We start from the raw sequence: 53,212 nt of genomic DNA on the forward strand, positions 1-53,212 counted from the left end.
TCAACCCAAAAGGGTAGGTTTGTTTGGCGCGGTTGTTGTGCCGCACCTTGCGCGGAAACAGCCTTACCCGGTAACCCCCCCGCCCGAGCATGGCTCGGCACTACAGGTCACTCCGTTCAGCGATCCAGCGCTTCGCGCAAGGGCTTCAGGAAGCCGGCAGCCGCAGCCACAGGATCCGCCGTCTCACTTATCACCGAGACCAGCGCACTACCAACCACCACCCCATCGGCATCCACCGCCATTGCCGCCGCGCTGGCCGCATCCTTGATGCCGAAGCCCGCCACCACCGGCGCGCTGGAACGGCTGCGCAGCAAGCGCAGGCGCTCACCGGCCGCGGAACTGTCCAGGCGTTCGGAGGCACCGGTCACGCCAGCGAAACTGACGTAGTACAGGTAGCCTTGCGCGGCCTGGCACAGGCTGTCCAGGCGCGCGTCGCTGCTGGTCGGCGAAGCCAGCAGAATCAAAGCCAGCCCGGCTTCGGCGAATGCGGCACGCGGCTCATCTGCCTCTTCCGGCGGCAGATCCACCAGCAGAATGCCGTCCACGCCTGCCGCCACCGCCTCTTCGGCATAGCGCGCATAACCACGGATCTCGACCGGGTTGAGATAGCCCATCAACACCACCGGGGTGGTCGCGTCGGCCTGGCGGAACTGCGCCACGGTATCCAGCACATACTGCCGCCCTGCCCCGCGCGCCAAGGCACGCTCGGAGCTGCGCTGGATGGTCGGGCCGTCGGCCATCGGGTCGGAGAACGGCACGCCCAGCTCAATCACGTCGGCACCGGCCTCTACCAGCGCATGCATCACCGGCACAGTCGCCCCCAACGAAGGATCGCCGGCGGTGATGAAAGGAATCAGCGCCTTACGGCCGGAGGCACGCAGGCGGACAAAGCATTCGTCAATTCGGGTAACAGCCATCTCAGGCACATCCTTCAATCAGTTCGACCGCATCGGGCTGGCCCCAATAAATGGAGGTGATCAGGCCGTCGAGTGTTTCCAGGCGCAGGGCCAGCTTGGCTGCCTTGTCGGTCCAGGTCAGGTAGTCGCCGTTCGGCGCGTTATAGGCATGCGGGCTGGTGACCACGCCCGCCGGCAGATGCTGCTTGGCCTGGGTGACTGTCATTCCCACCCACAGATTGAACGGCGTCACCTCGGCACCGGGCGCCGGGGCGGGGACCTCCTGGCCAGGTTCGAAGGGTGTATTCACCTCGAAGCGCACGATGCGATCGGCGATCACCATCATCGACATGTTCTCGGGCAAGGAGCCCTTGTCGTAGTACTCACAGTCACCTTCCATCGCCTCGCGCATGCCGTGCGAGACGAACGCCTTGTCGCCCGGTGCCTTGCCGAACGGTGCACCGATGCGCAGCTCACCCAACTGAGCCAGGCTGGCCGCGGCACTGGTAGCGGGACTCCCTGCCGGGGCGGGTGCCTGGGACGGCTTTGCTGCCGCGGGCGCAACAGCCGCCGGCGGAGCTGCAGCAGGTTCCGGCGCGGGGGCTGACGGCGCACATGCGGCCAAGGCCGCAATCAGGCCCAGCAGCAAGGGCGTGCGCAGCGAACGGGGGCGCGCGAAGTCGACCATCACAGCACCAAGCCTTCGCGCGCGGCGATGGTATGCACGTCCTTGTCGCCACGGCCGGACAGATTGCACAGCACCAGCGCGTCCTTGGGCAACTCACGCGCCAGCTTGATCGCATGGGCGACCGCATGGCTGGATTCCAGCGCCGGCAGGATGCCTTCGATGCGGGTCAGGCGATGGAAGGCGGCCAGCGCCTCCTCATCGGTAATGCCCACGTACTGTGCGCGACCGGTATCGGACAGGAAAGAATGCTCGGGGCCAACGCCGGGGTAATCCAGACCGGCCGAGATCGAATGGGTTTCGGTGATCTGGCCATCGTCATCGCACAACACATAAGTGCGATTGCCGTGCAGCACGCCCGGGCGACCGGCCGAGATCGAGGCGGCGTGGCGACCGGTATGGATACCGTCGCCGGCAGCTTCGGCACCGTAGATCTTGACCTCGCGGTCGTTGAGGAAGGCATGGAACAGGCCGATCGCATTGGAGCCACCACCGACGCAAGCGGTGATCGCATCAGGCAGACGGCCATAGTCTTCAAGCATCTGCGCACGCGCCTCGCGGCCAACGATGGCGTTGAAGTCACGCACCATGCGCGGATACGGGTCCGGGCCAGCGACAGTACCGATGATGTAGAAGGTATCGCGCACATTGGTGACCCAGTCGCGCATCGCTTCGTTGAGCGCGTCCTTGAGCGTGGCCGAACCGCTGCTGACCGGCACCACGGTGGCACCGAGCAGCTTCATCCGGTAGACGTTGATTTTCTGCCGCTCGATATCGGTGGCGCCCATGTACACCACGCATTCGATGCCCAACCGCGCAGCCACCGTGGCTGAGGCCACACCGTGCTGGCCGGCACCGGTCTCGGCGATGATGCGGGTCTTGCCCATGCGCGCAGCCAGCAAGGCCTGGCCGATGGTGTTGTTCACCTTGTGCGCGCCGGTGTGATTCAGGTCCTCGCGCTTGAGCAGGATCTGCGCCCCGCCGACGTCCTTGCTCAGGCGCTCAGCGTGGTAAATCGGGCTGGGCCGGCCTACGTAATGCTTCAGGTCCTTGTCGTAGGCGGCAATAAAGGACGGATCGACCCGCGCCTGATCGTAGGCGGCTGCCAGTTCCTGCAGAGGCCCGACCAGAGTTTCGGCAACGAAGCTGCCACCAAAGCGGCCAAAGTGCCCACGCGCATCAGGGAAGGCGTGGAAATCGGAGATCGACTGATCAGTCATGACGTCACGGCTACAAGGAACAGGCACGCACTCTAACGCAGGGCTGATGACATAAAAATGGATAATTTAGCCACTACATGTTAGAAAAACTCACATGAAGATCAGTCAATCCCTGCCTTCGCTCAATGCCTTGCGCGCCTTCGAGGCCGCCGCACGCCTGCGCAGCGTCAGCCAGGCCGCAGCCGAGCTGCATGTCACTCACGGAGCGGTGAGCCGGCAACTGCGGGCGCTGGAGGAAGAGCTGGGATTCGTCCTGTTTGAACGCGACGGACGCGGCATCCGCCCCAACGCGGCTGGCCATCGGCTGCTGGAGGCGACTTCCGGCGCGTTCTCGCAGCTGCGCGACTGCATTTCCTCGCTGCGTCGACCGCAGCGCAATGACGCCTTCGTACTCGGCTGCCCCGGCAGCCTGCTGGCGCGCTGGATGATCCCGCGCCTGCAGGACCTGCAACGCGACCTGCCCGGCCTGACCCTGCACCTGGCAGCACAGGATGGCGATTTCGCCCCGCGTCTGGATGGGCTGGATGCGGCACTGATGCTCGGCCAGGCGCCTTGGCCGGCCGGCTGGCAGGTGCATGCGCTGGCGCCCGAGCGGATCGGCCCGGTGTTCAGCCCTTCAATGCATGGCGCGCATGTACTGGCTCGGCAGCCGATCGATGCCGTGCTAGGCCACACGCTGTTGCATACGCGCTCACGGCCACAGGCCTGGCCGACCTGGGCTGCACGCAGTGGGATCGATGCGGGTGAACTCAGCTACGGGACTGAGCTGGAGCATCTGTATTACATGCTGGAAGCAGCTGTTGCGGGATTGGGCATCGCTATTGCGCCGGAGCCCTTGGTCGCGGATGACCTGGTCAACGGCCGCCTGATCGCACCGTGGGGGTTTGTCGATACTGAAGGCTGCTGGGCGTTGTGCACTGCTGGTGATCAGCAGGACCCGCGGGTGGCCGCACTGGCGGAATGGCTGCGCAAGCAGCTTTTGTAGGTGCTCTTAGCCATTGTGGGAGCGGGGTCAGCCGCGAAGCTGGCAATGCTTGAAAGGCCTCAGAGCTTACCCCTCCCCAACCCTCCCCTTTGCTACGCAAAAGGGAGGGAGCAACGGCGCTGGCACCTGATGCACCTGTGGCTTCGCGGCTTACGCCGCTCCCACAACTGCCCACTGTGCTGCTCCTAACTTCAACTTCCTTGCGTCGGCTGTGCCAGCCGCTGCTGCACGTCCTCACGCAGGCGCGCCAACTCGACTTCCGCCTGCTGACGCTGCTGCATGCCTTCGCGATGGATGCTGCGCACCTCTTCGACGGTGGCAATCAGCTGCTCGTGCACATGGCGCAGGGTCGCCACATCGATCACCGCACGCTGATTGGCCTTGGCCGTTTCCACTGATGTCTGTCGCATCAAATCAGCATTGCGGCGCATCAGCTCATTGGTGGCGTCGTCGATGGCATTGGACAGATCCACCGCGTTCTTCTGCTCGCCCAGCGACAGCTGGATGGCGAACTGGCGCTTCCACGACGGGATGGTGATGTCGCGTACGGCGTTGAATTTCTCGATCAGCTGGATCGCATTGGCCTGGATCAGACGGATCATCGGCAGCGACTGATCGGCCGCATGCTGCATGACGGTCAAATCACCTACACGTTTGTCGAGCAGGCGGATCGCGTTATCGATCTCGCCACGACGAATGCGTGATTGCGGATCTTCCAGGCCGACCAGCGCTTGCAACTCGTTGTTGAGCTCGGCCAGGCGCTGTTTGCCCGCCGCGATGTGCAGGCCAAGGCTCTGCCGCTCGTCGCGAACGATGGCATGCATGCGGTCGAACTCACCGACACGCTGGCCCATCTGTGCCTGCTGGGTGCCGACATCACGCAGTAGGCTCTCGATCTGCTGGTTGGTATCGCTGAACTTCTGCACCAGCTCGCCCTTGGAGGCGCGCATGCGGTCGATCAGGCCACCGATCACCGGCACTTTGGAACGCTCGTTCAAACCATCGAGCTTCAGCGAGCGGGCAATGCGTACCACTTCACCCAGCTTTTCGCCCGAGGCATCCAGGTCACGGTTGCGCACATGATCCAGCAACTGACTGGAGAAGGCCGCACTCTTGCCCGCTGCCTCGCGGCCGAACACGTGCAGATTACCCGGGCTGATGTCGTCCAACGTACGCACGATCTGCGCGATCTGTGGACGGTCCGCTTCGCTTAAGCCCAAGGCGACCAGCATGGTGCCATCAACATCGGCGGAAGGGCCGGCCGGCAGCGGCAATGTGTCCTGGGTCATCAGCAGTTCTCCTTGAGCAAGTGGCGCCATGCGGCGCGCGAGCAATCATGTGCAGAATGGTTCTCAGCGCAGTCTAGCCTGCATCGCCGTCACCTCGTCCAGAATCCGGGCCTGCGCCTGGGCGGCCTGTTCCAGTTGTGCCTGCTTGTCGGCGGCGCGCGCAGCCAGGCTTTGCTGCCGCCAAAGCGGCAACAACACGTCGCGGATGCGCTGGAAACGCTCGACCAGCTCTACGCCCTGGGCATGCAGCAGGCGTAGCTGTTCGACCTCGGACTGCCGCAGCCGGGCTAGTCCACGCAGATGTTGCAGGCGTCGCTGCAGCGTGGCCCGCGCCACCACCTCGGCAGGCGGCGGTATCGCCTCGCCGGCAGCAGCCCAATCATCGATGGCTGCAACTGCCATCTGCACCCGCGCGACCTGCTGCAGATGCTGGCCAAGCTCCTGCTGCAAAACCAGTACGCAGTCGTCGGCACGTAACAAACAGACATCGAGCTGGGCCGCCAGCTGCTCGGCCCGCGCCTGCGCCTCGATATCGCGACCCAACAACCGCCCCAGCAATCCCACCGAATGGCGGATCTGGCGCCCATCGGCTGCCGACATCGCCTGGCGAATGTTGTCCATCTCCGCGACCAGCCGAGCCGCTGCCATTCCGGTCTGAGGCGTACCCAGCAGCTGCTCGATCGCGACCAACAGTTCCGCGCCATAGCTGGCCACTGCCAGCGCGTCATCGGCCTGCAGCGCTGGCGGCGCAGGCAGCGGCAACAATGGCGGCGTCACTTCAGGCATCGTCCGGCGCTTCATTGCCACGACTGCCCTGCTGCCCCGGCACCACCACACTGCCGCCGTAGAAATGCCGCATCAGCGCTTCGTCCAATGCCTTCTCTTCCGGCGTGCGTGCGCGCCGCACGCGCGGTGCCGGCTTGCTGCCCGCACCGCCGTCCTTGGACAGCCAATCCTGCAACTGTGAGGCCAGGCCGGCCAAGGCATCGCCGACCTCGCCCTGCCGCTGCTGTGCAGCGGCCAGCACCTGCAACAGCGGGGTCAGATCCTGCGTTGGTGCTGCAGGTGCGGTTACTGCAGCAGGCGGCGCTGCGACCACGGCCGCAGGACGCTCGGCAACCGCCTGCAACAGCGTCACGATCTGCTCCCACGGCGCTTCAACCTGTGCTGCAACCGGCGCAACCGGTGCGGGCTCTTCAGCACGCAAACCCTGCAAGCCGCTGGCGATATCGGCCAACTGCGCGACCATGCGCGCGCCAGTATCGGCATCGTCGCCGCCCATCGCCTTGTCACGCATGAAGTCGCGCTTGATCTGTTCCCAGCGCGCCAGCTGCGTCGCATCCAACACCTCGCGTAGTTCACCCAGCTTGAGCAGGTTTTCCTCGGAGCCACTGGTCAGCAGTTGCGATTCACCGAGGTAGTGATCGGTCACCAACTGCTGCAGCTCGGCTGCATTCATCACCGGCGAAATCTTCTCCGACAGCTTGTTCATGTTGCGGTAGCTGCCCTGCAGCCGGAACGGCGGCTCGACTCGGTACTTGTCAGCCTGCGCGGCACTGGCGATGTATTGCTGGTTGACCCGGTACACCACCTCGCGCACCTGCATCAGTCGCTGCAGGGTGGCGACGATCTCGTTGATCTCCGCACCGCTGTAAGCGTGGCTGAGCGCATTGGTCGACACCTCCTTGCCGCCAGCCTTGTCGACCAGCAGGTAGAGGTCGGCCAGGTCACGGGTGGCCATCGGCGCCAATACCTGGCTGGAGGTCAGGCTGTTCTCGATGTAGCTGAGCTTGAAGGCCTCTTCCATGCCGCCGAGCACATCACCCAAGTTGTAGATGTCGGCCCGGTTGGCCAGCATGTCCGGCACCTTGAACACTTCACCGGACTCGGTGTAAGGGTTGCCGGCCATCACCACGCAGAATTTTTTGCCGCGCAGGTCATAGGTCTTGGTGCGGCCCTTCCACACGCCCTCGATGCGACGGGTGCCGTCACACAGGGAAATAAATTTCTGCAGGAACTCCGGATGGGTGTGCTGGATGTCGTCGACATACAGCATGGTGTTGTTGCCCATCTCCAACGCCAGGTTGAGCTTGTGCAGCTCCTGCCGTGAGGTGGCATCCGGTGCCTGCTCCGGGTCCAGCGAGCGCACTTCGTGGCCCAGGGCCGGGCCATTGATCTTCATGAAGACCAGGCCGAGCCGGTTGGCCACGTATTCCATCAATGTGGTTTTGCCGTAACCGGGCGGGCTGATCATCATCAGCAGGCCCATCAGGTCGCTGCGCTTGTTCTCACCCACCGTGCCCATCTGCTTGGCGAGGTTGTCACCGATGATGGGCAGGTAGACGTCATTGATCAGCTTGTTGCGAACGAACGAGCTCAGCGGCCGCGCCTGGAACTCGCTCAGGCGCAGCGAGTCACGCTCACGCGAACTGATGCGATGACGCAGCGCCTGGTAACGCTCGAAGCCGGGCTGGAACTGGCGGCGATGTGACTGCCAGCGCTGCAGGAAATCATCCACCGCCAACTGCAGGTGGCCTTGGGCGATGCGCGCGTGTTCACCGAGCAGGCCACCGATATCGGCGATCAAGGTCACCTCGCGCACCTGGCTGCGCAGGGCACGCTCACCCAGCAGCATCGCAGCAGCTTCCGGCACGTAACCCGCCATGGCGGCAAACTTCGGCTGCCCGCACATGGCCTGCAACCATTGCACCGCCTGTGCCCATTGCAGGGCAAGACGCGTATTCAAGCGCTGCAGGCTGCGATCGAATGCATCAGCCTGGCCGGCGGCCTGCAGCTGCTCGCGCAGGCCGGTAAGCAGCTGGCGTGCGTAACCACTGAAGGCGAAGTTCGGCTCGCCGTTCGCCAGTTCGGCCAACAGATACCCGGCAGCCAACACCGGAACACCGCTATCGAACGGCAAGCCGTGCTCTTCCTGGAAGGCCGCCAATGCCAACGCGATCTCCGCGCGCAAGGCTTCGAGCCCGTCTCGCACATTGAACAGCTTGGCGATGGCGAACGCACCAGCTGCACGTTCCAGCCACTGACTGACTTCTTCACGCTTGCCCTCGCGCGCCCAGAACAGCAAGGCAAGTGCACGCGGACCGGCTGCATGCACCAGCGAACCTGCCGCCTGGTACAGCGGCAGCATCGCCTGCAATATCAGCGTGGCATCGTGATCGTGGATGCCCTTCTCGTAACCTTCGCGGTAACGCGGCGCAGCGAAGTCGCGCACCCGCTTGGCCAGCGCGTCGGCCTGTGCGGCTTCGCGCAACAACAAGTCGATGCTCAAGCCGTCGCGTCCATTGATGGCCGCATCCAGCAGCAAACCTGCCAGGTACTCACCGCGATAGAGTGTTGGCGATTCAGAATCCAGCGTTACCGGCCAGTAATCGCGCAGCTCTTCCAACTCCGGGTCAACAATGGCTTCGTAGTAATCGGTGCCGGTCAGATGCACGGCCAGTCCATCGCCGCGTGGCAGGATGGTGAGGTCCAGCGGCTGGGTATTGACGCTGAAGCGGTGCCGACCCAGGCGGATGATGTTGCCGCCGCCCTCGAACAGGTCGCTGCGATCACGCAGTGCACGCACCGCCTGGTCACGCACGCCCTTGAGGCGTGCCTCCACATCGTCGGCCTTGACGCTGTCCTTGTAGTCGCGCAGACGCTCGGCCAGCTCGCGCAGCTTCAGGATCAACGGGTCACCGGCGAAGAAAGCGTTCAGCTCATCAACGGTGGTGAAGCGTTCGGTACGCTTTGCCAGGCCATCGAGGATGCGGTTTGCTGCGTCCAGTACCGACTGCGCCTTGCGCTGGCGCGCATCCAACAAGGTCTGCTTGTGCGACTCGAAGGTATCGAGCAGCTCCTCGCGCTTGTTGAGGATGTCGCCAAGGAACTGCTCGTGTTCGCCGAACTGGCTCTCCAGCTCCTCCAATTGCACCATCAAGCGCGACAACTGCTCGTCGGCACGCTCCGGATCGGTCGCCAGCCCCAAGGCGCTGGTGATGGCCTGGCTGAACAAGGAGAACTGTGCGCCGAACTGAGCCACGGCTTCGGCCGAGCCCAGCGAGCGGCGGCGCTGGTCGGCACGCGCACGGGCCTGGTTGAGCTTGGCGTAGATGGCGGAGATGGCTTCGACCACGCGCGTACGCTGCGCGGCATCGTCCACCTTCAGGCTGGCCATCAGCTCGGACAACATGTCCAGGTCACCCGACATCACCTGCATCTGCGCGATCTGCTCGGAGAGCTGCTTGGCGGTCTGCGCTACCTGCGCGGCGGCATCCAGCTCCTGCAGGCGATCAGCGAAGGGCTGCAATGCCTTGTCGCTGCCGAGGAACTCACCGGCCGCTGCACCAACCCGATCATGTGCCTCCTGCAGTGACACATTCATCGCATCGATGGATGCAACGTCGACGTAGCGGAAGTCGCGCACGGTCAGCAGGCGGCCACGCAGCTTGCCGATGTCGCCCAGCGATTCCACGAACTCGCCGATCTTCGCCCAGTTCTGCGGCTGCAAGCGCCCAAGCAATGTCTTGTGCGCCGCGGTGACGTCGGCCATTGCCTGCGCCGATTGCTTGCGGATGCTCTCGACCTTTTCATACTCGTCGAGCATCGATTCGCCGGTTGCGCTGATCTCGCGCAGCAGCGTTGCCGCGCCGTCGCAATTGGCGTCATCCAGCCAATGGTGGGTATCAAACAGGCGACGCGCATTATGGGTCAGCAGCTCGTAGCGCGGCAGCGACACCTCGCGGCTGTCGATCTCACGCCCGAGATCCAGCAGATTGGAGATGCCGCGCACCAGCTCGGCATTGCCGATGCGGGCCATGAAGCTGGTGCCTGTCGGCGTATGCGCAGCAAACTCATCACTGCTGAACGGGGTCTGCCATACCTGCATCGGGTGGACGCGGGTAGGCTCCTCATTCTCGGCGTTGAACAACACCATGCGGCCATCGCGCATGAAGGCGTAGCCCATGCCGAACACCGGGTTCTGCAACACGCGCTGGATGCTGTTGTAGACAAACAGCGCCGACTTGCCGGCTTCGCGCTCGTAGAAGATGTACAGCATGTCCTCGCCGTTCGGCGAACGGATCGAGCGCTTGTAGCGCATGCCCTGCATCGAGGCGTCGAAGGCCTTGTGCTCGCCGCTTTGCAGGTAATAGCCGCCGGGGAAGATGACGCCATGGTCATCAGGCAGCTGCACACAGGCCTGGACGATGGCGTCGTTGCGCACCACCTTGCCGGTCAGCGTGTTGTAGATCAGGCCGCGCCAGGTGTCTTCGCGGTAAGGCTGGATCTTCAGCAGGATCAGCGAGCCGACCTTGGCGAAATCAATGGTGGCATCGTCCACCGACTGGGTGCTGTCCTCGACCGGCTCGCTGTAGACGCCTTGCCCGGTCTCGGTGTTGTTCTCGACCTTGATGGTCAGGTCACCGCCGGTGGTCTCGACGAAGATCGTGTCGAGGATGTTCAGGTGCGGGAAGCGGCCACTGATCAACATATCGCGACCGGCACGCACCCACTCGAAGTCGAATGGCGGCGGCAGCGCGATATCGCGCTCGCCACGTGCATCGATATAGGTCAGTTCGCCGCTGGGCGCCATCGCCCAACGGAATACACGCACATCGGTGCTGCGCTCACCAATCTGGAACGCGGCCAGCAACTTGCCGTCGCGCACGATCAGCTGCAGCAGACGCGCATTCTTGTAGTACGCGTAGAGCTCGCCGAAGTCATGGACGAAGCCGGCCTGCGACAGGAAGCTGCTTTTCAGGTCCACCGGGGTAACGTCGTAGCCCTCGGCACCTTCGACCAGGCGATAGAGCCCAAACACGTCTTCGATGCGGGTCTGGGTCTTCAAGCCGATGAAGACGTTGTAGCCGAACAACAGCAGGTCATCGCCGACCTGCACCACATCGCGGCCAACGCAGTTGTTCTCGCTGCGGATACGGAAACGCCCGATCACTTCCATCCGGCTATCGCCGAACTCCTGCAAGCGACGCTGGTTCAGCGCTTCCACCACCTGCCGCAGGCGTGCACCCTGATCGCTCAGGCGTTTGCGCAGCACTTCATAGGCACCGCCCTGCGCCACCGCCTGGTCAGCGATGGAACCGCCTTCCGGCGTGGTGGCGGCGTCCAGATTTGTATCGGCCATCGGTTGTTCCCTGCTCTGACATCGGCAGATTCCGCCCTCGGGACGGAATCCCTGACGCCCTCATCCTCGTGTGCTACTGGCTCCAGCCATGCAGCGCATCAACGCCCCACGCGGTACAACCGCGCAGGGCATGCCTTCACTCAGCCTGCGTCCGAATCCGCTGCGGACGTGTCGGCGATACGCCGCGCCGGCAAGCCACGCGCGGACATGTCGACGCCGAGGTAGCGCTGCATCAGGTCCTGCACGATCGGGCTCTTGTCGGTCAGGCCTTCGATCGACTTGCCCAGCGACACCGCCTTGACCAGGTTCTCGAACATGCCGCCGTCGCCGCCGACCATGTCGATCTTGGCGTTGCGCAGCGCACTGGCGATGACCTCGGCATTCTCCTTGGTCACTTCCTTGCCGGCGTCGATCGCCGCCAGGGCCTGACGCAGGCCGGTTTCCAGGGTCATGCGGAACTCTTCGTGGCCGCGTGCGGTATCGCCCAGCGAATCGATGGCCTGGAACTTGCGGGTCAAACCGTCCGCCTCGGCGAGCAGCTTCTTCTCGATGACCGTTGCTTCCGCCAAGCCCAGCGTTTCGGTTGCGGTCGCCTTGGCGCGGCCCATCTGTTCCTCGCCCTGTGCACGCGCGGCCAGCTGTTCGGCCAGCACCTTGGCTTCGGCCGTGCCCTGCTTGAGGTTGGCATCGGCCATTGCATCGACCACGCGGGCCTCGGCGATACCGACCTTTTCGATGGCCAGCGCACCGGCTTCCTTGACCTGGGCATCGGCCAGACCGGGCGCAGCGCGCTCGGCGCGCACACCATCGGCCAAGGCCTTCTTGGCTTCGGCCTGCTTGCCTGCGGCGTCGAACTCGGCCTGCGCCAGCGTGGTGATCTCCACCGCGCGGTGCTTGGCCGCGGCTTCGCTGGCCTCGGCTTCCTTGACCTGCTTGAGCATGGCTTCCTGCGCCTGCGCCTCGGCTTCGAGGATGGCGACCTGCTTCAGGCGGTCGGCCTCGGACACCTGGCGGACTTCCTTGATGCGCTCTTCTTCCTGCGCCACGGTCTTGTCGATGGAGATGCGTTCGCGGGTGATGTTGGCCACGTCCATCTTGCCCTGCTCGACCACCTTGTCACGCTCCACGCCCTGCAGCTGCACTTCGCGGTCAGTGGTGACCTGCTCAAGTTGGCGCGCACGTGCAACGCGCTCGACTTCGATCGCAACCGCACGCTGACGGTTCTGTTCGGCCACTTCCACTTCGCGCAGGCGATTCTGGTCGCGGATGTCGATCAGCTGTTGCGCTTCAATGCGGGCGTTTTCGGACAGCTGGCGCTGCTCCTCCTGCACCTTCAGGGTTTCAGCCTCTTCGCGGGCACGGATGGTGTCCACCTCGCGGCGCTGACGCGCTTCGGCTTCAGCCTGCTGACGCTCAAGCGCGAGCGTGGCTTCCTTGGCCTCGACATTCTTCTTGGTGATGGCCAGGCGCTCGTTCTGCGCCAGCTCATTGGTGATCACGTTCTGCGCGGCGGTCAGCTCGGTGATCTTGCGGATGCCTTCGGCGTCGAGGATGTTGCTGGGGTCGAGCAGCGACTTCGGCGTCTGCTCCAGGTAATCGATGGCCACGTCTTCCAGCGCGTAACCGTTCAAGTCATTGCCGATCACCGCGATGATTTCGTCACGGAATTCCTGGCGCTTCTCGAACAGCTGGGTGAAGTCGAACTTCTTGCCCACGGTCTTCAAGGCTTCGGAGAACTTGGCATTGAACAGATCATCCACCGCGTTCTTGTCCGAGGCGCGATCAGCGCCGATGGCCTTGGCGACACGCAGCACGTCAGCCTGGGTCTCGTTGACGCGCAGGTAGAACGCCACGGTGATGTCGGCACGCATGTTGTCGCGGCAGATCAGGCCTTCCTTGCCACGGCGGTCAACCTGCAGGGTGATCAGGCTGATCTTCATGTGCTCGGCGCGATACAGCACCGGAATGATCAAGGCACCGGTGAAGTGCACCTTGGGTTGCGCGCTCATGTCATTGACGATCAGCGCGGTGCCCTGATCGACCTTTTTATAGAAAGCTTTGAACAGACCCGCCAAACCAAGGAAAAACACCAGCAGGGCAGCTACCCCGATAATGAAAGGGGCCAGCGCAGCAGTACTCATCAGTGGATCTCCTTGTCGCCTGATACATCAGAAGGGAAAACGTCCAAGCCTGGCAGGTCGGTATCAGCGACCACCAGGTAGTGATTCTTGTCGTGCAGGTATTCCACCAGCCGCACCCGCTGGCCACGCGCCAAGCGGCTGCCATCGCGTACACGCACATGCAGGATCAGACCGGCGCCACCGTCGTCCATGCTGGCATAGCCCTGCGTGGCAGTGACTTCCGGCGAGGTGACCTGGGCAAGCCGACCGAGGATCGATTCCTGGGCAACCGGCCGCAGCTTGAGCAACAGTCGGCGGATTGGCCGCAGCACCCAGGCCGACACCACCGCACCGGGAATCAGGGCGGCAATGGCCACCACCGTGCCCACACCCCAGCGCAAGGGCGCCGGCAGTGACTGCAGGAAAAAGAGTTGAACCAGATAGGTAATGGTCCAGCCAAAAAAGGCCAGCAGCAACACCACCAGCATGGTCGGTGCACCACCGAGGCCGAGCCGGGCGAACATCGCGGCAAGGCCGGTCGCTCCGTGTTCACCGCCATGGGAATGAAAATCGGCGCCGTCGCCGCTACCAATGCCACCTTCATCGACGATACCGGTCGCGGCCAGCAACCAGTAGATGACAGCAAAGGCGAACACGACGCTGTAAGGCAACGTCGGGTAGGACAGCGCAACTTCCAGAAACTCCGCCATGCACACTTTCCTTGTGGCGCCCAGCTGCCCTTAGGGAGCTGCCTCAGCCTGCAAGCTGTGACAGCAACATCCGCTTCCTGCAGGCATCCGTGCTTGTCGCCGTGGACACCATCATAAGGGAATCAGCCTGCACATGCCCTGCTGCGAGATCCCAAAAATGCGACAGCCGGGGCAGCACCCGTGCAATATACCGTCACACCCAGCAAGCGTATTCAGTCCTGCTCGACATGCAGGTCGGCACGCCGCACTTCTTCGACGAACTGGCGCATCTTGTAGCCGTCCTTGATCCCCGGCGACACCTCGATGCCGCTGGAAACATCAACGCCCCAGGGCTGGGTCGCAAGGATGGCGTCATGCACGTTCTCCGGACGAATGCCCCCGGCCAGCAGGTATGGCCGGTGCACGCCGGGCGGAATCTGCGCCCAGTCAAACGCCACACCGGTACCGCCGCTGCCACCGGCCACGTGACTGTCGAACAGGAAACCTGCGGCATGCGGATACATCTGCTGCAGCCCGCGGGCGGTGACATCACTGCGTCCGCCCATCGCAATGGCCTTCAGGTACGGCATGTTGAAGCTGCGGCAGAACGCATCGTCCTCGTCGCCATGGAACTGCAACAGGGTCGGCCGCACCGCGCGCAGCACCTCGCGTACTTCCTCGCGGTTGTTCTGCTGGAACAAGGCAACCACTTCGACCATCGGCGCGATGGCTTGGCGCATGGCCCGTGCCTCGGATGGCGCAACCCGGCGGGCGCTGCCCTTGGCGAAAATGAAGCCGATGGCATCCACGCCAAGCTCCGTGGCCAGGCGGATGTCGCCGGCACGGGTCATGCCGCAGAACTTGATGCGGGTACGAAACAGCGTACGGCTCACAGTGTCACCTCGTCCGGCAGCTTCCAGAGCTCAGGATACAGCGGCCCGACGAACACCAGGCCCTGCGGCGGCGCAGTTGGTCCTGCCAGATTGCGATCACGGCCAGCCAGCAATTCCCCGATCCAGCTTTCAGGCTTTTCCCCGGCACCCACCATCATCAGCGAGCCGACGATATTGCGCACCATGTGATGCAGGAAGGCATTGGCCTGGACTTCGACTTCCACCACTTCGCCCTGACGATGAATCGCTATCGATTGCAGCTCACGGCGTGCATGCAAGGCTTGGCATTGCGAACTACGAAACGCATCAAAGTCGTTTTCACCCAGCAAGGCCTGCGCCGCGCGGTGCATGGCATCTGCATCCAGCGGCCGCCGATCCCAGCTCAGGATCTGCCGGTACAGTGCCGGCCGTACCTGACGATTGAGGATGCGATAGCGATAGCGGCGCGCCTTGGCCGAAAACCGTGCATGGAACTCATCAACCACCGGCACACACCAGCGCACGCAGATCGATGGCGGCAGCCGCGTGGTAGTACCCAATACCCAGCCTCGCGGGCTACGTTCGACATCGCTGTCGAAGTGCACGACCTGGCATTCACCGTGCACGCCGGCATCGGTACGGCCTGCACACACAACACTGATCGGCGCATTGGCGACCGAGGACAATGCCTCCTGCAAGGTGGCTTGCACACTCGCACAGCCTTGCTCGCCAAGCTGTTGCCAGCCCTTGAACTCGCTGCCGTCGTATTCCACGCCCAGCGCATAGCGCATCATTGAACCTCTGATCTTGTTGGAGCCGCTGGACCCGCGCGCAGCTCAGTCACTGTCGCGTTCGGACCACACAGCCAGTTCGTTGCCGCCCGGCTCCAGGAACTGGAAACGACGGCCACCGGGAAAAGTGAAGATCGGTTTGACCACTTCACCGCCCTGCGCTGCGATCTCGGCAAGCAGCGGGCCCAGTTGTGCGGCATAAAGCACCAGCAACGGCGCACCTACACTGGTCGTGGCCGGCGCGCCACGGAAAAAGCCACCTTGCAGCTCGCCGTCATCGAAAGCAGTGTAATCCGGGCCGTAGTCCTCAAAACTCCAGCCGAATACCTGCTCGAAAAAAACACGACTCGCCGCAGGGTCGCGCGAGGCGAATTCCACGTAGTCAATCCGCCGTTCGCGCTTCATTGCAACTCTCCGTCAGGCCATGCGGCCAAGTAATTCCAGCGCTTCGCCGCGTGCCTGCGGGTCGGCGCTGGCAGCAACTTCATTGAGCAGGGTACGCGCGGTCTCGGCATCGCCCAGATCCAGGTAGGCGATGGCCAACTCCAGCCGTTCACGCCCAGCAGGTGCCGGGGTCAACGGCGCAACCGCAGCCACGTCACCGGCCAGCCAACCCGCCTCATCGGCCGCTGCCGGCTCGGGCTGTGCAGGCACAGGCTCGACCACAGCATCGAACTGCCGCGAGGCCTCAAACAGCAGCACCGGCTTGTGTACAACCGCCGGTGCAGCCACCGGAAGCACTGGCTCCACACGCGCCGGCGGACTGGTCTTAAGCCATGCCGGCATCGGTTCTTCGTAGGGTTCAGGTTGCACTTCCGGAGCGACAGGCAGCGGCTGGGCATCCAGCTCATCCTGCGGATCGAACTCGTCCACTTCTGCTGTCTGCGACGACTGTTGTGCAGCAGCGCCCATCACTGGCATCGCTGCGGCCAGGTCTCCCGGCGCGAAATCAGCTCGCGGGGCGGCCGGCAGCGGCTTGCGCCGGCGGCTCAGCACCCAACCCAGCGCACCCAGCACCAGCAGCGCCAAACCAAGCCAGATCCAGCCGAGCGAACCGGCGCCATCGCGCTTGGCCGCCTCACCCAACTGTTGCTGGGCAGCAGCCAAGTCCGAATCCTTCATTGCTATAAGCGATTGCTGCTGCTTCTGCAGCTTTTCGAGTTCGCCGACGCGATCACGCAGTTCCTGCAGTTCCGCGTCACGCGTTGCCAGCTCTTCCTTGGCTTGCTGCAGCTGTTCGTTGGCCAACATGTCACCCTCGCCACCGGCGTCGAGTCCGGTCGTCATTCCTGCAGTCTGTTGTGCGCCGGCTACGGCCGGGGCGATTTCCAAGCGAGCTCCGCTGGGGGCTGCGCTCGCCACAACCGGGGCAGCGGCCTTGGCTGGCGCCACCGCTGCATCGGCTACTGCCGGCTGCGGGATTGGCGCGCGCGCCTGCCGCCACTGTGCGGCCTGGTCACGAACGATGGCGTGTGCTTCGGATGCATCCACCCGCGCCAACTCTTCCTGCGCCGGGGTCCGTAGCACCGCGCCCTGCTTGAGCAGATTGATGTTGCCGCGGATGAAGGCATCCGGGTTGGCGCGCATCAGCGCAACCATGGTCTGGTTCAAGGACGCGCCGCTATCACGCGACAGTTCGCGGGCAATCTGCGACAGGCTCTGCCCACGCTGCACGGTGGCAAGCTGGCCTTCGCCGCTCATCACCTGCGCCGCTGCGGCGCGCGCTGCGGGTACCGCGGCAACCGGCTGAGCCGGCGCAGGCGTTGCTACTGGCACAGCAGGCACCGGCAGCTCGGGCAGCGGCTCGGGTTCACGCACAATCAGATTGGACTGCGCTGCTGCCGGCGCTTCGATCACCGGTTCGGCCACCGCGGTTGCAACTTCTGGCGCGGACACCAGCGCCGAGTATTCGCGAACCAGCCGGCCCTGGCCCCAATCGACCTCGATCAGGAAGCCCACCGACGCCACCTGCACCGGTGCAGCGCTGGTGACACGGATCACCGCTCGGCCGTCACGGTCCTGCGCAAACTGGAATTGCAGTTCTCCTACCAGCCCGGTCGGTGCAGCCAGGCCCACGCGTTCGAAGGTGGCCGCAGATGCCAGCCCCGCCTTGGCGTTGTCGAGCTCGCTCGCATCACTGGTGATGACCGGTATTTCAGCCAGCAAGGGCTGTCCCGGCTTGGACAGGACGCGGATATTGCCCAGCCCCAATGCCATTGCTGTGCTACTGAACAGCGCCAGGCCGAGAACCAGCACACCTTGTAATGAGCGCATCGCGCCCCCGCCCCTTGGTTTCATGGCGGCCAATATAACGGCTGACCCGCCTTTCGAACACCGCTGTACCGCCTATATGCAACGACGCCGGCATCAAGCCGGCGTCGTTGGGGGGATCAGCCGCCGTTGGCGACCAGTTCGGCGACCTGCACGGCGTTCAGTGCGGCGCCCTTGCGGATGTTGTCGGCCACCACCCACATGTTCAAACCACGCGGGTGCGAGATGTCCTCACGGATGCGGCCGACATAGACCGGATCGGTGCCCGAGGCATGGGTGACCGGGGTCGGATAGCCGCCAGCCTTGCGCTCGTCCACCACCTTCACGCCTGGCGCGGTAGCCAGCAGCTCGCGGGCCTGCTCGGTGGTGATCTTCTTCTTCGTCTCGATGTTGACCGCCTCGGAGTGGCCGTAGAACACCGGCACACGCACTGCGGTGGGGTTCACCAGGATGCTGTCGTCGCCGAGGATCTTGCGGGTCTCCCAGACCAGCTTCATTTCTTCCTTGGTGAAGCCGTTGTCGAGGAATTCGTCGATGTGCGGGATCAGGTTGAAGGCGATCTGCATCGGGAACTTCTTCGGCTCGATCTCCTGGAAGCCCAGCAGCTGTGCGGTCTGCTTGCCCAGCTCTTCCATGCCGGTCTGGCCAGCGCCAGACACCGACTGGTAGGTGGCGATGTTGATGCGCTCGATGCCGTACTCGCGGTGGATCGGCGCCAGCACCGGCATCAGCTGCATGGTCGAGCAGTTCGGGTTGGCGATGATCCCGCGCGGGCGGTTCTTCGCCGCTTCCGGGTTGACCTCGGACACCACCAGCGGCACGTCGTCGTCGTAACGGAAGGTCGACGAGTTATCGATCACCACCGCGCCGGCTGCGGCAAACTTGGGCGCGAATTCCTTGGAAATACCGCCACCTGCCGAGAACAGGGCGATCTCGACGCCGGCCGGGTCGAAGGTGGCCAGATCCTGGATGGTGATCTTGTCGCCTTCAAAATCGACCTGCTGGCCGGCCGAACGCTCGGAGGCGAGCAGGGTCAGCTTGCTGATCGGGAAATTGCGCTCGGCAAGGATGGACAGCATGGTCTGGCCGACAGCGCCGGTGGCGCCAACAACGGCTACGTGGAAACGACGGGCTTCATTGCTCATGGGGACACTCGAGATATTGGAGGGGGTAGACACACATCGAGCCAGGTTCGGGGAACCTCCAGCGCACGGCTGCCGAGGCTCCCTATCGTTTTTTGTCGTCGATTTTTTTGCCGGCCACGGCAAGGCGCGCGGTGCCGTTGTTCAGCAGCTCGGTATTGATGGCGTTGGCCGGCTTGCCCGCATTCGGGCCAATGCCAAGGCCGGCCAGCAGGTTGTCCACCGCCACCTGCACCATCGCCCGGCGCGTGGCCAGCGATGCGCTGCCGATATGCGGGGTGAGCACGATATTGTCCAGCGCCAGCAGTTCCGGGCGCACGTTCGGCTCGTTCTCGTAGACATCGAGCGCGGCCGAGGCCAAACGACCATTGGCCAGCGCGTCGACCAGCGCGAGCTCATCGACGATGCCGCCACGGGCGATGTTTACCAGCGTGGCCGTCGGCTTCATCTTCGCCAGCGCGGCGGCATTGATGATGTGGTGGTTCTGCGCGGTGTACGGCAGCACCAGCAGCAGGTGATCAACGCTGGCCAGCAGCTCGTCGAAACCGACATAGCTGGCGCCGACTGCCTGCTCCTGCTCGGCAGGCAGCTGCGAACGGTTGTGGTACAGCACCTTCATGCCGAAGCCATGGTGACCACGACGGGCAATGGCCTGACCAATACGACCCATGCCGAGAATACCCAGCGTGCTGCCGTGCAGATCGGCACCAAGCATGGTGGTGAATGACCACTGCCCCCACTTGCCGTCGCGCAACCAGCGGTCAGACTCGACTATGCGGCGAGCGGCCGCCATCAGTAGCGAGAAACCAAGATCGGCAGTGGTTTCGGTAAGTACGTCAGGCGTATTGCTGGCAACGATGCCAGCGGCGCTGAGCGCAGGAATATCGAGATTGTTATAGCCGACGCCAACGTTGGCGATCATCTTCAACGCAGGCGCATTGGCGATTTCGGCGGCACCGATGCGCTCATTGAGCGTGAGCAGGACGCCATCCATGCCGGCCAGGTTCGCGCTGAGGCTTGCACTGTCGTGCTTGGTGACCGCATCAGTGGAAACCACATCACAATGCACCGCCAACTGCGCGACGGTGTCGTCGAACAGGGGCTGCGACACCCAGACGCGGGGACGACGGTCAGTCACTGCGCTGGCCCGGGATGCGCGGGCTCATCTCGCCGACATCGCCACACTGACCGCGATGACGCATGGCCTGATCCATCAACACCAGCGCCAGCATCGCCTCGGCGATGGGCGTTGCGCGGATGCCGACGCAGGGATCATGGCGACCGGTGGTGATGACCTCGACCGCATTGCCCGCCGTATCCACGGTTGCGCCGGGCAGGCGCAGGCTGGAGGTTGGCTTGAGCACCATCGAGGCAACGATCTGCTGGCCGGTGGAAATGCCACCGAGGATGCCGCCAGCATGGTTGGACTGGAAGCCCTGCGGGGTGATCAGGTCACGGTGTTCGGTGCCCTTCTGCGCCGCGCTGGCAAAGCCATCGCCGATCTCCACGCCCTTGACCGCATTGATGCTCATCAGCGCGGCTGCGATATCGCCATCGAGCTTGCCGTAGATCGGCTCACCCCAACCCGGCGGCACGCCATCGGCAACCACGGTCACGCGCGCACCGACCGAATCACCGGACTTGCGCAGCGCATCCATATAGGTTTCCAGCTCGAGTACCTGGTTGGCATCGGGCCAGAAGAAGGGGTTGTCTTCGACCACATTCCAGTCAAAACCGGCCGGGGTGATCTCGCCAAGCTGCGACAGGTAGCCGCGCACGCTGACGCCGAAACGCTGCAGCAGCCACTTCTTGGCGACCGCGCCGGCGGCCACGCGCATGGTGGTTTCGCGCGCGGAGGAACGGCCGCCACCGCGCGGATCGCGGATGCCGTACTTCTGCCAGTAGCTGTAATCGGCATGGCCCGGACGGAACTGCTGGGCGATGTTGCTGTAGTCCTTGCTGCGCTGGTCGGTGTTGCGGATCAGCAGCGCGATCGGCGTGCCGGTGGTGCGGCCTTCATAGACCCCGGACAGGATCTCGACCTCGTCGGCCTCACGCCGCGCGGACGTGTGGCGGCTCTTGCCGGTGGCACGCCGCTGCAGGTCGTGGGCGAATTCTTCGGGGCTGATTTCCAGACCGGGCGGGCAACCATCGATCACGCAGCCGATGGCCGGCCCGTGGGATTCACCGAAGGTAGTGACGCGGAGGAGTTGTCCGAATGTATTCAATGCCGTTGTGCTCTTGCGGTTACGCCGGCCGTTGCCGTCACCCCACAGATGCGGAGTGACGGCAAAAGCGTGACTCAGGAACGTGCTGCAGCCAATTCGGCGATGCGCGCATGGTGTGCACGCAGCTCAGCCGCTTCGACAGCGAAGATGCCCATCTGCCCGACCTTGAACTCGATCCAGGACATGTAGACCTCCGGCAGCAGCTTGATCAGGTGCTGCTCGGAATCGCCTACTTCGCAGATCAGCAGGCCGTCTTCGGTCAGGTGGTCCGGCGCATCACGCAGGATCTTCAGCACCAGGTCCAGGCCGTCGTCGCCGGCGCGCAGGGCCAGGTCCGGCTCGTGCTGGTATTCCTTCGGCAGGGCGTCGGTCTCGTCATTGGTGACGTAAGGCGGATTGGTGACGATCAGGTCGTAGACGCGGCCCTGCAGACCAGCGAACAGGTCGCTTTTGACCAGCTCCACGTTGTGGGCGAGCAGGCGCTCCTTGTTCTCCACCGCCAGCGACAGCGCGGCGTCATTGACGTCGCTACCGTCCACCTGCCAGTTCGGGTAGTAATGGCCCATCGCAATGGCGATGCAGCCCGAGCCGGTGCACAGGTCCAGCGCGCGGTTGACGTCACGTCCGGCCAGCCACGGCTCGAAGCCGCTGAGGATCAGCTCGGCGATCGGCGAACGCGGCACCAGCGCGCGCGAATCGCTCTTGAAGCTCAAACCCGCAAACCAGGCCTCACCGGTCAGGTAGGCTGCCGGCTGGCGCTCGTCGATGCGACGCTGGAACAGCGCCAGCACCTGCTGCCGCTCTTCCAGCAGCACCCGCGCCGTGCCATAGGCCGGGCCAAGGTCCGGCGGCAAGTGCAGGCTGTGCAGGGTCAGCTGGGTCGCCTCGTCCAGGGCATTGTCATAGCTGTGGCCGAAGGTCAGGCCAGCAGCATTGAAACGGCTTGCGCCGTAGCGGATCAGATCGACGATCGTTTGGAGTTCAGCGGCCGCTTCGGCAGTCATGGCAATACGGAAATACTTGAAAGGTCTGCGATTATAGGCATCTGGCCGGTATATTGATTGCCAAGTTGCAGCCGAAACTTCGGCAATGGCCCTCCAAAGGGGCGCAAACGCCCGCCAAACCGCCGGGGTGTACGCCTGCAATCCCCTACACTCCCGTATCCCGCCCGCGGCGGACCTCCCGTCCCGCCGCCGTATCCGAACGGAAGCCCGCGCGCATGTTCAATCGAAATACCGGCATCATCCTGGCCATCGCCCTGGCCGCCGGCCTCGGCCTGCTGCTGGCACAGAAGGTCTTCGGCCCCTCCAACAAGGGCACGGACGGCACCAGCAGCATCCTGTTCTATGGCACCCCGCGCACCCTGCCCGACTTCGACCTGGCCCAGTCCGACGGCACCCGCCTGATCCCGGGTGAGCTGCGCGGCCATTGGACCCTGGTGTTCCTGGGCTTCACCTCCTGCCCGGACGTCTGCCCGACCACCCTGACCGAGCTGGCCCAGGCCCAGAAGCAATGGGAGACCATCCCCGACAGCCTGCGCCCACGCGTGGTGCTGGTCTCGGTGGACCCCGAGCGCGACACCCCGAACCGCCTGGGCGAGTACGCCCATGCCTTCCATAAGGACACCATTGCCGCCACCGCCGACGTGCCGTCGCTGGAGCGTTTTGCCACCTCGCTTGGCATGGTGTTCCAGAAGGCACCGGGCAAGCACTTCGAGCAGAACCCGGACGACTACAGCATGGACCACTCCGCCAGCATCGCCGTGCTTGACCCGCAGGGTCGGCTGGCCGGCCTGATGCGGCCCCCGTTCAACCCGCAGGCAATTGCCAGCGACCTGAAGAAGCTCACCGAGAAAACCGCACCATGAGTCTGGTTACAAGCCTTACCTACGTATTGCCGCACCGCCTGCTGTCTTCGATGGCCCGCTCGCTGGCCTATTCGCAGAACCCGCGCATCTCGCGCTGGCTGATCGACACGGTGTCGAGCAAGTTCAACGTCAATCTGGGCGAAGCGGCCAATCCCGACCCGCGCAGCTACCCCAGCTTCAACGCCTTCTTCACCCGTGCGCTGAAGCCCGGCGCACGCGTGGCCGCGACTGATCCGCGCACCCTGACCATGCCGGCCGATGGCCGTATCAGCCAGCTGGGCCCGATCGAGGATGGCCGCATCTTCCAGGCCAAGGGCCAGTCGTTCACCGCCGCCGAGCTGCTGGGCGACGCCGCCGACGCGGTCCCGTTCAACAACGGCCTGTATGCCACCGTATACCTGTCACCGCGCGACTACCACCGCGTGCACATGCCGTGGACCGGCACCCTGCGCGAGACCGTGCACGTGCCCGGCCGACTGTTCAGCGTCGGCACCGATGCGGTGGCCAATGTACCGCGCCTGTTTGCCCGCAACGAACGACTGGTCTGCCACTTCGACACCGATTTCGGGCCGATGGTGCAGGTGATGGTCGGCGCGCTGTTGGTCAGCGGCGTGGAGACGGTATGGAGCGGCGAGGAAATCCCCGCCTACGGCGACCGCATCACCCGCAAGGACTGGCGCGGCAAGGGCATCACCCTGGAACGCTTCGCCGAGATGGCACGTTTCAATTACGGCTCGACGGTGATCGTGCTGCTGCCGCCCGGCGTTGCCGACTTTGATCCCTCGCTGACGGCCGAGAGCCCGGTGCAGCTGGGTCAGGCGCTGGCGAAGCTGCGCTGACAGCAGCGCATCCGATTGTAGGAGCGGCGTAAGCCGCGAAGCAGATAGACCCTCAGATTGCAGAAGCTCTGATCGCTGAAATCATCCCAGCTTCGCGGCTTACGCCGCTCCTACAAAACCAACCAACAAGGGCGCCTTTCGGCGCCCTTGTTGGTTCAACGACCGCAGCCTTCCAGCTTCAGGCTTTGCCCGGGCTTGAGCGCGTAAGCCGGCGCGCGCAGACCATTGGCGCGCGCCAAAGCCGGCACTTCGCATTGGAAGCGGTTGGCGATGGCGCCCAGCGTGTCGCCGCGGACAACCTTGTAGCTGCGCGCTGCCCGTCGTGCCGGTGCTGCCGGGCGCGGTGGCGGCGCGACAACAGGTGCAGCGGCCTGCGCTGCCTGCATCGCCTGCACATCGCCTACCGCGACGCTACCGGTAACCGTCGCCGCCGATGGCCGCTTGATCGCCGCATTCAGATCGGCCGTGATCAGCGCGCGGGCCAGGTCGGCACGCGGGCCGCTGACGCAGTAGCGGTTGTACAGACCAGCAATGCGGGTGGTGACATTGATGGTGGTGCCGCCCGGAATCCAGCCATCGGCCTCGTAACGCGGGTTGAGGTTGCGCAGCGCACGCATGTAACCGTCGCGGGTACCGGTACTGCCCAGGCAGATGGTCAACTCATAGATGGTGGTCGACTTCGCCAAACGCAGGGTTGCCGGCTGTGCGTTGAGCTTGGGAAATTCGACGCCGTACTGCTGTGGGTGCAGGAAGATCCACGCCGCGGCGATCACCATCGGCACGTAATCCTTGGTCTCGCCCGGGAACTGGTTGTACGAGGTATCGGTCCAGAAGCTCTGCCCGCCAGTTTCACGGTAAATACGCGCAGCACGGCCTTCGCCACCGTTGTAGGCAGCCAAGGCGTACTCGATGTTCTTGTTGAGCCCACGCATGCGCTCATTCATGTAATCGGCGCTGGCACTGGCCGCGCTGCGCGGATCAAAGCGGGTATCGAAGCCGGTGCCATCCGGGCCCAGGCCGAAACGGCGGCCGGTGGCCGGCATGAACTGCATCAGGCCGGCCGCACCCACACGCGAGGATGCATGCACGCGGCCATTGGATTCCTTGGCCATGATGCCGAACAGCAGCGCTTCGGGCAGGCCGTCCTTCTCCCACTCCGGCCACATGATCCCGCGCAGGTTCATGTAGTTCTCGTAGCTGGTCAGCAGCGAGGGACGCATATCGGTGAGCCAGCGGCGGATGCCGGCCTGGATCGCCGGGTTGTACTCGACCATGTCGTCGAAGGCGTGCCGGTGGTCATTGAGCAATGCAGCTGCACGGGCGGCTTCGGGCACATCGGCCACCAGCGGCGCGATGTGGTCCGGATCGGCCTCCAATGGGCCACCGTCCTCCTCCTGCGCCTCGCCGTTGGCATCGGTCCGCTGCTTGAGCAGGCGTTTGTAGGTCGCCAGCAGATTGCTGACCTGGCAGCCCTTCTGTGCAATGCAGGCGCTGATCACGTCTTCCATGTCTTCCAGCGCGGCGTCGCCCTCGGCCGTGCCCTTGGGATCGGCATTGGCAACCAGCACCAAGGCATCGCTGTAGCGCTTCTCGGCCGCCGTCATCCGCGCCTCGATGGCATCAACCTTGACCTTGTCACGGGCGGAGATCGCCTGGGCGGCCGGAACCACGGTCAACAGCGAAGTCGCAACCAACATCGACCAGGCACGAGCAGAAAACAGGGATACGGGCATCAGCAGCACTGCATGACAAAGGTGAGGCAGGGTAGCTGGCGGACAGACCCGGGGGCAACATTGCCACCGCCGCGATACAGTCGGCCGTTAGAATCCTTCCTTCATTCATCAATGAGTGCCTCCATGGACCCGATCCTGCTCGGCAAAGGCGTCACCGACGACATCGCCGTCACCCTGCTCCCGCGCTTCGGCAACCGTCATGGTCTGGTGGCAGGCGCCACCGGTACCGGCAAGACGGTGACCTTGATGACGCTGGCCGAGGGTTTCTCGCGACTGGGCGTGCCGGTGTTCATGGCCGACGTGAAGGGCGACGTGGCCGGCCTTGCAGTTGCCGGCGAAGGCGGCGAGATGCTGGCCCAGCGTGCAGCCGAAATCGGCGTCGACGGCTTTGCCCCCGCTGCCAGCCCGGTGGTGTTCTGGGACCTGTACGGCAAGCTCGGCCATCCGGTGCGCACCACGGTCAGCGAGATGGGCCCTACCCTGCTCGCCCGCATCCTCGAACTCAACGACACGCAGTCCGGTGTGCTCGACATCGTCTTCAAGCTGGCCGATGACCGCGGCCTGCTGTTGCTGGACCTGGATGACCTGCGCGCCCTGCTCGGCCTGGTCGCCGAGGAGCGCAAGGACATTTCCACCGAATATGGCCTGGTCAGCGCGCAGTCGGTGGCGGCGATCCAGCGCTCGCTGCTGCGCCTGTCGCAGGACGGTGGCGAAGCCTTCTTCGGTGAGCCGGCGCTGGAACTGGCCGACATCATGCGGGTCAACCACGATGGCCGCGGCGTGGTCGGCATCCTTGCCGCCGCGCAGCTGATCCTCAAGCCGCGCCTGTATTCCACCTTCCTGCTGTGGCTGCTGTCCGAGTTGTTCGAGCAACTGCCGGAAGTGGGCGACCTGGAAAAGCCCAAGCTGGTCTTCATCTTCGACGAAGCCCACCTGCTGTTCGACGATGCGCCGCCGGCGCTGGTGCAGCGCATCGAGCAGGTGGTACGCCTGATCCGTTCCAAGGGCGTGGGCGTGTACTTCTGCTCGCAGTTCCCGGACGACGTGCCGGGCAACATCCTCGGCCAGCTCGGCAACCGCGTGCAGCATGCATTGCGTGCCTTCACCCCGCGCGACCAGAAGGCTGTAAAAACCGCAGCTGAAACCTTCGTGCAGAACCCCAAGCTCGACGTGGTCGCCACCTTGTCGCAACTGGGCACCGGCGAAGCACTGGTCTCCACGCTGCAGGACAAGGGCATTCCCTCGCCGGTGCAGAAGACCCTGATCGCGCCACCACGCTGCCGGATGGGCTCGATCACCGATGCCGAGCGTACACAGGTGCGTGCCGGCAGCCCGGTCGGCACCCGGTATGACACCGCCGTCAACCGCGAATCCGCTGCCGAGCTGCTGGCGCAGCGCGCGGAGAAAGCCGTCGAGCAGGCGCAGGCACCGGCCGCGCGCACCCGCCAACAGGACGAAGAGCAGGAAGGTGGATTCGGCCAGAGCATCAAGGACGCCATCTTCGGCACCAAGCGTCGCCAGGGCATGATCGAGACAATGGCCAAGCAGACCACCCGCACTGTGGGCACCAAACTGGGCAACCAGATCGTGCGCGGCATTCTTGGCAGCATCTTCGGCGGCAAGCGTTGAGCAGGCGCGGCACCCTGCACACCGCTCTTGCCGGCGGGTTGCTATTGACCGCGCTGCTGGCTGGCTGCAATGCATCGCAGCCGACGGCAACAGCCCAGCCGGCAGCCGCAGCACCGACGCAAGCTGCGCCGCCAATTGCTGCCAGTGGCAACGATGCTGCGACCAGCGCGCCCGCACCCACCTACGTCGCGGTCGACCCGGAAGCACTGCCCGGGACCTTCATCGTCGGTGGCGTGGAAACACGCACGCTTGAGCTCAGACCCGACGGCCGCTACGCATTGAAAGGCGGCGTGGTCTGGGAGCTCGTGGAGAGCAAATGGTCGCTGGAGCACGGCGGCACACATCTGCGCCTGCACCACGACCACCAACAGTCCGAAGACCTGTTGTTCGGCCTTGAATCCGCCGATGTCCTGGTTCTGCTCAATGCCGACGGCAGCCCAACCAACTTCCGCAGCACCTTGGACAGAGTTAAAAAGTGAGCCGTTGGCGTCCCCCTGCAGAAAAAAGCACCGCCCTGATCACCCCACAGGGCCATGCCCGGCTCAAGACCGAGCTGGATGAACTTTGGCGACAGCGGCGGCCGGAAGTGGTCAAGGCGCTGGCAGCCGCTGCGGCCGAGGGGGATCGCTCGGAGAACGCCGAGTACACCTACCGCAAGAAGCAGCTTGGTGAAATCGACCGCCGCGTGCGCTACCTGAGCAAGCGACTGGAAGCCCTGCGCGTGGTCGACACCACCCCGAGCGATCCGGAAGCGGTGTTCTTCGGCGCAACGGTTGAGCTGGAGAACGTCGATTCCGGCCAGACCGTCATCTACCGGATCGTCGGTCCCGATGAAACCGACGCGCCGGCTGGCTGGATCAGCATCGACTCACCGTTGGCGCGGGCACTGCTCAAGAAGCGCATCGACGATGAGTTCGCGGTGGAGTTGCCCAGCGGGCTGACCCGTTTCGCGATCATCGATGTCAGCTACGGCTGATGCTGAGCGGCGCCGGATAGAGGCGTCCTTCGCGTAGCGGACGGAAGTAATCGGTCAGTTGATAGAAGGCCGCGTCCTGGGACGCATGCCAGCCAGGAATGCCGGCTAGCGGCAATGGCCGTAGTTCGGCGGGGTCCTTCAGTAAACTGGCGCCTTCGATTGCTGCAGCCACTGCGGCAACACACGCCACATCGTCATCGCCAACGACGACCAAACACTTTCCAACCAGCAGTCGCTCGGGCAGCAAAGCCTGCTCCATCAGCGCGTGGCCAATAACCGCGCAGACTGCGATGTCACCTTCGCGCCATTGCGCCTGATTGAACAGCGCCGACCAGTCGTGCCGATCCCAGACCGCCAACAAGCTCGCGTCGCGAACACGCACAATCACCCCGGTTTCATCGAACTGGGTCAATGCGGCCTGTGCGCGATTGCGTTGGCTTGCGCCCATCGCTGCGATATGCCGGCATTGCTGCGCATTGAGCGCCTGCTTGATCGGAGAGTAGCGCGCCCACACCAGCGCGTTGAACAGGTCGTGCCAGTTCTGCTCGCGGGTAGCGATACGGCCCAGTGCAATGCGCAGTTCGTAATGCAGGCCGTCGCCGAGCAGAACATCATCCTGGGCAACAAAATTTTTGCCCTGCACTGGCAATTGCGCATTGAGTGCCTCGATATCCGGCCAATCGGCGGCACGCAGCAACGCAGCAAAATCGCTGAAATCCACGAACAGCGGATGGTCAAAAACGCGCAGATCAACCTGCCCGCGCAACGGCGCTACAAAACGACGCCGGCCAGTGCCGGCATCGTCTGCGGCAGGTGCTGCGGTCACAGCACCTTGATATCGAACGCTGCGGCCTTGGTATCGATCAGCGCATCGCCGAACAGATCATGCTCATCGCTGTCGGTTATCTCAACGTTGACGAAGTCGCCGACACGCAGCTTGGCCTCAACAGCATTCTGGATATGCACCAGACCATCGATTTCCGGCGCATCGGCCTTGGAGCGAGCCACGGCGATGCCGTCTTCGATGCCATCGACCAGGCACTGTTGCACGCTGCCGATCTTGGCTTCGAGCTTGGCAGCGGAAATGGCCGCCTGCTTTTCCATGAAACGGGCAAGACGCTCCTGCTTCACTTCTTCAGGCACCGGATCCGGCAACTGGTTTGCCGTTGCACCTTCCACCGGCGAGTAGGCGAAAGCACCAACGCGGTCGAGCTGAGCGGTATCGAGGAAGTCCAGCAGCTGCTCGAACTCGGCATCGGTCTCGCCCGGGAAGCCGACAATGAAGGTCGAACGCACCGTGATGTCCGGCGCGATCTCGCGCCAGCGCAGCACCCGCTCCAGGGTCTTGTCGACCGCGCCCGGGCGCTTCATCAGCTTGAGGATGCGCGGGCTGGCGTGCTGGAACGGGATGTCCAGGTACGGCAGGATCTTGCCCTCGGCCATCAACGGCACCACGTCGTCGACGTGCGGGTACGGATAGACGTAGTGCAGGCGGGTCCAGGCATCGAGCTCGGACAGGCCTTCGCACAGCGCCTTCATGCGCGTGGCGTATTCCTTGCCGCGCCAGGTACCCGGCGCGTACTTGCGGTCCACGCCGTAAGCCGAGGTGTCCTGGGACACCACCAGCAACTCGCGCACGCCGCCCTTGACCAGGCGCTCGGCCTCGCGCAGCACCTCATCGACCGGGCGCGACACCAGGTCGCCACGCATCGAGGGGATGATGCAGAAGCTGCAACGGTGGTTGCAGCCTTCGGAAATCTTCAGGTAGGCATAGTGACGCGGGGTCAACTTGATGCCGTAGTCCGGCACCAGGTCCACGAACGGATCGTGCTTGGGCGGCAGCGCGGCATGCACTGCCTCCATCACCGTGGTGTAGTCCTGCGGACCGGACACCGACAGCACGTCCGGGTAATGCTCGCGGATCATGTCGCCCTTCTTGCCCAGGCAACCGGTGACGATGACCTTGCCGTTCTCGTTCATCGCCTCGCCGATCGCGTCCAGCGATTCAGCCACGGCCGAGTCGATGAAGCCGCAGGTATTGACCACCACCACATCGGCCGAGTCGTAGGATGGCACGATGCTATAGCCCTCCACCCGCAACTGGGTGAGGATGCGCTCGGAATCGACTAGGGCTTTCGGGCAGCCAAGGCTGACGAAGCCGACTTTGGGGTTCAGCTGGGACATGATCTGGAAATCCTGGGGCCGGGCCGGAATGGCAGCGAGGCCGGAAAGCCGGGCAGTATACCGGGCCGAAGGCGCGGCGCCCTGCGGCTGGCTTAATAGGCGCTGGGGTTGATAATCAATCAAACCGCAGCAATGCCCTGCTTAAGCCCCTCTCCCGCTTGCGGGAGAGGGGTTGGGGTGAGGGGAAGCTTCTGGCAAGCAGACCCGCCGCTTTAAGAGCTCCCCTCATCCGCCCCTGCGGGGCACCTTCTCCCGCAAGCGGGAGAAGGAACACCGCCTTTCGACGTATCAATCCGGAGCCTCCCCCATGCCCCACTGGATCACCCTCCCCACCCCACTCGGCCCCATCCGCGCTTGGCAGGCCCTGCCTTCCGGCACGCCGCGCGCCGGCCTGGTGGTAATTCAGGAAATCTTCGGCGCCAACGCACACATCCGCCATGTGGCCGAGCAGTACGCCGCCGAAGGCTATGCGGTATTGGCACCGTCCTTCTTCGACCTGATCGAACCGGACCTGCAACTGGACTACGACGACGCCGGTGTCAGCCGCGGCAAGGCGCTGGTCGACGAGCTGGGTGTGGAACGCGCGGTAACCGTGGTCGAAGCCGCCGCTGCGGCATTGGCGCCCTACGGCAAGGTCGGCACGGTCGGCTATTGCTGGGGCGGTACCATCGCCATGTTGGCCGCGCAACGGCTGGGCCTGCCTTCGGCCAGCTACTACGGCGCGCGCAACGTGCCGTTCCTGGATACAGCGTTCAAAGCCCCTGCCATCTTCCACTTTGGCGACCAGGACGCCTCGATCCCGGCAGCCGCCGTTGCAGCGCACCGTGAAAAGCAACCCGACTTGCCTGTATATGTCTATCCAGCCGACCACGCCTTCAACCGCGAGGTCGGCATGCACTACCACCCAGCCAGCGCCGACCTGGCGCGCGAACGCACCTTGGCCTTCTTCAGCGAGAACCTGCGATGACCGAAGTTGTGACGTCCGATTTCGTACTTGATTCCCGCCTTGCCGCCGACAGCGTCTTGATTGCCGATGGCCCCCTGTCGCAGATCCGCTTGATGAACGACGACCGCTTCCCCTGGGTCGTGCTGGTGCCGCGCGTACCGAACGCCAGCGAGTGGATCGACCTGGACGGTGCCCAGCAACGCCTGCTGCTGGCCGAGATCAACCAGATCTCCCAACACCTGAAGCACAAGCCAAACGTCAGCAAGATCAACATCGGCGCACTGGGCAACATCGTGCGTCAGCTGCACGTGCATCTGATCGGCCGCAACGAGAACGACGCCGCGTGGCCGGGGCCGGTCTGGGGCAGCGGCAAGGCGCAGCGTTTCGATCCCGAGGTACTGGCCCAACGTGTCGAAATCTGGCGCCAGCGGCTACGATAAGCACCTTCCCCCTTACGGACTCCGCAAGCCGATGCGCTCCAATCTGATCGCCGCCCTGATCCTGATCATCGTTGGCCTGTTCTTCCTGGCCAAGAACCTCGGCTGGATCAACGGCAACATCGGCACCATGCTGGCCACCTGGTGGCCGGCCATCCTGGTGGCCGTCGGTATTGGCATGCTGTTTGGCCGCGGCAAATAAGCCGCTGCGCCGGATCCTGCATAAAGAAAAAGGCGCCTGACGGCGCCTTTTTTCGTTCCAGCCCAGGCCGCACTCAGGTGCGCGGCAGAGTAACGCCGGTCTGGCCCTGGTACTTGCCGCCGCGATCTTTATACGAGGTCTCGCAGACATCGTCCTTGTCGGCCTGGAAGAACAGCATCTGCGCCACACCCTCGTTGGCATAGATGCGTGCCGGCAACGGCGTGGTGTTGGAGAACTCCAGGGTCACGTGGCCTTCCCACTCCGGCTCCAGCGGGGTCACGTTGACGATGATGCCGCAGCGCGCGTAGGTGCTCTTGCCAAGGCACACCACCAGGGTGTCACGCGGGATGCGGAAGAACTCCACCGTGCGTGCCAACGCGAACGAATTCGGCGGGATGATGCACTCATCGGCCTCGATGTCGACAAAGCTCTTCGGATCGAAGTGCTTGGGGTCGACGATGGTCGAGTTGATGTTGGTGAACACCTTGAACTCACGCGAGCAACGCACGTCGTAGCCATAGCTCGAGGTGCCGTAACTGACGATGCGCTGGCCATCCACCTGCTTGACCTGGCCGGCTTCGTACGGCGCGATCATGCCCTGCTGTTCGGACATTTGGCGGATCCAACGGTCGCTCTTGATGCTCATTCAATGGTCCTGTTCACGTTGTGCCGCAGCATTCCTGCGGCCGGGGGTGGTCGATTCTAGCCTAGAGCCGGCCAGGGGCCGGCAAGCAATCGCCAGCCAGCCTCTTCTGCACGCGCTGCATCCATGGGGAAGGCCCGCCGGAGGGGACTTCCCCGCTACCTGCCTCGCAGCTGCCTCAAATCAAAGAGGACAGGATCGGGATGCTCGCGCGCGGGCGCTTGGCCAATTCCTCAGCCATCCGCTGCGCCGCCGCCATATAGGCCTTCGCCGCGGCCGAATCGGGCTGCGCAACCACGATAGGCGCACCCACATCACCCTGCTCGCGGATGCCGATGTCCAGCGGCAGCGAGCCCAGCAACGGCACTCCGTACTGCTCGGCCATGCGCTGGCCGCCGCCCTCGCCGAACAGATGCTCGACGTGGCCACAGTTGCTACAGGTATGCACGGCCATGTTCTCGATGATGCCGAGCACAGGAACCTCGACCTTTTCGAACATATTCAAGGCCTTGCGCGCATCCAGCGTGGCAATGTCCTGCGGCGTGGTGACGATCACCGCACCGGCCACCGGGATCTTCTGCGACAGCGTCAGCTGGATGTCACCGGTACCCGGCGGCAGATCGATCAGCAGGAAATCCAGGTCACCCCACAGCGTGTCGTTGAACAGCTGGCTCAGCGCTGAAGTGGCCATCGGACCACGCCAGATCATCGGGGAGTCGGGTTCGACCAGGAAACCGATCGACATCGCCTCGACCCCGAACGCCCGCAGCGGCTCGATGGACTTGTTATCCGGGCTCTCCGGCCGCCCGCTCAGGCCAAGCATCGCCGGCACGCTGGGCCCATAGATATCTGCATCCAGCACGCCGACCTTGGCACCCAACTGCTTCAGCGCCAGAGCAAGGTTCACGGCCGTGGTGGACTTGCCTACCCCGCCCTTGCCCGAACCCACCGCAATGACATTGCGGATACGTGAATGGGGGGAAAGCCCCTTCTGGACCTTGTGGGCACCGCCCAGCGAAATCGACCGACTCACTTGCAACCTCTGCTTTTTTCCAGAGGCGAACTATAACGCGCTCACACACCAGCCGACCCGCGCAAACACGTCGAGCCACCCGTTCGATAGGCGGATGAAGGCCGCGAGCACCTTCGATGCCCCTGAGCGTGACCGCGAGGCCACGCTACCGCGCCAGCACCCATCTGCCCGACCTCCCACTTCTCAACGATCGAGCTACACCGGGTCGCTGATGCAGGATGGAGCTAGCCCCTTGATCCGCAGGAACCGCCGTAAACCACTGCCACTCTGGCAAGCACGTTCGTCATGCCCATGCGCGGCCCGCTGGTCCGCGGCCGACCGTTTCGGCCAATGTTTTCCCGTCAAGCGAGCTGCGCACACCGAGAACCATACGCACCCGGATGCAACTCGATTTGATCCTGAATAGACCCGCCGATCAGCCCGCCAACGCAGGCGCTAGCGTGGACGCTATCGCGCGATTTTGCCGGCCATTTGCACTGAAAGCCAAACTCATTTGCCGAACACGGCTTTTTCATTTGCCGCAATGAGTGTTTGTGACTTTGACGTGAACAGTTGACGCCAAAGGTTAACCATGTGTTAATCAAACTACATCGGCACTGTAACGATTGCATCTGTAACAAAACACGCAATTCCAAGGCCGCCTGACCACGTCGCCGATCAGGGGGGGCAGGTTTTGGATTCTTCTCCAAGGGGATACAAATGACATATCGGAACTCGCTCAGCCGCAATCCGCTGAGCTATGCATTGGCCTCCGCGCTGGCGCTCGCCGCCGCTGCTCCGGCCTTTGCCCAGGAAGCTCCAGAACAGACGACCAAAAGCTCTGCCCCCGCTGCTACAACTGATCTGGACAGGGTTTCTGTCGTCGGTTCGCGAATCAAGCGTGTTGACGTAGAGGGACCCGCCCCGGTCACCGTGATCACGCGCGCTGACATCGACCGCGAAGGTTTCCAGACCGTCGGCGACATGCTGCAGACGTTGTCCCAGAACACCAGCGCCTCTTTCACAGGTGACCTTGCGGTTGGTGGCTTCACCCCCAACGCACAGGTCGTCAATCTGCGTAACCTGGGCCCGGGCTACACGCTCACCTTGATCAATGGCCGGCGTCCCGCCCAGTACCCGCAGCCCTACAATCGCGACAACAACGTCGTCAACGTCAAAGCCATTCCAATGGCCATCGTTGAACGCATGGAAGTGCTGACCGGTGGCGCCTCGGCAATCTACGGTTCCGATGCGGTTGCAGGCGTGGTCAACATCGTGCTGCGCGAGAATTTCGACGGCAATGAACTGCGTGGAACCGCCGGCACCACCCAAGAGGGTGGCGGCGACAGCATCAACCTCGAGTACACCGGCGGGCGCTCCGGCGACCGTTGGAGCACGACCTTCGCGCTGCAGTACGGTGAGAACGAGCCGGTCTTCGGCACGCAGCGCGATTTCATGGCCGATACCCGCAACAACCCCTGGGGCCTGACGCTCCAGCCATCGCTGTCACTCGTCGCCATCAGTGCAGCCGGTCTGGCGGGACCTGCTGGCCATAACATTCTCGAGCTGACGCCGGAACAGTGCGCAGCATTCGGATATGCCCCCGGCAAATCCGCCACCCGTGGCGACTGGTGCGGCTCCTACACCCAGGATGGTTCGCGCAGCATCTGGAACAAGAACAGCTTTTACTCCGGTTACATCAGCGGCAAGTACGACTTCAATGACAATATCGAAGGCTTCTCCAGCCTGACGTACTACGACGCGGACTCCAAGGCCAGTTCTGGCACTGAATTCTGGGGAACCGGCGGTAGCCCATTCACGCCGGCTGGCGTGTTCTACGATCCCAACTTTGGCGACCTGCTGCAGTTGCAGCGCGTATTCAATCCTTTCGAACTCGGCGGTAACGAGGCAGCCTCGACGCTGTACAGCGAGAAGACCTGGGACATCACGTTGGGCGCCCGCGGCACTTTTGCCGATCGCTTCGATTGGGAAGTCTATGCAGCCCACTCCGAGTACAGCTACAAGTCCAACACCCCGCGCCTGTTGGCGAAGGCCGTCCACAACTACTTCCTGGGCGACCAGCTCGGAACGATCTCCGGCTATCCGATCTATGAGCTCAACATGGATCGTTACACCTCGCCGATCACCCCGGATATCTATCGTTCCTTCTCCACTCGCGTAATCAACACGGGCGAAACATCCTCGTCCACCTTGAACTTCAACTTCTCCGGCGACCTGTTCGAGCTGCCTGCTGGTCCGCTGGGCTTCGCAGGTGTTATCGAAGGCGTCCGTCAGGCAACGACGCTTGAGAGTGACCCGCGCACCAATCCGCTGCGCCCGGTCGATGAGCAAACCGTCTACAACCTCGTCAGCTCGGGCCGCACCGATGGCCAGCGTGATCGCTATGCCATCGGCGCGGAGTTCCGCGTTCCGATCTTCGACAGCCTGAGTGCGAACCTGGCCGCCCGTTGGGATAAGTACGACGACATCACCGCGGTTGATGACGCCGTCACCTACAACCTCGGTCTCGAGTGGCGTCCGTTCAGCAACCTGCTGGTGCGTGGCACCTACGCCACCAGCTTCAAGGCGCCTGACATGCAGTTGGTCTACGCCGAGGGCGCTGCATCCTATGCATCCATCCTGGACGAGTACTCCTGCCGCTCCGGCTTGGGTCTTGGTCAACCGCTTGATGCAAACGGCAACCCGATTCCGCGCCGTACGGCCGACTGTAATGTCAGTGGTGATCGCACCATCTATCAGGCCCAGAGCACCATTGCCGGCAACCCTGGTCTGAAGGAAGAAGAAGGCAAGTCGATCAGCGCCGGCTTTGTCTGGGACATCATTGATGGCATGTCGCTGTCGGTGGATTACTGGCGCATCAAGCTGGAAGATGCAGCGTCCCAGTTGGACTCGTCGTACCTGCTCGAAACCGAAGCTGCATGCCGATTGGGCTCCTATGAGGATCCCAGCAAGCCTGCACCCAGCGCCAGCATCTGTAACAACGTGCTTTCGTTGATCACCCGCACCAGCGCCCCCGGCACCACCCTTGACGGTCGTGTCGAGCGCATCAACCAAGCCTATGTCAATACCGCGCTGCGTGACATCAGTGGCATCGACAGCACCTTCCGCTATCGTTTGATCACCGACCGCTGGGGCACCTTCCGCTTCGAGAACAGCTATTCGCTGAACTTGACCAACAAGTACAAGGAACTGCAGGAAGATCCGCTCGTCGATTACCGTGATCTGCGGCCGATCGTGTTCTACCCCGAGCGTAGCCGCCTGCGTGCTACCGCAAGCTGGGAGTACAACGACTGGACGACCACCTTGTATGCCAGCCGCATGGGTTCGGCCTGGACCAAGCGCGCAACCACGCCCAATCAGTGCTACACCGGCGTGAACAGCGGCATCTGCTGGGGTCGCCGTCTGGCTCCGTTCATCCTGTGGAACGCATCTGTCGCCAAGGACTTCGGTCCCAATGTCACTGCGCAGTTCACTGTGGTCAACGCATTCAACAAGCAGTACCGCAATGATCCGGGTAACAACACCTACCCGTACTTTGATCCATACATCGGCGCCGATCCGCTGGGCCGTCGGTTCTACATGAGCGTTTCGTACAAGTTCTGATGAACTCGAGAGCCCGGCGCACCGCCGGGCTCTCTTTTCGGGTGGACCACAGATCAGATCGCATAACAGGAGCAAGGACTACACCCTATGGATTATCTGAAATCCGCAGTACTCGCGGCAGCTCTGCTGACAACCAACACCGCTTTCGCCGACGTCCAGCCGTCAGTCAAGGATTTTGTTGGACATCCCGCTTATGGCACGGCACGCATATCCCCGACCGGCAGCTACCTGGCTGTCACCGTCGACAATGGCGACCAGGACATCCTGACAATCCTCCGCGCCAGCGACCTCAAACCATTGAAGGTCGTACAGCTTCCCGACAAAAAGAGTGTTGGCCAGTTTGCCTGGATTTCGCCGGAACGGCTGATGTTCAACTCGGTCAAGAAACTCGGCGGCTACGCCCAGCCGTTCTCGCTTGGCGAATGGTATGCAGTCAACGCTGACGGCACCCAATCTGTCCCGGTGATCTTCCGTGGCACCCGCGATGCGACCCAACGCGGAAAGACCGTCGGCTCGGAGTCGTATTCGTTGCTGGACACCCTCAAGGGTGATGACCGCAATGTAATCATGCAGGCCCGCTACCCGCGATCGAGCGAGGGCGCCGGCACGGAAGTCGTCCGCGTAGACACCATAAGTGGCAGACGCACCTCGTTGGGACGAGCACCGAAATCGAACTGTTCCATCGCACTGGATGCGGACAAGGCCCCGCGTTTCGCCGTGTGCTCGTCGACCCGTGACGAGTCTGGCGAATACGATGAGCGCACGGAACTGTACCGCCGTGATGGCCAGAACTGGACCTTGGTCAATGCCTCTGCAACCGACGGAAAGCATCTTTCGGTAGAGCGCACCTCCGATGACGGCACCGTTTTCGCATGGCAGGATGACGGCAAGGCTCCGGCCGCCCTGGGCACACTTGACACTGCCAACGGCGACTTCAAACAGCTCTTCGTCGATCCCATCGCTGAGGTATCCCAGCTGATATGGTCGACAGATCGCAACAGCATCATCGGCGCTGTCACCGAAGCTGGTGCACCAAAAGTTTCACTGATTGATGAAGCCAATCCAGATGCGGAACTCTATGCATCACTGGCAAATGCTTTCGCTGGCCAGAAAGTGGACTTCTCAAGTTATACCGATGACGGCAACCAGATCTTGGTTTCCGTGTACAGCGATAGCAATCCGGGCGAGCTGTATCTCTTCGACCGCGGAACCGGTAAAGCTCGTTTTCTGATGTCGCGCATGGCGCATCTGAACAAAGACAAGCTGGCCACCACCAAGCCATTCTCTTTCAATGCCCGCGATGGTCGCCTGATCCATGCGTACCTGACGCTACCCAACGGTTCTGATGGCAAGAATTTGCCGCTCATCGTGAACCCCCACGGCGGCCCAATCGGTCCGCGGGACAACTGGGGCTTCAATCCGGAAGCACAACTGTTCGCCAGCCGTGGCTATGCCACCTTGCAGATCAACTATCGTGGCTCCGGCGGCTACGGCAAGGGCTTCCAGGATGCTGGCCATCAGCAATGGGGCCAAGGCATCCAGAACGACATCCTCGACGCTACGCATTGGGTCATCAATCAAGGCTACGCGAATCGAGACAGGATTTGCATCTACGGCGGCAGTTTCGGCGGCTACTCTTCGCTGATGGCCCCCATTCGTGAACCTGGCTTGTTCAAGTGCACCTTCGGCTATGTGGGCGTCTATGACGTCGACATGATGTTCAACAAGGGTGACATTCCGCAGAGCGATTTCGGCCAGAGGTACCTACGACGCACCCATGGAACGGACACCGCGCAATGGGCTCAGAACTCTCCGGCAAGGCGCGCAGCAGAAGTGAAGATACCGGTGTATCTCGCGGCCGGTGCGCGCGACGTCCGCACGCCACCGGAACAGACCGAGTTGATGAACAAAGCGTTGATCGAAGCGGGCAACAAGCCCGAAGGCATGATCATCCAGCCAGGTGAGATGCATGGTTTCTATGGTGAGGACGCTCGCATCAATCTGTACACCGAAATGCTCAGTTTCTTCCAACGTCACATCGGCGACGGCACTGTTACCGTCGGCGAGGCCAAGAGCGCCTCGGGAGCAAAGTAAAGGGATCCTGTCGCGCTGGTAGATTCAATACAACTTGGCGTAAGGACGGCAAGGAGGAGGGAATTCCCTTCTCCTTGCCGGTCGCCTTTCTGTATTGGGTCACCAACCCAGCTGGACTCGACCAAACACACCTGCAAGGAAAGCAACAGGGATTCGAATGAACAAGAGAACGGCACAACTTGCCATCCTTACTTTCGCATTGACATTCGCCGCTCCAGCGATAGCAGGCAACGACACCCCGCATCCGGACCCGACTACCGATCCGGTGATGATCACTTCCGGCTTCCTCAGCGGCCACCCGGATTTGCGGTTCAGACTCCTCGCACTGCAAAAAAGAAACGAAGGGAAGCAATCTGCTGCATTTGAGTTCTTCATGCGCGCCGCATACTACGGCGACAAGCCCTCGGCAGGGATGGTGGCTGAGATGCTCTGGGACGGGACGGGGACAGCCCAAGACCGGGCCCAGGCTTATGCATGGATGGACCTGGCTGCAGAACGTGGGTATGAAGGTTTTCTCGACCTTCGCGAACGCTACTGGGCAAAACTCGATGAAGCCGATCGCGACCGTGCCATCATCGTTGGGCAGGATATCTATGCCCGCTATGGTGACGCTGCAGCCCTTCCACGAATTGCCAGAGCGTTGCGCTTTGAAAAGCGCCGGATGACAGGCAGCCGAACTGGATTCACCGGTAATCTGCGCATCGTGGTACCTGCACCAGGCGGTGGCACTGAAGAAATTGATGGTTCAAAATTTTACGATGAGCGTTACTGGGATCCCGTTCAGTACCAACAATGGCACGATGCCATCTGGCGCAAACCACGTGTTGCCAGGGTTGACATCGGTGCGGTAACGCAGCTTCCTCAGCCGAATCTGGATACGCGCATTCCAAAGGTCGACCCCATCCCGGACGATCCGGGGCAGGAACCCGCACCAACCGATGAAATGCCGCTTCTGCATGGAAACCCGGCTCGACCCTGACACCCGAAAGCCCCCTGTCTTTACAACAGGGGGCTTGTCAGAGAATGCAATCGAGGTTGGCTCAATGTGCCAACCGCCAGGAGCAATGGCTCGCTGCACACCATCAATCTGCCAGAATTGCCTGCGCGGCATTGTGCCCCGGCGCACCCGTTACCCCTCCGCCCGGGTGCGTCCCGGAGCCGCAAAGGTACATCCCAGCCAACGCTCCCCGGTAACTGGCCTGCCCCAGCATCGGCCGCGCACTGAACAACTGGTTCAAGCTCAGCGCGCCGTGGAAGATATCGCCACCAATCAGGCCAAATGTCCGCTCAAGATCCAGCGGACTCATGATCTGCCGACCGAGTACCGATGCGGCAAAACCCGGCGCATGTTTATCGACAGTTGCGATCATCAAATCCGCGACTTCTTCGCGGTGATCATCCCAGCTGCGTCCACCTGGCAACTGTGGGGCAACGTGCTGGCAGAACAGGCTGGCCACATGCTGTCCGGGCGGCGCCAGCGAGTCATCCAGCGTGCTGGGTATCAGCATCTCGACTATCGGCTCACGCGACCAACCGTGTTGGCGTGCATCCAGATAGGCACGATCCATGTAATCCAGGCTCGGCGCGATGATGATGCCGGCGGTCAAGTGATCCCCCTGCCCCGGCAACACGCTGAAATCAGGCAGCTTTGACAAAGCCACATTCATGCGGAATGTCCCGGAGCCACAGCGCCAGTTGGCCATGCGTTCCAAGGTGGCCGCCGGCACATCGCCAGGATCGAATAGACGTTCGTACAGCAGCTTCGGATTGACGTTGGCAACGATGGCCTTGCCACGCAGCACCTCGCCATTCGCCAGCACCACACCTACCGCGCGCCCCTGCTCGACCAGCACCTTGCTGACTGCTGCATCAGTACGAATTTCAACGTCGGCCTCGACCGCCGCACGCGCCATCGCCTGGGTGATCGCGCCCATGCCACCAATCGCATGCCCCCAGGCACCTTTGACGCCGTTGCTTTCACCAAACACGTGATGCAACAACACGTAGGCCGTGCCCGGCGCATACGGGCTTGCGTAGTTGCCGACGATTCCATCAAAGCCGAACAAGGCTTTGATGGGCGCGCTTTCAAACCAACGATCCAGGTATTCGGCGGCGGAGATGGTGAACAGATCCATCAACTCCTGTTGCAAGCCCGGATCCAGGCGCTGCAGCTGTCGGCCCAGCTGCCCTGCCTTCCACAGCTCCGGCAGCGCGCGCAACCAACTCGTACCACTGATATTGGGTGGTGCCTGCAGGGCCTGGGCACGCAGCACATCGGCAAAAATCTCCAAGCGCTGTTCGTACTCGGGCAGGCGTGCCGCATCACGCTCGGAAAAGCGCGCCACCTGTTCGCCGGTGCGCCCGGCCCCGGCCAACAGATACTCACCCTCGCCCAGCGGCAGGAAGTTGTTGAGCTTGCGCGAGACTACCCGCAAGCCATGCCGTTCCAGCTCCAGCTCGGCGATCACCTTGGGCTGCAGCAACGACACCGTATAAGAGGCCACCGAGTTTCGGAAGCCGGGATGGAACTCCTCGGTGACCGCGGCACCTCCCACCACCGCACGCCGCTCCAGTACCAATACGCGCTTGCCGGCTTTGGCCAGATAGGCCGCGCACACCAGGCCGTTATGGCCGCCGCCGATCAGGATCGCGTCCCACTGCTTGCTCGATGTCTTGGTCATTGCTGCTGTATAGCATCGCCCAGTCGCCACCGCCCATAGGAATACACCGGCAGCGACCCATTACCTTCTACACCCCTTCCTCATCGGTTTCAGGCGTATCTTCCTGCTTCGGCCCCGGACTCCGTGGCCCCACTCATGCTTTGAAACCGGCCCGGAGGCCTTTCCCGTGATCGTTCGCAAACCCCAGATTCTCCTGCTGTCGCTGGCCGTCGCCGCTGCGCTGACCGGTTGCCCCAAGCAGGAAGAGCAGTCCCCGCCGGCCGCTACCGCCGCTGCCCCGGCCGCCGCCAATGAGCTGAAACTGGACGAGTCCAAGCTGCCGGCCTACAACGCCTTCACCGCCGCCGACCTCGACGCCAGCAAGGACGCGTGTACCGATTTCAACAGCTACGTGAACGAAAAGTGGCTCAACGCCAACGAAATTCCGGCTGACCGCACCAGCTGGGGCGCCTTCACCATCCTCGACGAGCGTTCGGTGGCCGTGCAGCACCAGCTGGCAGAGCAGGCTGCAGCGATGAAGAACGCCACCGGCATCGAGAAGATTGTTGGCGACTTCTGGGCCGCCGGCATGGACGAAGCCAAGATCAACAGCCTGGGTATCACCCCGCTGAAGGCCGATCTGGCTGCGATTGACGGCCTGCAGGACACCGCCGCACTAGCCAACTACCTGCGCAGCACCGCTGCCAAGGGCGAGAACTTCCTGTTCGGCTTCGGCCCGGAAGCGGACTTCAAGAATTCGTCCATGAACATGGCCTACGCCAGCCAGGGCGGCCTGGGCCTGCCGGACACCACGTACTACACCGACGCCAGCAAGGCCGACAAGCTCAACGCCTACAAGGCCCACGTGGCCAAGGTGCTGGAACTGAGCGGCGTTGCCGCGGCCGACGCCGCCAAGCAGGCCGAGGAAGTGGTCAAGTTTGAAACCCGCCTGGCCAAGGCCTCCAAGTCCAGCGTCGAACTGTCGCGTGACGTCTCGCTGTATTACAACCCGGTCAGCGTGGCCGATGCCGACAAGCTGACCCCGAACTTCAGCTGGACCGCGTTCTTCCAGGCGCAGGGTGTTGCCGCACCGGAGAAATTCTCGCTGGCGATGCCGGCCTTCCACGCGGAAGTGAGCAAGATGCTGGCCGACACCGACCCGGCAGCGTGGCGCGCGTACCTGCGCTTCCACACTGTCGACGGCGCCGCACCGTACCTGAGCAATGAGTTCGTGCAGGAGAACTACGCGTTCTACGGCAAGGAACTGAACGGCCAGAAGGAAATCAAGCCGCGCTGGAAGCAGGTCCTGGGCACCATTGAAAACGATGCCGGCGATGCTTTCGGCCAGATGTACGTCAAGGTCGCCTTCTCGCCTGAGTCCAAGGCCAAGATGGAAGAACTGGTCAAGAACCTCGCCAGCGCGCTGAAGGATCGCATCCAGAACCTGACCTGGATGAGCGACGAAACCAAGGCCAAGGCCATCGCCAAGTGGGAGACCTTCACCCCGAAGATCGGCTACCCGGACAAGTGGCGTGACTGGAGCGGCCTGAGCACCACCCACGATGACTATCTGGGCAACGTCCGCGCTGCCAATGCCTTCAATTACAAGTGGGCATTGGCCAAGATCGGCCAGCCGGTCGACAAGACCGAGTGGGGCATGACCCCGCAGACCGTCAACGCCTACTACAACCCGCTGCAGAACGAGATCGTGTTCCCGGCCGCTATCCTGCAGCCGCCGTTCTTCGACGTGAACGCCGACGACGCGCTGAACTACGGTGGTATCGGTGCCGTGATCGGCCACGAAATGACCCACGGTTACGACGACCAGGGCAGCCGCTTCGGCCCGACCGGCAACTTCGAGAACTGGTGGACGCCGGCTGACGCCAAGGGCTTTGAAGGCCTGACCGGCAAGCTGGTCAAGCAGTTCAACGAGTACAAGGTGGGCGACCAGCAGGTCAATGGCACGCTGACCCTGGGCGAGAACATCGCCGATCTGGGCGGCCTGGCCACGGCTTATGACGCCCTGCAGAAGGCTTCGACCGGCAAGGAAGATGCAAAGGTTGATGGCTTCAGCCGCGACCAGCGCTTCTTCTTCAACTGGGCCACCGTGTGGCGCACCAAGTACACCGCCGAGAACGCCAAGGTCCGCTTGGCCACCGACTCGCACGCCCCGGCACAGTTCCGTGCCATGGGTGCGCCGTCGAACCTGCCGACCTTCGCCGCGGCGTTCCAGTGCAAGGCCGGTTCGCCGATGGTCCGCGCTGGCGACAAGCAGGTAGTGATCTGGTAATCGCTGCCCTGCAGTAAGAACCGAAGAAGGCCCGGCATTGCCGGGCCTTCTTCTTTTTTTGTAGGAGCGGCGTAAGCCGCGAAGCCGACCAAACCCAAAGCGCCACGAGTCAACCCAATCCAGTCAACGCCAGCCACATCATCTGCCGTGGCTTCGCGGCTAACGCCGCTCCTACAAGCACCAGCTTTGATGCAGTACCCAATTCCGTGCCCCGCCCCGGCACCATTCCCCCGCCAGCTTGTTAAACTCCGCCCACTTTGTCCTTCTGCGGATATGCACCACATGCCCAACGTTCGCCCACTTACCCTGGCCCTGACCTTCTCCCTGGCGACCATGCTGTCCGCCAACGATGCGCAGGCCGCCCGCAAGAAGCCTGCGGCTAGGGCACCGGCAGTGAGCGCGGCCTGTACGGACTTCTACGAAACCACCAACGGCAATTGGCTCAAGGCCAACCCGGTGCCGCAGACCGGTGCGGTCAGCGCGCTCGGCACGCTGGCGGACAACACCCACACCCAGCAGCGCCAGTTGCTGGATCGCGCGATGACCGCGCCGCAAGGCAACGTGCAGAAGCTGCTTGGCGATTTCTGGGCCAGCGGCCTGGATGAAGCCGCGGTCGAAGCCGACGGTTCCAAGCCGATCGCGCCGCTGCTGACCCGCATCAACGCCATCAAGAAGGCCAAGGACATCCCGGCCTCGATCGCTGCCCTGCATCAGGTCGGCATTCCGGTCGCGTTCAATTTCGCCCCGGACGTAGACCTGAAGGCATTGGACCGCCATATCGGCTACTTCATGCAAGGCGGCACCGGCCTGCCGGACCCGGCCTTCTACACCCGCACCGATGCCGACACCGTTGCCCTGATGGGCCGCTATCGCGCCTACGTGAAGCAGATCCTGGCCCTGACCGGCACCCCGGCGGCGCAACTTGATGCCGAATCGGCGCTGGTCATCCAGCTGGAAACCGAACTGGCGCGCAGCGCGCACTCGGTGGCCGACATCAACAACCCGTTCAATAACTACGCGCCGGTCTCCACCAAGGACCTCAACAGCCGCTACCGCAACCTGCAGTTGGATGCCTTCCTGAAGGCGCAGGGCGTGAACGACGACCTGGTGTCGCTGGCCGACCCGGCGCTGTTCCAGCAGCTCAACGGCATGGTCAGCCGTCTGCCGGCCAATCAGTGGAAAGCCTACCTGCGCTGGCGCGTGGGCGACGCGATGGCGCCGTACCTGTCCAAGGCCTACCGCGACGCCGAGTTCGAGTTCCGTGGCCGCCTGCTGCGTGGCCAGGCCATCGCCCCGGCGCGCCCGGACGCTGTGCTCGACGCCATCAACGTGGCCGCCGGCCCGATGCTGGGCCACGAATACGCCGCGACCTACCTCAACCGCGACACCCGCCGCCAGGCTGGCGTCATGGTCGACCAGATCCGCGAAGCACAGATCGCCGCGGTCAAGCGCAGCAGCTGGCTCAGCGCCGATGCCAAGACCGAAGCCGAAGCCAAGCTGGCGGCGATGAAGATCGAGATCGGCACCCCGCTGCGCGATCTGGACTACACCGTACAGCCGATGGGCCGCGGCAGCTTTGGTGGCAACATCCTGATCGCTTCTACCTGGCGCCACGCCCAGGAAATGAAGCGCATCGGCAAGGGCAACGCCGACCGCCGTTGGGACGTGCTGCCACAGCAGCCGTCGATCGCTTACGACATCGCCCAGAACCGCTTGATCGTGACGGCCGCAGCCCTGCAGGGGCCGATCTTTGCCGCCAACGCCAGCAATGCCGAGAAGTTCGGCGCTTTCGGTGGCCTGGTCGCGCATGAAGTCAGCCGCGCCATCGACGTCAAGGGCGCGATGATCGACGCCAAGGGCGAACTGCGCAGCTGGTGGACGCCGGCTGACAAGAGCGCCTGGACGCTGCTCGGCAACCGCGTCGCCGCGCAGTACAGCGCTTACCCGTTCCCGGGCGTCAAGGATGCCAAGGTCAACGGTGAGCTGACCCGCGACGAGAACATGGCGGATCTGTCGGGCATGGAGATCGCGTTGGAGGCCTTCACTGCCGCCCAGGCTGATGCCAAGCCGGCCGACAAGCAGGACTTCTTCAAGGGCTGGACCAGCCTGTGGGCGCAGCAGTTGTCGCCGAACGAAGCCGTGCAGCGCCTGAGCACCGACGTGCGCGCACCGGGCCGCTGGCGCAGCAATGCACCGCTGTCCAACCTGCCGGAGTTTGGCGCCAGCTTCAGCTGCAAGCCGGGCCAGCCGATGCAGCGTACCGACGCCGAGCAGATCAGGATCTGGCGTTGATGCGGAATTGAAGGAAGCAAAAAGGCGCGGATTCCGCGCCTTTTTGCATTCTCACCGTAGTGCCGAGCCATGCTCGGCATTTCTGTTTGAGCCCCTCTCCCGCTTGCGGGAGAGGGGTTGGGGTGAGGGCTGCCTTGCGCGGGCAAAGCCCCTGCCGAGCATGGCTCGGCACTACAGTTGCTTGCTATTTGACGCGGCGCAGATGCGGGCCACGCTTGTTGAACGGTGGCTGCCCACGCCAGTAGCGGATCAGCAACCAGCCAAACAGCATGCCGCCCAAGTGGGCGAAATGGGCCACGCCTGGCTGCCAACCGGTGAAGCCCAGCAGCAGCTCAATCGCACCGAACACGATCACGAAAGTACGTGCCTTCATCGGGATCGGCGGGAACAACAGCACCACCCGCTGGTTCGGGAACAACATACCGTAGGCCAGCAGCAGGCCGAACACACCGCCAGAGGCGCCCAGCACCGGGTTGTACTCACCTGCAAAGGCAGCCACCAGCAGCTGGCAGAGGCCGGCACCGACCACACAGACCATGTAATAGGTCAGGAAGCGCTTCTCGCCCCAGGTCGCCTCCAACGGCGCACCAAACATGAAAAGCGCCAGCATGTTGAAGAACAGATGGCCGAAGCTGCCATGCAGGAAGCCGTAGCTCAGCAGCTGCCACGGCTCAAAACCAGGCGAATCAGCAAACACCTGTTGCGAGCCCAAGGGCCACAGCATCAGCTGGGTAAAGATGCCCGCCGTCTGCGGAAGCTGCTGCAGCAGGAACAGGACGATGTTGGCGATCAGCAACGTCTGGGTGATCTTGGGTAGGCGCGGGAACATGGTGGCATCCGGGGAAACTGGCTACATCATAGCCGCAGCGGCTAGCCCGGGCCCCAGATCGCCTCGTCCAGGCTGCGCGGCGGTTTGGGCCGCTTCACCCTGCCGTTCTCCACCGCCACACCCTCGGCCCGCAGCCGTTGGCTCTGCTCGCGCCAACCGCGCGAGCCCTCGGGCATGGCGATACGGCCGTCCGAGCGCAGCACTCTATGCCACGGCAGCTCCGGGTCGTCGTTGTTGCCCAGCAGGCGCGCCACCAGCCTTGCCCTTCCGGGCAACCCGGCCTTGGCCGCCACTTCACCGTAGCCCAGCACCTGTCCGCGCGGGATGGCGCGAATAGCCTCAAGGATGCGCGCGTGGCCGGCGGCGGCACTGGCCTCAGGGCTCACCGCTTCTTCGCCACGCCGCTGCCCACCAGCAGCACGCCCAGCAGTACCAGCACCGTCCCGGCGCTTTGCCAAATGCCCATCGGTTCGTCGAGCAGCCATACGCTGAGCACAATCGTGGAAACCGGGCCCAGCATACTCACCTGCGCGGCCAGCGAGGAGCCAATCCGCTTGACCCCGATCATGATCGCCAGCACCGGCAGGACGGTACAGACCGTGCCGTTGAGCAGTGACAGCCAGTACACCGGCGGCGCGTACTCCCACAGCGCTGCCCAGGGCTGGAACAGCAGGTATTGGCCGATGCAAAGCACGCAGGCCACCATGCTGGCGTAGGCAGTCAGGCGCACCGCGCCAATCCGCGCCACCGCCTGACCACTGCCGAACAGATACACCGCATAACTCAGCGCACTGGCGAACACCAGGGCCGAGCCGATCAAGGTGCGTCGCCCTTCGAGCTGGATGTCATGACCGAAGGCCAGCAGTACGCCCAGATAACTGACCAGCAAGGCCGCTACCTGGATGCGGGTTGGCCGCTGCTTGAGCACCACCAGCGCGATCAGCACCACCAACGTGGGGCTGAGATACAGGATCAATCGCTCCAGCGTAGCGCTGATGTACTGCAGACCGAGGAAGTCCAGATAGCTCGACAGGTAGTAGCCACTGAAACCGAGCAGCAACACCCGCCAACGATCACCGACCGACAGCGGCTGCGCGCGCCGTGCCGCCCACATGCCCATGGCGATGAAGAACGGAAACGCGATCATCATCCGCAGCGCAAGCAAGGCGGTGGCATCGGCGCCATGCCGGTAGGCGAGCTTGACGATCACCGCCTTGCCGGAGGCGGCGATCGCACCGGTGGCGGCCAGCAGCAGGCCGCTGATCAACAGCCGGCGCGAGCTGGTGGGTAGTGTTGGCGCAGCCACTACGGCCTGGCGCTGGCTTGGAGCAGTCACGGTGTTACGGCATCCGGGGGAGCTGGCTTTCTATTATGGGTGCTGCGGGATTTGGGCGTGGCTGCTGGGTAGGACCAGGGTTTTCACCGGAGAACAAGCAAGATCAACCGCACCCCTCCCCAACCCGCCCGGCCCGAAGGCCTGGCCTTCGGTCGTTCATCAGGCCGCGCGCCAGTGGCGCGCAAGCAGACCTTCTTCCCCCCTTGCTTACGGCAAAGGGAGGGAGCAAACGCATTGCCCGCAACTGCAGGACCAGCCTCCTCCCTTGCGCGCAGCGCAGGGGAGGATTGAGGAGGGGTGCCTTTGCGCTGTCGCTGTTGCTGCCCACCAACCTCAACGCATCAAAACAACTTCCTCAGCCGAAGTCGGATGGATCGCCACCGTCTCCTCCATCTGCCTGCGCGTCACTCCGGCCTTCACCGCCACCGCAAACCCCTGCAGTATCTCGTCGGCCCCCTCGCCCAGCAGATGGATGCCAACCACCTTCTCGTCTTCACCGGCACAGACCATCTTGAACAAACTGCGCACTTCACCCTGCCCCAGCGCCTGCAGCATCGGCCGGAACCGACTGTAATACGTACTCACCTTGCCAAAACGCTTACAGGCCTCTTCCTCGCTCAGGCCGACACTGCCCAGCGGCGGATGCGCGAACACAACACTGGGAACGTTCTCGTAATCGAGCCTGGCCTCAGGTTGCCCGCCCAACACGCGATCCATCAGCCTGCGTGCGGCAGCAATCGCAACCGGAGTCAGGGTCACCCGGCCGGTAACGTCGCCAACCGCATAGATGCCCGGCACCGAAGTGTTCTGGTAATCATCAACTTCGATCTGGCCCTTCTCGCCCAGCCTCACGCCAGCCTGCTCCAAGCCAAGCCCCTTTGTGTTCGGGCCACGCCCGGTGGCGAAAAGCACCGTATCGAACACCGCCTGTTCCGGACCGTTGTGCAGCTGCGCGCGGATCTGTTGCTGCTGCCGCTGCAGCGCTTCTACCTTGCAGCCGAAGTGCAGCTCCACGCCCTGCAGGCGCAGGTTCTCCGCCAGCTGGTCTGATACTTCCGCGTCAAATTTATCCAGCAAGCGCTGCCCACGTACCAGCAAGGCAACCTCGCTACCCAATGCACGTAGTACCCCGGCAAGTTCCACCGCGATATAGCCACCGCCTACCAGGGCAACGCGATCCGGCCGTGCCTGCAGCGCAAAGAAATCATCCGACACACCACCCAACTCTGCCCCCGGCAACTCCGGCTTGAGCGGATGCGCGCCGGTAGCGATGACGATGTGCTCGGCGCGGAACTGCGTGCCGTCTTCGCACTGAACCGTGTGCGCATCGATCAGATGCCCACGATTGCTGACCCGCACCACGCCGGTTTCATCCAACCGCTTCTGATAGCTGGCGTGAATATTGGCGATGTACTGTTGACGCCGATCCAACAGCGTCGACCATGCCAACGCCGGTTCTGCCGGCACATCAAACCCGACACGTCGCGCCAATGCGATCCGCTCAGCCAGGTCCGCGGCCAGCCACATCGCCTTCTTCGGCACGCACCCCACGTTCACGCAGGTACCACCCAGCGGCGCAGGCTCCAGCATCGCCACCTTGGCGCCGTAGGATGCTGCGCGGAACGTGGCAGCCAAACCGCCCGAACCGCCACCCAACACCACCACGTCGTAGTTGCGCGCGCTCATTGGAAGCGCTCCACGCTATACGGCGCAGGATCAATTGCAGGCGCTCGCCCGGTTATCAAATCAGCCATCAGTTGTCCGCTCCCACTGCTCATACTGATGCCGAGCATGCCATGACCCGCTGCTAGCCAGACGTGAGCATGCACGGGGGAGCGCCCCAGTATCGGCATGTCATCCCAGGTCATCGGCCGCCAGCCATACCAGCGCTCATATATGACCTCGCCGATTGGCTGGCGCAGATACTGCCGCGCCGCCTGCTCCAGTGCCTGCAGACGGGTTTCATTCAAACGCCGGTCCTGTCCGGAAAACTCCATCGTGCCGCCCATACGCATCTGTTCAGCCCAGGCAATGACAAATACCGAACGATCCTTCAGCACCACCGGCCGGCTCGGCACCTGCATCGGACAGCTGCCAGTGATGGAGTAGCCCTTGCCTGCCTGGATCGGGACGCGCAGCCCAAGCCTGGCGGCAAGCCGCGGTGACCACGCACCGGTCGCCAGCACCAGTTCACAGCTATCACGGGCACCTCGATTGGTCTGCACGCGCACGCCCTGTTCGCTCGGCTCGAATGACTGCACCGCGCAGTGCTCTTCGATCAGCACGCCGCGCGCACGCAGCACTCGTCCCAGTTCGGCGATGTAACGGTCTGGGCGCAGACTGGCATCGCCCGGAAAACGGATCGCGCCGACCACGCCATCGTTGAAGGCGGGCTCAGCACGAACATAATCGCTGCCATCGATTATTTCGGTGACGATGCCAAGCTCTGCCAAAACGCTGCGTTCGCCCGCATGGGCGTCGAAATTGCGCTGCTGGCGAAACACATAGTCCAAGCCCTTCTGGGCGAACTCGCAATCCAACTGATAGCGCTGCACCCAGTCAGCCAGACGCTGCCGGGAGTCGTTCAACAATACGGCACGCCCTTGCGCGCTGTGCAGCCAGTCCTGTCGATTGCAGCGCGCCGCGAATTTCAACAGCCAGCGCCAAAGAGCAGGATCAAAACGCGGCGGGATGTACAGCGGCGCCTGCGGCGACAACATCCAGCGCAATGCGCGCATCGGCACACCCGGTGCCGCCAGCGGTGGCGCATGACTTGGAGTGATGGTGCCGCAGTTACCGTGCGAGGTCGCACCGCCCAGTGTGCCAGTGTCAATCACGCGCACCTGCCGTCCCGCTTCGGAAAGTGCCAACGCGGTGGCCAGACCGGTGGCACCGGCGCCAACAACAAGAACATCGTCTTTGGGAGAGTTCACCCAGCTATTTTATTGCCACCAATACATCAGCGCCGCAGTGGTGGCATTTGCAAGTAAGTGAACGCCCGCCACAACCACTCCACCGGCCCGTACTGGAAACGCCGCAACCATAGCTGGCTGAGCAGTACCTGCACAGCGAACAGGACCACGGCAAACAGCAGCTGCGACCCACGCCCCATCTGTTCGAACCAACCCAGACCATAGCCGTAGAAGACCAGGGTACAGACCAAGGACTGCCCCAGGTAATTGCTCAAGGCCATGCGCCCCGCCGGTGCCAGCCATTGCAGATGACGACTCCAGCGCACGCCCCAAGCCAGATAGCCCAGACACATCAGCAAACCTGCGACTGCAGTCAGCGCGTAGGCGCCTGCGCTGCGCATGGTGAACTGCCCTGGGGCGTTGTATGGCAGCACCCACACGCTCAGCAACATCACCGCAAGACCGATCGGCAGCAGCAACCAGCGCAAAACGGCCCACAAACGCGGATAGCGGCCTGGCTCGGCAATGGCACCACTGCGCGCGAACCATGCGCCGATCAGGAACATGCCCAGCACCTGGGGGCCAACGAGCAACAGCGCACCCAGCGAAGCACCCACGTCCTGCAGGCGCTGCGCGACTGCCTGCAGATAGCTGCCCTGCCCGTAAGCCTGACGCTGCGCCTCGATTGCGGCCTTTGCTGCTTCCGCCTGTGCAGTGGCGGCGTCGGCCGGGGCAAATTGCATCAAGGCACCCAGCAGCAACATCAGTACAGCGGCGCCCAGATAAGCCACTGTTCCCAATGCCGGCAACCAACTGCGCGGCGCCTCGCGGAATGCCAACAACACAAACGACAACAGCGCGTAGGCGACCAGAATGTCACCGGACCATAGCAACAGCCCATGCAGCACGCCGATGATCAGCAAGCCAAGGCTGCGACGCAGATAGAAGCGGGTGAAGTCGCGTCCTGCAGTGACCGCCCGCTGCGCCATTACCGCGAAGCCGGCACCGAACAGCAGCGAGAACAGAGTGAAGAACTTGCCCTGCACGAAGATGTAGACGAAGGCATCGGCCCAGTAGTCCCAGCCCTGCCAGTGCGGATCGATGCCGGTGAACGACAGATCCAACGGGCCACTGAAGGCCTCCATGTTCATCAGCAGGATGCCGAACAGGGCAAAGCCGCGCAGCACATCCAAGCTGGCAATGCGCTCATTCACTGCCACAGGCTGGAAAGCAGAAGTAGACAACGACGACATCCTTCAGCAACAGGTGCGCGATTAGAGCACGCCGGAACAATGTAGTGGGGCGGCCCCCCCACGCCCGGCCGACACGCCAACAACAAACACACCCCACGGAGCGCAGCCCAGAGGGACACAAACC

General features: G+C 63.3%; 42 protein-coding genes. 14 read left to right on the forward strand and 28 right to left on the reverse strand.

The features are described from left to right. Positions 1-116: 116 nt before the first annotated feature. Genes trpA through trpB form a run of 3 tightly spaced genes read right to left on the reverse strand, consistent with a single transcriptional unit; the run spans position 117 to position 2,801 of the window. Positions 117-917: a tryptophan synthase subunit alpha gene (gene trpA / locus ACVOK8_RS09345; protein ID WP_481566557.1), complete on the reverse strand. Its 801-nt coding sequence runs from the start codon at positions 915-917 to the stop codon at positions 117-119. 1 nt (position 918) lies between these two features. Continuing rightward, a complete protein-coding gene (locus ACVOK8_RS09350; protein WP_481566558.1) occupies positions 919-1,584 on the reverse strand; it encodes a hypothetical protein in 666 nt (221 codons plus the stop codon). Beyond that, the gene (gene trpB, locus ACVOK8_RS09355; protein ID WP_481566559.1) at positions 1,584-2,801 is read right to left on the reverse strand and encodes a tryptophan synthase subunit beta; all 1,218 of its coding nucleotides are present in this window, start codon (positions 2,799-2,801) and stop codon (positions 1,584-1,586) included. Before trpB ends, ACVOK8_RS09350 begins: the two co-directional genes overlap by 1 nt. 94 nt (positions 2,802-2,895) lie before the next feature. On the opposite strand from trpB, the gene ACVOK8_RS09360 reads away from it, so the two are divergent. Further along, positions 2,896-3,786: a LysR family transcriptional regulator gene (locus ACVOK8_RS09360; RefSeq protein WP_481566560.1), complete on the forward strand. Its 891-nt coding sequence runs from the start codon at positions 2,896-2,898 to the stop codon at positions 3,784-3,786. A gap of 191 nt (positions 3,787-3,977) precedes the next feature. Here the strand turns inward: ACVOK8_RS09360 and ACVOK8_RS09365 are convergent, their stop codons facing one another. The 13 genes from ACVOK8_RS09365 to prmB form a co-directional block, all read right to left on the reverse strand. Continuing rightward, positions 3,978-5,075: a toxic anion resistance protein gene (locus ACVOK8_RS09365; protein WP_481566561.1), complete on the reverse strand. Its 1,098-nt coding sequence runs from the start codon at positions 5,073-5,075 to the stop codon at positions 3,978-3,980. A gap of 63 nt (positions 5,076-5,138) precedes the next feature. Next, on the reverse strand, positions 5,139-5,876 hold the full coding sequence (locus ACVOK8_RS09370) for a hypothetical protein (RefSeq protein ID WP_481566562.1): 738 nt from the start codon (positions 5,874-5,876) through the stop codon (positions 5,139-5,141). After that, positions 5,854-11,217 (reverse strand): DNA repair ATPase, encoded by a 5,364-nt coding sequence (locus tag ACVOK8_RS09375; RefSeq protein WP_481566563.1) that lies wholly within the window; start codon positions 11,215-11,217, stop codon positions 5,854-5,856. Before ACVOK8_RS09375 ends, ACVOK8_RS09370 begins: the two co-directional genes overlap by 23 nt. 140 nt (positions 11,218-11,357) lie before the next feature. Continuing rightward, positions 11,358-13,358, reverse strand: coding sequence for a flotillin family protein (locus ACVOK8_RS09380; protein WP_481554557.1), 2,001 nt, complete (start codon positions 13,356-13,358; stop codon positions 11,358-11,360). Beyond that, positions 13,358-14,047 (reverse strand): hypothetical protein, encoded by a 690-nt coding sequence (locus ACVOK8_RS09385; protein ID WP_481566564.1) that lies wholly within the window; start codon positions 14,045-14,047, stop codon positions 13,358-13,360. The genes ACVOK8_RS09380 and ACVOK8_RS09385 overlap by 1 nt, the downstream gene beginning before the upstream one ends. Positions 14,048-14,259: 212 nt before the next feature. Further along, entirely contained in the window at positions 14,260-14,919 is a 660-nt protein-coding gene (locus ACVOK8_RS09390) for a phosphoribosylanthranilate isomerase (protein ID WP_481566565.1), read from the reverse strand. Continuing rightward, positions 14,916-15,689: a tRNA pseudouridine(38-40) synthase TruA gene (gene truA, locus ACVOK8_RS09395; protein WP_481566590.1), complete on the reverse strand. Its 774-nt coding sequence runs from the start codon at positions 15,687-15,689 to the stop codon at positions 14,916-14,918. The genes ACVOK8_RS09390 and truA overlap by 4 nt, the downstream gene beginning before the upstream one ends. Positions 15,690-15,734: 45 nt before the next feature. Next, positions 15,735-16,094, reverse strand: a complete 360-nt coding sequence (locus ACVOK8_RS09400; protein ID WP_481566566.1) for a VOC family protein — start codon at positions 16,092-16,094, stop codon at positions 15,735-15,737. A 12-nt stretch (positions 16,095-16,106) separates the two neighbouring features. Continuing rightward, positions 16,107-17,963 (reverse strand): type IV pilus assembly protein FimV, encoded by a 1,857-nt coding sequence (locus ACVOK8_RS09405; protein ID WP_481566567.1) that lies wholly within the window; start codon positions 17,961-17,963, stop codon positions 16,107-16,109. 116 nt (positions 17,964-18,079) lie between these two features. After that, entirely contained in the window at positions 18,080-19,105 is a 1,026-nt protein-coding gene (locus ACVOK8_RS09410) for an aspartate-semialdehyde dehydrogenase (RefSeq protein ID WP_481566568.1), read from the reverse strand. Between the two features lie 82 nt (positions 19,106-19,187). Next, positions 19,188-20,240: a 2-hydroxyacid dehydrogenase gene (locus ACVOK8_RS09415; RefSeq protein WP_481566569.1), complete on the reverse strand. Its 1,053-nt coding sequence runs from the start codon at positions 20,238-20,240 to the stop codon at positions 19,188-19,190. Next, positions 20,233-21,330 (reverse strand): chorismate synthase, encoded by a 1,098-nt coding sequence (gene aroC / locus ACVOK8_RS09420; protein WP_481566570.1) that lies wholly within the window; start codon positions 21,328-21,330, stop codon positions 20,233-20,235. The genes ACVOK8_RS09415 and aroC overlap by 8 nt, the downstream gene beginning before the upstream one ends. A gap of 74 nt (positions 21,331-21,404) precedes the next feature. Next, positions 21,405-22,334, reverse strand: a complete 930-nt coding sequence (gene prmB / locus ACVOK8_RS09425; protein WP_282266609.1) for a 50S ribosomal protein L3 N(5)-glutamine methyltransferase — start codon at positions 22,332-22,334, stop codon at positions 21,405-21,407. Positions 22,335-22,549: 215 nt separating this feature from the next. On the opposite strand from prmB, the gene ACVOK8_RS09430 reads away from it, so the two are divergent. Both ACVOK8_RS09430 and asd read left to right on the forward strand, forming a co-directional pair. Continuing rightward, a complete protein-coding gene (locus ACVOK8_RS09430; RefSeq protein ID WP_282266607.1) occupies positions 22,550-23,197 on the forward strand; it encodes an SCO family protein in 648 nt (215 codons plus the stop codon). Continuing rightward, a complete protein-coding gene (gene asd, locus ACVOK8_RS09435; protein WP_481566571.1) occupies positions 23,194-24,036 on the forward strand; it encodes an archaetidylserine decarboxylase in 843 nt (280 codons plus the stop codon). The genes ACVOK8_RS09430 and asd overlap by 4 nt, the downstream gene beginning before the upstream one ends. 155 nt (positions 24,037-24,191) lie before the next feature. Here the strand turns inward: asd and ACVOK8_RS09440 are convergent, their stop codons facing one another. Beyond that, the gene (locus ACVOK8_RS09440) at positions 24,192-25,769 is read right to left on the reverse strand and encodes a transglycosylase SLT domain-containing protein (RefSeq protein ID WP_282266604.1); all 1,578 of its coding nucleotides are present in this window, start codon (positions 25,767-25,769) and stop codon (positions 24,192-24,194) included. Between the two features lie 123 nt (positions 25,770-25,892). Between ACVOK8_RS09440 and ACVOK8_RS09445 the strand changes: the two genes are divergently transcribed. Genes ACVOK8_RS09445 through greB form a run of 3 tightly spaced genes read left to right on the forward strand, consistent with a single transcriptional unit; the run spans position 25,893 to position 28,374 of the window. After that, positions 25,893-27,398, forward strand: a complete 1,506-nt coding sequence (locus ACVOK8_RS09445) for a helicase HerA-like domain-containing protein (protein ID WP_481566572.1) — start codon at positions 25,893-25,895, stop codon at positions 27,396-27,398. Continuing rightward, positions 27,395-27,877, forward strand: coding sequence for a hypothetical protein (locus tag ACVOK8_RS09450; RefSeq protein ID WP_481566573.1), 483 nt, complete (start codon positions 27,395-27,397; stop codon positions 27,875-27,877). The genes ACVOK8_RS09445 and ACVOK8_RS09450 overlap by 4 nt, the downstream gene beginning before the upstream one ends. After that, positions 27,874-28,374: a transcription elongation factor GreB gene (greB, locus tag ACVOK8_RS09455; protein WP_481566574.1), complete on the forward strand. Its 501-nt coding sequence runs from the start codon at positions 27,874-27,876 to the stop codon at positions 28,372-28,374. The genes ACVOK8_RS09450 and greB overlap by 4 nt, the downstream gene beginning before the upstream one ends. On the opposite strand, the gene ACVOK8_RS09460 is transcribed toward greB, so the two are convergent. Both ACVOK8_RS09460 and rimO read right to left on the reverse strand, forming a co-directional pair. Next, positions 28,361-29,200, reverse strand: a complete 840-nt coding sequence (locus ACVOK8_RS09460) for a DUF3025 domain-containing protein (protein ID WP_481566575.1) — start codon at positions 29,198-29,200, stop codon at positions 28,361-28,363. The genes greB and ACVOK8_RS09460 overlap by 14 nt on opposite strands. Next, positions 29,197-30,558 carry a 30S ribosomal protein S12 methylthiotransferase RimO gene (gene rimO / locus ACVOK8_RS09465; protein WP_481566576.1) on the reverse strand — a complete coding sequence of 454 codons (1,362 nt, stop codon included), beginning with the start codon at positions 30,556-30,558 and terminating at the stop codon, positions 29,197-29,199. Before rimO ends, ACVOK8_RS09460 begins: the two co-directional genes overlap by 4 nt. A 307-nt stretch (positions 30,559-30,865) precedes the next feature. On the opposite strand from rimO, the gene ACVOK8_RS09470 reads away from it, so the two are divergent. Genes ACVOK8_RS09470 through ACVOK8_RS09480 form a run of 3 tightly spaced genes read left to right on the forward strand, consistent with a single transcriptional unit; the run spans position 30,866 to position 32,143 of the window. Next, the gene (locus tag ACVOK8_RS09470; RefSeq protein WP_481566577.1) at positions 30,866-31,525 is read left to right on the forward strand and encodes a dienelactone hydrolase family protein; all 660 of its coding nucleotides are present in this window, start codon (positions 30,866-30,868) and stop codon (positions 31,523-31,525) included. Then, positions 31,522-31,944 carry an HIT family protein gene (locus ACVOK8_RS09475; protein ID WP_481566578.1) on the forward strand — a complete coding sequence of 141 codons (423 nt, stop codon included), beginning with the start codon at positions 31,522-31,524 and terminating at the stop codon, positions 31,942-31,944. The genes ACVOK8_RS09470 and ACVOK8_RS09475 overlap by 4 nt, the downstream gene beginning before the upstream one ends. Before the next feature lie 31 nt (positions 31,945-31,975). Beyond that, entirely contained in the window at positions 31,976-32,143 is a 168-nt protein-coding gene (locus tag ACVOK8_RS09480) for a LiaI-LiaF-like domain-containing protein (RefSeq protein ID WP_170183049.1), read from the forward strand. A 73-nt stretch (positions 32,144-32,216) separates the two neighbouring features. Here ACVOK8_RS09480 and dcd read toward each other — a convergent pair whose 3' ends face one another. Continuing rightward, complete coding sequence (gene dcd / locus ACVOK8_RS09485) at positions 32,217-32,789, reverse strand: dCTP deaminase (protein ID WP_481566579.1); 573 nt, start codon at positions 32,787-32,789, stop codon at positions 32,217-32,219. A gap of 175 nt (positions 32,790-32,964) precedes the next feature. Then, positions 32,965-33,807, reverse strand: a complete 843-nt coding sequence (apbC, locus tag ACVOK8_RS09490) for an iron-sulfur cluster carrier protein ApbC (protein WP_481566591.1) — start codon at positions 33,805-33,807, stop codon at positions 32,965-32,967. Positions 33,808-34,518: 711 nt separating this feature from the next. On the opposite strand from apbC, the gene ACVOK8_RS09495 reads away from it, so the two are divergent. The 3 genes from ACVOK8_RS09495 to ACVOK8_RS09505 all read left to right on the forward strand — a co-directional run bounded on the left by ACVOK8_RS09495 (position 34,519) and on the right by ACVOK8_RS09505 (position 40,495). Further along, positions 34,519-37,422: a TonB-dependent receptor domain-containing protein gene (locus tag ACVOK8_RS09495; protein WP_481566580.1), complete on the forward strand. Its 2,904-nt coding sequence runs from the start codon at positions 34,519-34,521 to the stop codon at positions 37,420-37,422. 87 nt (positions 37,423-37,509) lie between these two features. Continuing rightward, positions 37,510-39,516, forward strand: coding sequence for an alpha/beta hydrolase family protein (locus tag ACVOK8_RS09500; protein ID WP_481566581.1), 2,007 nt, complete (start codon positions 37,510-37,512; stop codon positions 39,514-39,516). Positions 39,517-39,673: 157 nt separating this feature from the next. After that, positions 39,674-40,495: an SEL1-like repeat protein gene (locus ACVOK8_RS09505; RefSeq protein WP_481566582.1), complete on the forward strand. Its 822-nt coding sequence runs from the start codon at positions 39,674-39,676 to the stop codon at positions 40,493-40,495. A gap of 103 nt (positions 40,496-40,598) precedes the next feature. On the opposite strand, the gene ACVOK8_RS09510 is transcribed toward ACVOK8_RS09505, so the two are convergent. Beyond that, entirely contained in the window at positions 40,599-42,197 is a 1,599-nt protein-coding gene (locus tag ACVOK8_RS09510) for a phytoene desaturase family protein (RefSeq protein ID WP_481566583.1), read from the reverse strand. Positions 42,198-42,366: 169 nt separating this feature from the next. On the opposite strand from ACVOK8_RS09510, the gene ACVOK8_RS09515 reads away from it, so the two are divergent. Next, positions 42,367-44,466 carry a M13 family metallopeptidase gene (locus tag ACVOK8_RS09515; RefSeq protein WP_481566592.1) on the forward strand — a complete coding sequence of 700 codons (2,100 nt, stop codon included), beginning with the start codon at positions 42,367-42,369 and terminating at the stop codon, positions 44,464-44,466. Positions 44,467-44,748: 282 nt separating this feature from the next. Further along, positions 44,749-46,758: a M13 family metallopeptidase gene (locus ACVOK8_RS09520; RefSeq protein WP_481566584.1), complete on the forward strand. Its 2,010-nt coding sequence runs from the start codon at positions 44,749-44,751 to the stop codon at positions 46,756-46,758. Positions 46,759-46,942: 184 nt separating this feature from the next. On the opposite strand, the gene ACVOK8_RS09525 is transcribed toward ACVOK8_RS09520, so the two are convergent. The 6 genes from ACVOK8_RS09525 to ACVOK8_RS09550 all read right to left on the reverse strand — a co-directional run bounded on the left by ACVOK8_RS09525 (position 46,943) and on the right by ACVOK8_RS09550 (position 53,088). Beyond that, positions 46,943-47,587, reverse strand: coding sequence for a rhomboid family intramembrane serine protease (locus ACVOK8_RS09525; protein ID WP_481566585.1), 645 nt, complete (start codon positions 47,585-47,587; stop codon positions 46,943-46,945). Between the two features lie 41 nt (positions 47,588-47,628). Continuing rightward, positions 47,629-47,973, reverse strand: a complete 345-nt coding sequence (locus ACVOK8_RS09530) for an MGMT family protein (RefSeq protein WP_481566586.1) — start codon at positions 47,971-47,973, stop codon at positions 47,629-47,631. Then, positions 47,970-48,893, reverse strand: coding sequence for a DMT family transporter (locus tag ACVOK8_RS09535; RefSeq protein ID WP_481566593.1), 924 nt, complete (start codon positions 48,891-48,893; stop codon positions 47,970-47,972). Before ACVOK8_RS09535 ends, ACVOK8_RS09530 begins: the two co-directional genes overlap by 4 nt. Before the next feature lie 363 nt (positions 48,894-49,256). Continuing rightward, the gene (gorA, locus tag ACVOK8_RS09540; protein ID WP_481566587.1) at positions 49,257-50,609 is read right to left on the reverse strand and encodes a glutathione-disulfide reductase; all 1,353 of its coding nucleotides are present in this window, start codon (positions 50,607-50,609) and stop codon (positions 49,257-49,259) included. After that, positions 50,606-51,856, reverse strand: a complete 1,251-nt coding sequence (locus tag ACVOK8_RS09545; protein WP_481566588.1) for an NAD(P)/FAD-dependent oxidoreductase — start codon at positions 51,854-51,856, stop codon at positions 50,606-50,608. The genes gorA and ACVOK8_RS09545 overlap by 4 nt, the downstream gene beginning before the upstream one ends. Before the next feature lie 26 nt (positions 51,857-51,882). After that, positions 51,883-53,088 carry a DUF418 domain-containing protein gene (locus tag ACVOK8_RS09550; RefSeq protein WP_481566589.1) on the reverse strand — a complete coding sequence of 402 codons (1,206 nt, stop codon included), beginning with the start codon at positions 53,086-53,088 and terminating at the stop codon, positions 51,883-51,885. Between the last annotated feature and the right edge of the window lie 124 nt (positions 53,089-53,212).

This window comes from Stenotrophomonas sp. STEN083 (assembly GCF_056759195.1).

Bases quoted from the DNA above. Each gene is read 5' to 3' on its own strand.
- trpA (WP_481566557.1), bottom strand. From the start codon at position 917: ATGGCTGTTACCCGAATTGACGAATGCTTTGTCCGCCTGCGTGCCTCC.
- ACVOK8_RS09350 (WP_481566558.1), bottom strand. From the start codon at position 1,584: ATGGTCGACTTCGCGCGCCCCCGTTCGCTGCGCACGCCCTTGCTGCTG.
- trpB (WP_481566559.1), bottom strand. From the start codon at position 2,801: ATGACTGATCAGTCGATCTCCGATTTCCACGCCTTCCCTGATGCGCGT.
- ACVOK8_RS09360 (WP_481566560.1), top strand. From the start codon at position 2,896: ATGAAGATCAGTCAATCCCTGCCTTCGCTCAATGCCTTGCGCGCCTTC.
- ACVOK8_RS09365 (WP_481566561.1), bottom strand. From the start codon at position 5,075: ATGACCCAGGACACATTGCCGCTGCCGGCCGGCCCTTCCGCCGATGTT.
- ACVOK8_RS09370 (WP_481566562.1), bottom strand. From the start codon at position 5,876: ATGAAGCGCCGGACGATGCCTGAAGTGACGCCGCCATTGTTGCCGCTG.
- ACVOK8_RS09375 (WP_481566563.1), bottom strand. From the start codon at position 11,217: ATGGCCGATACAAATCTGGACGCCGCCACCACGCCGGAAGGCGGTTCC.
- ACVOK8_RS09380 (WP_481554557.1), bottom strand. From the start codon at position 13,358: ATGAGTACTGCTGCGCTGGCCCCTTTCATTATCGGGGTAGCTGCCCTG.
- ACVOK8_RS09385 (WP_481566564.1), bottom strand. From the start codon at position 14,047: ATGGCGGAGTTTCTGGAAGTTGCGCTGTCCTACCCGACGTTGCCTTAC.
- truA (WP_481566590.1), bottom strand. From the start codon at position 15,689: ATGCGCTATGCGCTGGGCGTGGAATACGACGGCAGCGAGTTCAAGGGC.
- ACVOK8_RS09400 (WP_481566566.1), bottom strand. From the start codon at position 16,094: ATGAAGCGCGAACGGCGGATTGACTACGTGGAATTCGCCTCGCGCGAC.
- ACVOK8_RS09405 (WP_481566567.1), bottom strand. From the start codon at position 17,963: ATGCGCTCATTACAAGGTGTGCTGGTTCTCGGCCTGGCGCTGTTCAGT.
- ACVOK8_RS09410 (WP_481566568.1), bottom strand. From the start codon at position 19,105: ATGAGCAATGAAGCCCGTCGTTTCCACGTAGCCGTTGTTGGCGCCACC.
- prmB (WP_282266609.1), bottom strand. From the start codon at position 22,334: ATGACTGCCGAAGCGGCCGCTGAACTCCAAACGATCGTCGATCTGATC.
- ACVOK8_RS09430 (WP_282266607.1), top strand. From the start codon at position 22,550: ATGTTCAATCGAAATACCGGCATCATCCTGGCCATCGCCCTGGCCGCC.
- asd (WP_481566571.1), top strand. From the start codon at position 23,194: ATGAGTCTGGTTACAAGCCTTACCTACGTATTGCCGCACCGCCTGCTG.
- ACVOK8_RS09440 (WP_282266604.1), bottom strand. From the start codon at position 25,769: ATGCCCGTATCCCTGTTTTCTGCTCGTGCCTGGTCGATGTTGGTTGCG.
- ACVOK8_RS09445 (WP_481566572.1), top strand. From the start codon at position 25,893: ATGGACCCGATCCTGCTCGGCAAAGGCGTCACCGACGACATCGCCGTC.
- rimO (WP_481566576.1), bottom strand. From the start codon at position 30,558: ATGTCCCAGCTGAACCCCAAAGTCGGCTTCGTCAGCCTTGGCTGCCCG.
- ACVOK8_RS09470 (WP_481566577.1), top strand. From the start codon at position 30,866: ATGCCCCACTGGATCACCCTCCCCACCCCACTCGGCCCCATCCGCGCT.
- ACVOK8_RS09475 (WP_481566578.1), top strand. From the start codon at position 31,522: ATGACCGAAGTTGTGACGTCCGATTTCGTACTTGATTCCCGCCTTGCC.
- ACVOK8_RS09480 (WP_170183049.1), top strand. From the start codon at position 31,976: ATGCGCTCCAATCTGATCGCCGCCCTGATCCTGATCATCGTTGGCCTG.
- dcd (WP_481566579.1), bottom strand. From the start codon at position 32,789: ATGAGCATCAAGAGCGACCGTTGGATCCGCCAAATGTCCGAACAGCAG.
- ACVOK8_RS09495 (WP_481566580.1), top strand. From the start codon at position 34,519: ATGACATATCGGAACTCGCTCAGCCGCAATCCGCTGAGCTATGCATTG.
- ACVOK8_RS09500 (WP_481566581.1), top strand. From the start codon at position 37,510: ATGGATTATCTGAAATCCGCAGTACTCGCGGCAGCTCTGCTGACAACC.
- ACVOK8_RS09505 (WP_481566582.1), top strand. From the start codon at position 39,674: ATGAACAAGAGAACGGCACAACTTGCCATCCTTACTTTCGCATTGACA.
- ACVOK8_RS09510 (WP_481566583.1), bottom strand. From the start codon at position 42,197: ATGACCAAGACATCGAGCAAGCAGTGGGACGCGATCCTGATCGGCGGC.
- ACVOK8_RS09520 (WP_481566584.1), top strand. From the start codon at position 44,749: ATGCCCAACGTTCGCCCACTTACCCTGGCCCTGACCTTCTCCCTGGCG.
- ACVOK8_RS09525 (WP_481566585.1), bottom strand. From the start codon at position 47,587: ATGTTCCCGCGCCTACCCAAGATCACCCAGACGTTGCTGATCGCCAAC.
- gorA (WP_481566587.1), bottom strand. From the start codon at position 50,609: ATGAGCGCGCGCAACTACGACGTGGTGGTGTTGGGTGGCGGTTCGGGC.
- ACVOK8_RS09550 (WP_481566589.1), bottom strand. From the start codon at position 53,088: ATGTCGTCGTTGTCTACTTCTGCTTTCCAGCCTGTGGCAGTGAATGAG.